General features: G+C 61.5%; 35 protein-coding genes (1 of these 35 cut by a window edge). 20 read left to right on the top strand and 15 right to left on the bottom strand.

The window, feature by feature from the left end; genetic code table 11:
- Nucleotides 1-543 precede the first annotated feature (543 nt).
- Nucleotides 544-4800, top strand: coding sequence for a hypothetical protein (locus EI290_RS12570; RefSeq protein WP_125430694.1), 4257 nt, complete (start codon nucleotides 544-546; stop codon nucleotides 4798-4800).
- Between the two features lie 111 nt (nucleotides 4801-4911).
- Nucleotides 4912-5952: an alkane 1-monooxygenase gene (locus tag EI290_RS12565; RefSeq protein WP_125430691.1), complete on the top strand. Its 1041-nt coding sequence runs from the start codon at nucleotides 4912-4914 to the stop codon at nucleotides 5950-5952.
- A gap of 45 nt (nucleotides 5953-5997) precedes the next feature.
- Here the strand turns inward: EI290_RS12565 and EI290_RS12560 are convergent, their stop codons facing one another.
- Nucleotides 5998-6426, bottom strand: a complete 429-nt coding sequence (locus tag EI290_RS12560; RefSeq protein WP_125430689.1) for a hypothetical protein — start codon at nucleotides 6424-6426, stop codon at nucleotides 5998-6000.
- Nucleotides 6427-6510: 84 nt separating this feature from the next.
- Between EI290_RS12560 and EI290_RS12555 the strand changes: the two genes are divergently transcribed.
- Complete coding sequence (locus EI290_RS12555) at nucleotides 6511-7131, top strand: Uma2 family endonuclease (protein WP_246008941.1); 621 nt, start codon at nucleotides 6511-6513, stop codon at nucleotides 7129-7131.
- A gap of 146 nt (nucleotides 7132-7277) precedes the next feature.
- Here the strand turns inward: EI290_RS12555 and EI290_RS12550 are convergent, their stop codons facing one another.
- Nucleotides 7278-7709: a hypothetical protein gene (locus EI290_RS12550; protein WP_125430686.1), complete on the bottom strand. Its 432-nt coding sequence runs from the start codon at nucleotides 7707-7709 to the stop codon at nucleotides 7278-7280.
- 98 nt (nucleotides 7710-7807) lie between these two features.
- On the opposite strand from EI290_RS12550, the gene EI290_RS12545 reads away from it, so the two are divergent.
- The gene (locus EI290_RS12545) at nucleotides 7808-13390 is read left to right on the top strand and encodes an alpha-2-macroglobulin family protein (protein ID WP_125430683.1); all 5583 of its coding nucleotides are present in this window, start codon (nucleotides 7808-7810) and stop codon (nucleotides 13388-13390) included.
- Between the two features lie 109 nt (nucleotides 13391-13499).
- On the opposite strand, the gene EI290_RS12540 is transcribed toward EI290_RS12545, so the two are convergent.
- Together EI290_RS12540 and EI290_RS12535 are read right to left on the bottom strand one after the other, a co-directional pair.
- Complete coding sequence (locus EI290_RS12540; RefSeq protein WP_125430680.1) at nucleotides 13500-14099, bottom strand: Uma2 family endonuclease; 600 nt, start codon at nucleotides 14097-14099, stop codon at nucleotides 13500-13502.
- A gap of 151 nt (nucleotides 14100-14250) precedes the next feature.
- Nucleotides 14251-16983 (bottom strand): S8 family serine peptidase, encoded by a 2733-nt coding sequence (locus tag EI290_RS12535; RefSeq protein WP_125430677.1) that lies wholly within the window; start codon nucleotides 16981-16983, stop codon nucleotides 14251-14253.
- 306 nt (nucleotides 16984-17289) lie between these two features.
- On the opposite strand from EI290_RS12535, the gene pbpC reads away from it, so the two are divergent.
- From pbpC to EI290_RS12515, 4 genes are all read left to right on the top strand, one after another.
- Nucleotides 17290-19671 (top strand): penicillin-binding protein 1C, encoded by a 2382-nt coding sequence (pbpC, locus tag EI290_RS12530; protein WP_125430674.1) that lies wholly within the window; start codon nucleotides 17290-17292, stop codon nucleotides 19669-19671.
- A 285-nt stretch (nucleotides 19672-19956) separates the two neighbouring features.
- Entirely contained in the window at nucleotides 19957-21315 is a 1359-nt protein-coding gene (locus tag EI290_RS12525) for a TolC family protein (protein WP_125430671.1), read from the top strand.
- A gap of 224 nt (nucleotides 21316-21539) precedes the next feature.
- Nucleotides 21540-22688: an efflux RND transporter periplasmic adaptor subunit gene (locus EI290_RS12520; protein ID WP_125430668.1), complete on the top strand. Its 1149-nt coding sequence runs from the start codon at nucleotides 21540-21542 to the stop codon at nucleotides 22686-22688.
- Between the two features lie 212 nt (nucleotides 22689-22900).
- Nucleotides 22901-26128, top strand: a complete 3228-nt coding sequence (locus EI290_RS12515) for an efflux RND transporter permease subunit (RefSeq protein WP_125430665.1) — start codon at nucleotides 22901-22903, stop codon at nucleotides 26126-26128.
- Between the two features lie 305 nt (nucleotides 26129-26433).
- Here the strand turns inward: EI290_RS12515 and EI290_RS12510 are convergent, their stop codons facing one another.
- Complete coding sequence (locus EI290_RS12510; RefSeq protein WP_125430662.1) at nucleotides 26434-27360, bottom strand: WD40/YVTN/BNR-like repeat-containing protein; 927 nt, start codon at nucleotides 27358-27360, stop codon at nucleotides 26434-26436.
- A gap of 318 nt (nucleotides 27361-27678) precedes the next feature.
- On the opposite strand from EI290_RS12510, the gene EI290_RS12505 reads away from it, so the two are divergent.
- From EI290_RS12505 to EI290_RS12495, 3 genes are all read left to right on the top strand, one after another.
- A complete protein-coding gene (locus EI290_RS12505) occupies nucleotides 27679-29037 on the top strand; it encodes an SWIM zinc finger family protein (protein ID WP_125430659.1) in 1359 nt (452 codons plus the stop codon).
- A 273-nt stretch (nucleotides 29038-29310) separates the two neighbouring features.
- Nucleotides 29311-32376 carry a DUF6493 family protein gene (locus EI290_RS12500; protein WP_125430656.1) on the top strand — a complete coding sequence of 1022 codons (3066 nt, stop codon included), beginning with the start codon at nucleotides 29311-29313 and terminating at the stop codon, nucleotides 32374-32376.
- A 258-nt stretch (nucleotides 32377-32634) separates the two neighbouring features.
- Nucleotides 32635-33531: an alpha/beta hydrolase gene (locus EI290_RS12495; protein ID WP_221766258.1), complete on the top strand. Its 897-nt coding sequence runs from the start codon at nucleotides 32635-32637 to the stop codon at nucleotides 33529-33531.
- Here the strand turns inward: EI290_RS12495 and EI290_RS12490 are convergent.
- Complete coding sequence (locus EI290_RS12490) at nucleotides 33528-33833, bottom strand: hypothetical protein (protein WP_125430650.1); 306 nt, start codon at nucleotides 33831-33833, stop codon at nucleotides 33528-33530. The genes EI290_RS12495 and EI290_RS12490 overlap by 4 nt on opposite strands.
- A 199-nt stretch (nucleotides 33834-34032) precedes the next feature.
- Between EI290_RS12490 and EI290_RS12485 the strand changes: the two genes are divergently transcribed.
- Entirely contained in the window at nucleotides 34033-34551 is a 519-nt protein-coding gene (locus EI290_RS12485; protein WP_125430647.1) for a YMGG-like glycine zipper-containing protein, read from the top strand.
- 100 nt (nucleotides 34552-34651) lie between these two features.
- Nucleotides 34652-35119 (top strand): nuclear transport factor 2 family protein, encoded by a 468-nt coding sequence (locus EI290_RS12480; protein WP_125430644.1) that lies wholly within the window; start codon nucleotides 34652-34654, stop codon nucleotides 35117-35119.
- Nucleotides 35120-35251: 132 nt separating this feature from the next.
- Here the strand turns inward: EI290_RS12480 and EI290_RS12475 are convergent, their stop codons facing one another.
- Together EI290_RS12475 and EI290_RS12470 are read right to left on the bottom strand one after the other, a co-directional pair.
- Nucleotides 35252-35659: a DUF779 domain-containing protein gene (locus EI290_RS12475; RefSeq protein WP_125430642.1), complete on the bottom strand. Its 408-nt coding sequence runs from the start codon at nucleotides 35657-35659 to the stop codon at nucleotides 35252-35254.
- Between the two features lie 148 nt (nucleotides 35660-35807).
- A complete protein-coding gene (locus tag EI290_RS12470) occupies nucleotides 35808-37334 on the bottom strand; it encodes an aldehyde dehydrogenase family protein (RefSeq protein WP_125430639.1) in 1527 nt (508 codons plus the stop codon).
- Nucleotides 37335-37595: 261 nt separating this feature from the next.
- Here EI290_RS12470 and EI290_RS12465 point away from each other — a divergent pair, with 261 nt between their 5' ends.
- Complete coding sequence (locus tag EI290_RS12465) at nucleotides 37596-38516, top strand: AraC family transcriptional regulator (RefSeq protein WP_125430636.1); 921 nt, start codon at nucleotides 37596-37598, stop codon at nucleotides 38514-38516.
- Between the two features lie 396 nt (nucleotides 38517-38912).
- Nucleotides 38913-40136: an MFS transporter gene (locus EI290_RS12460; RefSeq protein WP_246008940.1), complete on the top strand. Its 1224-nt coding sequence runs from the start codon at nucleotides 38913-38915 to the stop codon at nucleotides 40134-40136.
- Here the strand turns inward: EI290_RS12460 and EI290_RS12455 are convergent.
- The 5 genes from EI290_RS12455 to EI290_RS12435 form a co-directional block, all read right to left on the bottom strand.
- Nucleotides 40133-40564, bottom strand: a complete 432-nt coding sequence (locus EI290_RS12455) for a hypothetical protein (protein WP_125430633.1) — start codon at nucleotides 40562-40564, stop codon at nucleotides 40133-40135. The two genes, EI290_RS12460 and EI290_RS12455, sit on opposite strands and share 4 nt — an antisense overlap.
- Nucleotides 40565-40765: 201 nt before the next feature.
- Nucleotides 40766-41632: a dTDP-4-dehydrorhamnose reductase gene (gene rfbD / locus EI290_RS12450; protein ID WP_125430630.1), complete on the bottom strand. Its 867-nt coding sequence runs from the start codon at nucleotides 41630-41632 to the stop codon at nucleotides 40766-40768.
- 204 nt (nucleotides 41633-41836) lie between these two features.
- Complete coding sequence (locus EI290_RS12445; protein WP_125430627.1) at nucleotides 41837-42781, bottom strand: TIGR03915 family putative DNA repair protein; 945 nt, start codon at nucleotides 42779-42781, stop codon at nucleotides 41837-41839.
- Between the two features lie 119 nt (nucleotides 42782-42900).
- The gene (locus EI290_RS12440; protein ID WP_125430624.1) at nucleotides 42901-43089 is read right to left on the bottom strand and encodes a hypothetical protein; all 189 of its coding nucleotides are present in this window, start codon (nucleotides 43087-43089) and stop codon (nucleotides 42901-42903) included.
- A 102-nt stretch (nucleotides 43090-43191) separates the two neighbouring features.
- Nucleotides 43192-44460, bottom strand: a complete 1269-nt coding sequence (locus EI290_RS12435; protein ID WP_125430621.1) for a putative DNA modification/repair radical SAM protein — start codon at nucleotides 44458-44460, stop codon at nucleotides 43192-43194.
- A 212-nt stretch (nucleotides 44461-44672) separates the two neighbouring features.
- Here EI290_RS12435 and EI290_RS12430 point away from each other — a divergent pair, with 212 nt between their 5' ends.
- The 5 genes from EI290_RS12430 to EI290_RS12410 all read left to right on the top strand — a co-directional run bounded on the left by EI290_RS12430 (nucleotide 44673) and on the right by EI290_RS12410 (nucleotide 50591).
- A complete protein-coding gene (locus tag EI290_RS12430; protein WP_125430618.1) occupies nucleotides 44673-46580 on the top strand; it encodes a BamA/TamA family outer membrane protein in 1908 nt (635 codons plus the stop codon).
- 198 nt (nucleotides 46581-46778) lie between these two features.
- On the top strand, nucleotides 46779-47618 hold the full coding sequence (locus EI290_RS12425; RefSeq protein ID WP_125430615.1) for a CvfB family protein: 840 nt from the start codon (nucleotides 46779-46781) through the stop codon (nucleotides 47616-47618).
- Nucleotides 47619-47837: 219 nt separating this feature from the next.
- Nucleotides 47838-48506 carry an NAD-dependent epimerase/dehydratase family protein gene (locus tag EI290_RS12420; protein ID WP_125430612.1) on the top strand — a complete coding sequence of 223 codons (669 nt, stop codon included), beginning with the start codon at nucleotides 47838-47840 and terminating at the stop codon, nucleotides 48504-48506.
- Between the two features lie 58 nt (nucleotides 48507-48564).
- Complete coding sequence (locus EI290_RS12415; protein WP_125430609.1) at nucleotides 48565-49131, top strand: hypothetical protein; 567 nt, start codon at nucleotides 48565-48567, stop codon at nucleotides 49129-49131.
- 143 nt (nucleotides 49132-49274) lie between these two features.
- Nucleotides 49275-50591, top strand: coding sequence for a T9SS type A sorting domain-containing protein (locus EI290_RS12410; RefSeq protein WP_125430606.1), 1317 nt, complete (start codon nucleotides 49275-49277; stop codon nucleotides 50589-50591).
- Nucleotides 50592-50651: 60 nt separating this feature from the next.
- Here EI290_RS12410 and EI290_RS12405 read toward each other — a convergent pair whose 3' ends face one another.
- Together EI290_RS12405 and EI290_RS12400 are read right to left on the bottom strand one after the other, a co-directional pair.
- Nucleotides 50652-50906, bottom strand: a complete 255-nt coding sequence (locus EI290_RS12405) for a hypothetical protein (protein ID WP_125430603.1) — start codon at nucleotides 50904-50906, stop codon at nucleotides 50652-50654.
- A gap of 139 nt (nucleotides 50907-51045) precedes the next feature.
- A protein-coding gene (locus EI290_RS12400; RefSeq protein ID WP_125430600.1) for an OmpH family outer membrane protein crosses the window boundary here: on the bottom strand, nucleotides 51046-51396 show its 3' portion. It continues 312 nt past the right edge of the window; 351 of the gene's 663 nt are visible here — the last part of the coding sequence; the start codon falls outside the window, past its right edge; it ends in the stop codon at nucleotides 51046-51048.

The raw sequence follows: 51396 nt of genomic DNA, 5'->3' as shown, positions 1-51396 counted from the left end.
CCAGAAATGTGCCGTGCTGGTGCGCAAGACCTGCTCGTTCAGTCGCTGCTTAGCCATGCACCACGTGCGTATTCAACTCGTCATTGACGAGCATAATCGACGATGCACCATAACTTAGACCACCACCGAGTTTTTTATGCAGCCTTGCAGGCAGACCTACCTGTATGCTAGCACTGCCGAAGCGGATCCGCTACATACATGCAGGCTTCAGGCAGGTGCCGGTATTGAATTAGGAAGGCATGAAGGAACGTCGGGATAGTTGGCTACCTGGCCTGTGGAGGTGGTAGCAGAATAAGATCAACTGGTAGGAGTTACAGCCGCCAAACTTTCTGATGTCGGTTGGACGACGGGGCGAAGCCTTGGGTATTTGTATAAAATTTTGTCATTTTTATTGTGATTATATCCCGGGTAACTGGTATGTTTCCGGTCCTGAGCTATTGCGCCTTGCTGATGGATGCGGTTTGCGCTGCGCCCCGGGCTGCCCTGTTATAAGCTGTTTGCCAACAGCTGTTTTGTGCTTTTATCCTCTTTTCAACCCACCCTATGAGTACCACCTTGCTGCTGCTAGCAGCTGTTGTAGTTGCGCTACTCTACCAGGACCTTGTGAAACAACTGCGCCGCTTATCGGAGCAGTTACAGTTGCGCGAGAAAGCCCATGCCGATTTACTGAGCACTGTAGAGCAGCTGCGTCGGGAATTGCATGCCCGGCCAACGGCTCCAATAGTCCCCGCTACGGAAAGCCGGGTAGCAGCTCCCGAACGTTTCGTGCCGGTTGTGCCGACAGCAACGGTTGACAGCGCCCCGGCGGTAGCTCCACCTGCTCCGACTCCGGCTGCTACCGCGTCACCCATGGCTCCGGCCCCACCCGCGGCCCCGGCCGCCGTGTCGTTAGCCGTACCGGAGCCCGCCCCGGCGGCCGGGCCAGTACAGGCCCCGGTGCCGCTTGCACCACCCAGGCCGGTTGTGCCGCCTGCTACTCCCAGGCAGGCACCCAGCCCGCCCCCGGTTGCGCTACCCCCGTCAGCCCCGACCGAGCCCACCTGGTGGGACCGGGCCGAGCAGGTACTGCTGGATAACTGGACCGGTATTCTGGGGGCAGTGGTGCTGGTAACGGGTATTGGGTTTCTGGGAATCTATACGGCCCTGCGGGTAAGTGCCCCCGCCCGCTTCAGCATGATTGTGGGCTTTGCGGCAGTCTTGCTGGGCCTGCACGTGTATCTGCGGCCCAGGCCCTTTGCGGCTAAGCTGCACGTATGGCTGCAGAGTAGCGCAGCGGCCGTGTTCCTGTTTGCCTGCGTGGGAGCAGTGCGGGTACCGGGTCTGCAGTGGGTGGAGGCCCCGGTCAGCTACCTGCTGCTGCTGGCCGGCGTGGCAGCCAACCTGTGGCTGGCGTGGGCCGCCAGCCGGGAGTCGGTGGCCACACTGCACGGCGTACTGAGCCTGGTAGCCCTGGCGGTATTGCCCCACGAGCTATTGAGCCTAGGGGCCGCGGCGGGGGTTACTATTTTCAGTATTGGCATCACCTACCGGCAGCGCTGGAAATATCAGCTGCTGCTGAGCATTGGGAGCTTCTTTGCCTTTCATCAGTATTGGCACTACGCCCTGACGAACCTGCACGGGGAGTTGCCCACTGGCGTGCGACTGGTGGCCATGGGCCTTGTGCTAGCCGTGGGCGTGGCGGCGGCCGTGGTGCAGTACCGCAAGGTGTACGCCAGTGTACGCTTTGATGCGTTGCTGTTTTCGGCTCACCTTCTCAACTGGACCTGCCTGGGCATCAACCTGTACCTCTACAGCACCGGCTCGCCCTGGAAAACAATTCCTCTGACGCTGGGGGCGCTGTTTACCTTCTGGGTAGCCCGGCAGGCCCGGTTGCTGGGTATCCGGTGGCTGTTTCGCACGGATAGCATTATCTCGTTGATGCTGGCCTTGTTTGCCGCGTTTTCCTTGCAGGGCTGGCACGCCTCAGGCACGCTTATCCTGCTGTTCATGCTGTTGGAAACCCTGCTGGTAGCCTTTGTAATGGCTCGGGAGCGGGAAGTGCTGGTGTTTCAGGTAGCTCTGGTGGGGGCTATTGTGGCGGGCCTGGGCCTGGTGGTGCTCAACCTGGTGTACCTCTCTGCCTACCCGGCCCTGGAGCTGCCCCGCAATGCCCTCATGCTGATGCTGGCGGGCTTGCTGGGAGCCGGCTACTTTCTGCTGCTCCAGCAGCAACCTTCCTGGCCATGGGAGCCTGGCTCCCGCGGCCAGGAGATAGTACGTACGTTTGGCGGCGTGGTGGGCCTGCTGTACCTGGGAGCAGCGGCGGTATTAGCTCGGGCCGTTTTCGGCTTTGCATCCCCGCCCCTAGCTGGTTTGCTATCCGGTATCCTGGCTGCGGCCGGGGCGGTATTTGGCCTGGCCTGGTACCAACGACACCTAGGCGGCTGGTTTCGTACGCTGCACCTGCTGGCCGGGCAGGTACTACTGCTGCTGGCTATCCTGAGTCTGCACGAGGCCGGTCTGAGCTGGCCGGGCACCTTCACTCTCCTGTATCTGGAAACCCTGCTGCTGGCCGGAGCCTGCGGCCTGGCCGCCGAGAAAGTAGCCTACCGGAGCCTGCTGGCGCTTGCGCTGGGTAGTGGCGTGGCCGTACTGCTGGTAAGCGTGGGCTCAGTGCGGACGCTGGCCGCCCCGGTCCTGTATCAGCGGCTGGCACTGTTATTTGCGGCGGGTGGCAGCACCTCGGGGCTGTTGCTGGCCGCAACGCGGGAGCCCCTGCGGCAGCGGCTGGAGTTCCTGGCCGCTGGCTGGCTGCAACAGGGCCTGCAAGTACTTACCGTTGTGCTTCTGCTAAGCGGGTGTGGCCTGCTGGCTCAAGCCATTTTCGGCCTAGCCCACCCGCCGATTGGCGCTCTGTTGGGCGCTACAATGGCCCTGGCCGGATTGGTATTCGGCCTGGCGTATTGGTGGCGGTGGGTGGCGGGCTGGTTCCGACCGGCCCACCTGGCAGCGGGCCAGCTGCTGCTGGGGCTAGGTATTCTGGGACTGCACGAAGCCGGGCTGGCCTGGCCGGCGGCGGCCACTCTGCTGTATGCCCAAGTGCTGCTTCTGATGCTGGCGCTGGCCTGGAAAGAGGAAACCGGGCTATATCGGGCCTGGCTGGCAGGTAGTGTAGCACTGGCCGCGGTGCTACCGTTTGTAGTGTGCCGGGTAGGGGCGCTGCCCGACCTGCCACGCGCAGCACTCCTTGTTGGCGCAGCACTGGTTACCGTGAGTATTCAGCTGCTGTTGCACCGGCGGCAAGCCCTAGTGCTGGATGCCGTGCCGCTTTCCGAGGACCCGCTGTACCGGCTGCGGCTGCTGGGGCTACTGCCGGCGGTGCACCTGGTAGCGGCCGGTGGGCTGCAGTATGAGCATACCTGGGCCGGCTGGGCCATGGCCGGGCTGTTGCTGGGCCTGCTGCTACTGCGGCGCTGGGTACGGGTGCCTGGGTTGTGGCTGGGCGTGGTAGTAACCGCCGTGGTCTACCAGTTGCTGCAATGGAATCACGCCCTGCCCGCCAAAACCGACTTCCCGCCCCTGGCGGTGCTGGGGTATCTGCTGCCGCTGCTGGCAGTATCGGGGGCTGGGCTGGCTACGTCCTGGTGGGCGGCGGCCGGGCGCTATCTGCGCTGGCCCTGGCTATATCTGCTAGGCCTGCAGGCGGTGCTGCTGTGCTGGGCCACGTTTGCCCCGTACTCCGAAGCCCTACCCGTACTGCTTTGGAGCTTGTTGGCCGCCGTAGCGGCCGGCACCGCTCAAGTGGTTCGCCGGAGCATACCCAGCTCATCCGGACTGTTCCGGGCCGGCTTCCCCGACCGGTTCCTGCTACATCTGACGTATGCGCTGCTTGCAGTGGCTTTGGTTGGACACTTCCACGTTGTGCTTCATCATACCCTGAGCCTGCTGGTGGGCATTCCAGCCCGGCGGCTTACGGCCGGGGCACTGCTGTTGCTGCTGGGCACCCTGGCCTGGCAGCGCCCTCCGGCCACCGAGCCGGAGTACCGCAGCTGGCGCTACCTGCAGCCATTGTTACCGGAAGCGGCTCTGCTATTCGGCAGCTTTACCCTGTGGTACGAAGTCCGGACGCAGTGGCTGGCGCTGCTGTGGATAGCCGCTGCGTTTGGCCTCACACTGGCTGCCCCCCGGCTGCCCTGGCACCTGCGGCGCATACAGGCGTACGGATTGCTATTTTTTGGGGCAGCGGTTATCTGGAGCTGCTTTTCCGCGTTGCAGTATGTCGAGACGGGGCAATTGCTCACCCCAGGCTGGGCATGTACCGCCGCGGCCGTGGCCCTGCTTTTTGGGTATGCTGCCGTGCGGCTGCAGCAGTCGGCCAGGCACCCCGCTTTCTGGCCGCCGGTACTGGCTCCGCTGGCAGGCCTGAGCCAGCTTCCGCCCGCCGTACTGATTCCGGTACTGCTGTATCCGGCTTTTACGGCGCTTACCGTGCTGCTGGTGCAGTCGTTCGATACATCGGTGCTGACGGTGCTGCTGATGCTGGAGGTAGTAGCCGCCTTTATGAGTAGCCTGCTGCTTCGGCGCCAGGATTTGCGCTACCTGGCTCTGGCCGGTATGGCCCTGAGCCTGGCTCGCCTGCTCTTCTTTGATTTACGCCAGACCGGTACCATTACCCGGGCAGTGGTGTTCATTCTGATGGGCTTGCTGCTGCTCGGTATGAACGCACTGTATGCCCGCTTCAAAAGTCGGTTTGAGCCCCTGCCGGCTCCGGAAGAACCAGCCCCTAACCTGCCGCCCGACGTACAGCCGGCCCCGGAATAGCCTGCCTGCCCCCTGTCCTGCACATACTATCCACATAGCCTAGTCAACGGTAGCTACCGTTGATTGGCAGCTCGTTTCTGCGTACCTTCTGAGCCCCTAGCTCTGTCTGTTATGCACCCATCCGATTTCCGCTACCTGCTGGCTTACCTGGTGCCGGCCTGCGCGGCGGCCGGGCTGGTGGGGCGTGGCCTCTGGGCCTGGCTTACGCCATTGTTCGTATTCGGGCTGGTGCCGCTGCTGGAACTGCTGTTTCCGCCCCGTGCGGCTACTACCGACCGGCCTGCCACGGCCGGTACGCCCCGCCACTGGTTTTTCGACGCCCTGCTTTATCTGAACGTACCCCTGCAGTGGGCGCTGCTGCTGGGCTTTCTGGGGGTACTGAAAACTGCGGTGCTGAGCCACTGGGAAACGGCTGGGCTGGTGTTCAGCTTCGGGATTTGCTGCGGGGCGTTGGGCATCAATGTGGCCCACGAGCTGGGCCACCGGCCCCGGGCCGGGGAGCAGCGGCTGGCGCAGGCGCTGCTGCTGAGCACGCTCTACCTCCACTTTTTTATTGAGCACAACCGTGGCCACCACCGCCACGTCGCCACCCCCCATGACCCCGCCACGGCCCGGTTCCGGGAGTCGTTCTGGCGGTTTCTGCCCCGCGCCGTGGTGGGCGAGTACCGCTCGGCCTGGCACCTGGAGCACGAGCGGTTGGCGCGGCAGCCCCGGCCGGGCCGCTGGTGGCAGAATCAGATGCTCCGGTTTCAGGGGGCGCAGGCGGCGCTGGTGCTGGCGGTGCTTCTCGGGTTCGGGCTGCTGCCGCTGCTGGCCTGGCTGGGTGCGGCGGCCGTGGGTGTGGTGCTGTTTCAGCTGGTGAACTACGTGGAGCACTACGGCCTGCTACGCCGCCAGCTGCTTACTGGTGCTTACGAGCGGGTGCAGCCCCACCACTCCTGGAACTCCGAGCACGCCGTAGGCCGCATCCTGCTCTATGAGCTTACCCGCCACTCCGACCACCACTACCTCGCCTCCCGGCCCTACCACACCCTGCGCTACCAGCCGGCCTCGCCCCAGATGCCCACCGGCTACCCCGGCATGATGCTGCTGGCTGCCCTGCCGCCGCTCTGGTTTCGGGTGATGGACCAGCGGGTGCCCACGCCGGCCTGACGGTAAGTTTTGTAGAAGCCTCCGGGGCCAACGCCTGTGAAGCCGTTATTCGTCCAGCAACCAGCTTTCGGCCTCGGCTTCGTTGTTGAAGTAATGCACCGTGAAGGGCAGACTTCCCAGCTGCATCACCACGCGGGCCGTAGCCAGCCGGCCAAACACGTTGTACGACTGCACCACGGCCGCCCGGCGGTAGCCACACGCCTGCACGGCCTGGGGAGTCCAGGTATCTACCAGCCACTGCTGCAGCTCCGGCGACAACGGCGGCATGTGGCGGTGGTCGGTCAGAATGCCGCTTAGGCCGTACTGGCGCAGGGTGTTGCTGGCGGCTAGGTACAGGGCCTGCACCTGAGCATCCGGAGCTTTGGCCGGGTACCAGTCCAGCCTCACGTAGCCAGCCGGGTGGTAGATTACCTTCCCAGCGGGGTTTTCCAGAATCAGTGTGTCAGCAGTAGAAAGCAAGTATGCGGCGGCCATAGAACCTGCAAAACTACAGGCTAGGAAGCCGTTGGGCAAGCGTCACCTGCCGGATAACAGCTGCTTTTTTCCTACTCTCGTATCTTGGAATACCCCATTTACGCCGCCATGCCGCTTATCACCAGCCTTTCCCAGCTCGACCTCAGCAAAAACTACACCTACGCCGACTACCTGACGTGGCAACTTACGGACTGGGTAGAGCTGATCAAAGGCAAAATCCGCCCGATGAGCCCGGCCCCTCGGGTAGTCCACCAGCGGCTTTCCAGTCGCTTCATGGGCATAATTTACGCGCAACTGGCCCACCAATCCTGCGAGGTATTTCACGCGCCTTTCGATGTGCGCCTGAGCAAAGCCACCCCCAACGGCGACGCCCAAATTACCACCGTAGTGCAGCCCGATATCTGCGTGGTATGCGACCCCAGCAAGCTGGACGAAAAAGGCTGCCTCGGCGCGCCCGACTGGATTATCGAAATTGTGAGCCCCGGCAACGCCAGCCACGATACCAAAAGCAAGTTCGACCTCTATGAGGAAAACGGCGTGCCGGAATACTGGATTGTATTCCCGGGCGAAAAGACGGTTTCCGTATTCGTGCTGCACGAAGGCCGCTACCAGCCCCGCGGCGACTACTACACGCCCGGCCTCATTCCAGCACACACGCTGCCGGAGTTCGGCATTGAGTGGGCGGAGGTATTTGAGGGGGTGTAAGGCTATTCATCAGTATATTCCTCATCCTCTCCTGCCACAAGAGGGAACTGTTGCCAATCCCAATATGCCAACAGTTCTCGAATAGCCACATCATTTTCATTATGGAAGTGGTGACCATGAGGGTAAGGAAAATCAAATTCTTTTTGCTAATGGCTTTGACCTCGCAGTACAGTCATGTACTTGTCTATAGGCCCGTAGGCATAGATAACATTATGCTTATCATAAATAATGAGCCCATCATTATTGGCATTACCTATCCAGACATGATGTCTCCCATCTGTCTCTATGGGCTCCTTAAAATCCAGTAAGAAGTCAACTAATGCTGTACGGCTTTCTATAGGTGGAGACTGATATCGTCCTGATGCAGTAATCCCATCACGAGGCGTCACCAGCACATACAAAATAAAGTGCGGAGCAGCCAGGCACGCACTTAACTCCAGCATCACCTGAATTTGGTTATTACTTGCTCCAATCTTCAAACGAGTGTAGTTCTCCGTTTCCTCTAACTGATAAATTTTCCCATAATCGTAAACAGATTCATTATTGAGTGAGTCGAAGGCAGTGAATTTTGGCAGCATGGATATTTATTAATTATTCCCACTCAAACCTATACAAAACCTAGCAAAAACGCCGTTTCTCACTACCTTCCGGCGTCCTTCTAAGCTCCTCCCCTTCCATGCTATCGAAAACACTTTCCCGCCTGCCGCTGCTGGTGTTGCTGGCGGTGCTGTGCGCCTGCTCCAAGTCTGGCTCCGAGGCCGGCCAGGACCCCAACGGCGAGGAAATTGACCCCTACCAGAACCTCGTGTTTCAGTTTGCCGATGCCGTGGTGACGCCCGAGCTGCAGGACCGCTGGGATACGGTGCAGGTGGTGAGCTTCGAGCCGGCCGTGCGCGGCAAGTTCAAGTGGAACAGTGACCGGGAGCTGGTATTTTCGCCCAGCACGCCCTTTAAGCCCAGCACCGCCTTCAAGGCCACGCTGCGCAAAGAGGCGCTGCCCGAGGGCAAGCGCAACGCCGAGCTGCCCGAGAGCCGCCAGAAATTCCACACGCCCTACCTGGAAATGCAGGAGCCGCAGGCGTTCTGGGGCCGCTCCAGTCGGGCCGCCGGCACTGCCGAGATGCGCGTGGAGCTGCCCTTTAACTACGCCGTGAAGCCCGCCGACGTGAAGCCCCTGCTGCGCGTGACCCAGGACGGCCAGCCCGTAGCTTTTGAGGTGAGCGGGGAACCGGGCGAGGTGGTGCGCGTGCGCCTCAACCAGCAGGTGCGCCCCGGCTCCCCGCTCACGGTGGCGCTGGCCCAGGGCCTGCACGCCGTAGGCAGCGACCAGCCCAGCACCGCCGACTACGAAACCCAGGTAACCGTGCCCGACCCACAGGCCCTGCTGGTCAGCGCCATCGAAGGCTCGCTGAAAAACGCCGACCCGATGGTGCTCATCACCACCAACCAGCCCGTCACGGCCGCCGATTTGCAGAGCTACCTCACCGTGTCGCCGCAGGTGGCCTACGAGGTAGAGGAAACGGAAAACGGCGTGCGGCTGAAAGGCGGCTTCGAGGTGGGTCGCACCTACCAGATTGGCGTGAACCAGGGCCTGCGCGGGGCGCTGGGCGGCATGCTCGGGGAGGGCGTGTCGCAGTCGGTGAGCTTCTCCGACGAGCGGCCCACCATCAGCTTCGCCAGCGCCGACAAGGCCATGTACCTCGATGCTCTGGGCTCGCGCAACCTGGGCGTGCGCATCAACGAGGTGGGCCAGGTGAAGGTGACCATTGCCAAAGTGTACGCCAACAACATCCAGCAGCTACTGCGCGGCGGCACCCAGTACGGCTACCCCGAGTACGACGGCGAGGAAGGCAGCGAGGAAGAAGGCGACGGCGGCGAATACGTGGACCGCTCCTTCCAGTACTACGACGTGGAGAACCTGGGCAACGTCCTCACGGAGCGCACCTACACCGTGTCGGGGCTGCCGAAGGCACAGGGGCTGCGGCTGCTGAACCTGAACCTCAAGGACCTGGAGTTTGCGGGCGGCCTCAAGGGGCTCTACATCATCAAAGTGCAGGACACTGAGCGGCAGTGGCTGCAGGTGAGCAAGCTGGTGGCCGTGTCGGATATCGGGCTCATTGTGAAGCAGGGCAAGGCCGGCAGCACGCTGGTGTTTGCCAACTCCATCCGCTCGGCCAAGCCGCTGAGCGGGGTGGAGCTGCGCTACATCAGCACCAACAACCAAGTAATGGGCACCGGCATTTCCAACGGCGACGGAGTGGCCCGCTTCGATAGCACGGCCGCCAACGGCCGCTTCCGGCTGGGCATGGTGATGGCCCAGCAGGGCAACGACTTCACCTTCCTCGACCTGAGCCGCAGCCGCGTGGAAACCTCCCGCTTCGAGGTGGGCGGCCTGCAAACCAACGCCGCCCGCTACCAGGCCTTCCTCTACGGCGACCGGGACCTGTACCGCCCCGGCGACACCATCCAGACCAACACCGTACTGCGCACCGACGCCTGGCAGGCCCCGCCGAAGGGCCTGCCGGTGAAAATCAGGCTGCTGCTGCCTACCGGCAAGGAATACGCCAGCCTGCAGAAAACCCTGAACGCGGCCGGCTCCTTCGAGGCCCGCTTTCTGCTGCCCCCGGCCGTGATGACCGGCCTCTACACCCTGGAAGTCCTCACCGGCAACGACGTGCTGCTGACCTCACGCCAGCTCTCGGTGGAGGAGTTTATTCCGGACCGCATGAAGGTGACGGTGAAGGCCGACCGCGCCGTGGTGAAGCCCAGCCAGTCGGTTTCGGCCCTGATTACGGCCCAGAACCTGTTTGGCCCCCCGGCCGCCGACCGCAAGTTTGAAGTGGAGTTTTCGCTGAAGGAAAAAGCCTTCAACCCCAAAGGCTTCGAGCAGTTCACCTTCGCCATCAACAGCGGCGACCGGCGGCGCGGCACCTACGGCGACCTGGAATCGACGCCCATTGCCGACCGGTTCGAGAAAACCACCCGCGAAGGCACCACCGACGCCGCCGGGCGCGGCACCGCCACCTACCAGGTACCCGACTACACCGACCTGGGCACGCTGGAAGGCGCGGCCTTCACCACCGTATTCGACGAAACTGGTCGCCCGGTGAACCGCCTGGCCACCTTCGAGGTGCAGACCCAGCCGGTGCTGTTCGGCATCCGGAGCGCCGATGACTTGGTGAGCACCGGTAAGCCGCTGGCCGTGCAGCTGGTAGCCCTCACGCCGGCTGGCAAGCCCACCCAGGCCCAGGCGCAGGTGCAAATCGTGCGTCTGCTCTGGGAAACGGTGATTGAGCGCCAGGGCGGCCGCTACGTGTACAACTCGCAGAAACGGGAGGAAGTGGTGCTCAACCGCACTATTCCAGTGTACGGCAGCAGCACTTCCGATGCCAACCTGGGCTTCTCGCCTACCTACTCCGGCGAGTACGAAATCCGGGTGGCGCGGCCCGGCGCGGTGACCTACGTGGCCCGGCGAGTGTACGCCTACGGCTACGGCGACACCCAGAGCAACTCCTTCGAGGTGAACAACGAGGGCGAGGTAACCATTGAGGCCGACAAGCCCAAATACCAGCCCGGCGACGTGGCCCACCTGCTGCTGAAAACGCCCTTCCCCGGCCGCGTGCTCGTGACCGTGGAACGCGACCGGGTGCTCGACCACTTCTACGTGACCACCGACGAGAAATCGGCCAAAGTGGACGTGCCCATCCGGGGCAACCACGTGCCCAACATCTACGTGACGGCCACCGCCATCCGCGAAATCAAAGACAACCGCCTGCCGCTCACCGTAGCCCGGGGCTTCGTGCCCCTCACGGTGGAGAAGCCCGGCGCCCGCCTGCAAGTTGCCATTAAAGCGCCCGCCCAAAGCCGCTCCCAGACCGCCCAGACCATTGAAGTCACCACCGCCCCCGGCGCGCAGGTGACGCTGGCCATGGTGGACGAGGGCATTCTGCAGATGAAGGCAACCCGCACGCCCGACCCCTACGGCTACTTCTACCAGAAGCGCGCCCTGGAAGTGCAGGCCTACGACGTGTACCCCTTCCTGCTGCCCGAGCTGGGCACCAGCAGCACCGGCGGCGACGGCTACGACCTCTCGCGCCGCACCACGCCCGTGCCCAACCGCCGGGTGCGCCTGCTGGCCAAATGGAGCGGCGTGCTCACCGCCGACGCCAGCGGCAAGGCGCGCTACAAGCTGCAAATCCCGCAGTTCAGCGGGGCCATCCGCATCATGGCCGTGGCCTACAAAGGCGACGCTTTCGGCTCGGCCGAACACACCATGCGCGTGGCTGACCCGGTGGTTATCAGCACGGCCCTCCCCCGCTTCCTCAGCCCCGGCGACACAATTGACGTGCCCATAACGCTGACGAATACGACAAATAAGGCAATAAAAGGACTAGCGCTTCTACAGCTTCCACAGCCTCTTCAAACTGCAACAACTACAATCATCCGCTCCAGCGAGGATTACCGGCTGGCGGAGCAGCATATAGGAAATAATGCTAGTGTCGACTTCTTCCCTAATAGTGTTTACCGTCCTATAGTACTCCCGCCTAATACTGAGAAGCGTGTTGTGTTTCGTATGATGGCCAGTCGCATAGGGAATAGCGAAATTCAAGTAGTGTTTCATGCAGCCGGGAAACCATACTCCAACGAGCTAAGTGAAACCATCGAGTTACCCATCCGGCCAGCTTCGCCGCTGCAGAAGCGCACGGGAGCGGGCGTGGTGGCGGGCGGCGCGGCCCAGCAGCTGAACCTGCGCACCGACTTCCTGCCTTCCTCCCTGAGAAGCCAGCTGGTAGTGAGCCGCTCGCCCATGACGGAGTTTGCCAAGGACCTACGCTACCTGCTGCAATACCCCTACGGCTGCCTGGAGCAAACCGTGTCGGCCGCCTTCCCGCAGCTGTACTACGGCGACCTGGCCGCCACGCTGGGCCAGAAAACCGGCAAAACGGGTAAAAACGGCCTGTTCAATCCCAACTACCATGTACAGGAAGCCATCCGCAAGGTGGAAGCCCAGCAGATGTACAACGGCAGCCTCAGCTACTGGCCCGGCGGCGACTACGACAACTGGTGGGCCACCGCCTACGCCGCCCACTTCCTACTGGAAGCCCAGCAAGCCGGCTTCGATGTAAACAAGAACGTCCTCGACCGGGTACTGCGCTACCTGCAGGCCCGGGTGCGCAAGCGCGAAACCGAGACCTACAACATCATCCAGACCGGCGGCGTGATTCAGCCCGTCACGTTGGCCAAAAAGGAAATTGCCTACTCGCTCTACGTGCTGGCCCTGGCCGGCCGCCCCGATGCCGTGGGTTTGAACTACTACAAAGCCAACCGCAAGCTGCTGCCCGAGGATTCGCGCTGGGTGCTGGCCTGCGCCTTCGCTCTGAGCGGCAACCAGCGCAGCTACCGCGAAACCCTGCCCACCCGTTTCGGCACCGCGCCCATGGCCGGCCGCCAGCTCGACGGCGCCTTCTCCTCCCCCATCCGCGACGAGGCCCTGGTGCTCAACGCCCTGCTCGCCGCCGACCCCGCTAACGCCCAGGTAAACGTGCTGGCCCGCCAGCTCAGCCGCCAGGTAAAGCAGGCCGGCTGGCTCAGCACCCAGGAACGGGCCTTCTCCCTGCTGGCCTTGGGCAAATTGGCCAAGAAGAACGCCGGCAGCACCGTTACGGCCAGTCTGCTGGCCGACGGCAAGGCCATCGGCAACTTCTCGGGCAAGGACCTCACGGTAAGCAACGTGGCCAACCGCCAGCTGGCCCTGCGCACCAGCGGCAAAGGCAGCCTCTACTACTTCTGGGAAACCGAGGGCATCTCGCCCACCGGCCAAATCCGCGAGGAAGACGCCTACCTGCAGGTGCGCCGCCAGTTCCTGAACCGTACCGGCCAGCCCGTGGGCAGCACCAGCTTCCGCCAGAACGATCTGGTGGTCGTGAAAATCACCATCCAATCAGCCGAGTCAGCCGGCGAAGTCAAGAACGTGGCCATTACCGACCTGCTCCCCGCCGGCCTGGAAATCGAAAACCCACGCATCGGGGCCGTGCGGGAGCTGACCTGGGCCACCGACGCCGCCCAACCCGACTACCTCGACGTGCGCGACGACCGAATAAACCTCTTCACCACCGTCACCACGCAACCCAAGTCGTTCTATTACCTCTGCCGCGCAGTTTCCAAAGGCACCTTCAAGCTCGGCCCCGTCAGCGCCGACGCCATGTACAACGCCGAGTACCACTCGTATGCCGGTTCTGGCGTGGTGCGGGTGCGGTAGTTGCTATACAATTGTCATCCTGAGCGAAGCGAAGGACCTTATCACTCAGGAGTCATGTCCACATGCATAAGGTCCTTCGCTTCGCTCAGGATGACAGGCGGTGTTTGTACTATATTCCCTCAAATACCTCCGCCCACTCCAACTCCACGCCGGGTAGGGTGGCTACCGGGATAAGGCCGGGCTGATAAAACTCACCCTGCAGTTCATATTCTCCTGTTTCGCCCAGCGTGTACACGACTATATTTTTCAGGCCGTGGTCCACCATCCAATATTCCAGCACGCCGTTTTCCTCGTAGAGGTCGAACTTGGTTTTGCTGTCGTGGGCGGTGTTGCCGGGGCTCAGGATTTCGATAATCCAGTCGGGCGCACCCACGCAGCCGAACTCATCGAGCTTGGCCGGGTCGCACACCACGCAGAGGTCGGGCTGTACCACAGTACTCGTTTGCGCGTCGCCGTTGGGTGTGGTTTTCAGCAGGCGAACATCAAACGGCGCGGCGAAACCCTGGCAGGTTTTACCGCGTAGGGCGGCTCCGATAAGCGTGTTTAGCCGAAAGGACACTTGCTGATGGCGCACGCGCGGCGCGGGGCTCATCCGGCGCACTTTGCCTCTGATCAGCTCCACTGCTCCTTCCAACCGCCACGTCAGGTAGTCGGCGTAGGTGTACGTTTTGGTGAGGTCGAGCTGGGAAATATCAGTGATGACAGCCATAGTGACAGAGCGAAAGAACAGAACGAATGTACGGTTCAAAGCCATGTAAAGGCCCAGCATACCCCGCTTCTGTTATCTAAACCCTGCTCCCATCAACGCAACAGGCCGGCCCCAATGGAGCCGGCCTGTTGGTTGAAATGCTACCCGGTGCTTATTGCAGCACGAGGCGTTGGGTGGTAACGGCAGCGCCGCTTTTCACTTTGAACAAGTAGGTGCCCCGAGCCATGTTACCGGCGTCGAAACGTACCTGATGTAGACCCGCTTCTTCGGTACCGGCTACCAGAGTGCGTACTTTCACGCCCAGCGTGTTGTACACCTCCACGCTTACCGGCCCAGCCTGGTCCAGGCTGTAGCTGATGGTGGTAGAGCCGCTGAAGGGGTTGGGGTACGCCACGGTGCTGCGGTCCAGCAGCGTGGTAGCCGTGGTGGGCGTAGCCGTACCGCGGGCGGCGGTGGGCTGAGTTACGGCGTCGTATTGCGGGAAGGTGCGGGTTGCAATAACGGCAAAGTCGGCGCGGGTTACATTCTGGCTGGGCTTGAAGGTAGCGTGCAGCGTGGGCTGCAGGTCGTAGGGGCCCTGCTTGAGCGTGTAGTAGGCGTTGATGAGGTTCAGCTCCAGGGCCACGCTCACGTAGCCTTTGAGAGCAGCCGGAATGTTGGCCGCATCATCCACCGGAATGGCCTGACCGTTTACCTGCACCGTGAGAGGCTGGTTGTTGCGGGCCAGGGCCTGCTGCTCGAAGCCCAGGCTCTGCACCAGTGAGTACGCCAGCGACGCGCGGTTTACCTGCGCATTGGGCGAGAACGTGCCGGTGGCCGTGGGCAACATAACACCACCCGCCTGATGAAACCGGTCGCGCTGGGCCGCGCCCTTCGCAACCACCGACTCCGTCAGGAGCACATCGGCGGCGGAGGACACGTCGGAGAAGGAACGGGCCCCACTGAAGGGCAGCAGCTGGCGGATGCCCTGGCCCATCAGCAGGTAGTCGGCCAGTTGAATGCGGGTAAGCGGGGCATCGGGACGGAAGCCGTTGCTCAGGCCATCCACCAGGCGGTTGGTAACGGCCAGCTTGATAGCGGCCTCAGCCGGGTGGCCAGCTACATCGTTCAGGTTCGTGGTGCCAGCGGCCGTCAGCAGGGAGATAGTACCGCTCACGGTTTCGGGGGCAGCCACGCCGCGTACGCCTTCTACCTGCACCTTCCAGGTGCCGGCTATGGGCGAGGCCACGGCTACACTCCGGTCGGTGGAAAGCGTGAAGGTAACGGGCGTACCGGAGCTGTAGCGCACCCCGTTGGGGTCGAGCAGCACCAGGTTGGTGAGGTTGCCGGTTTCGCCCAGGATACCCCGCGACGAAATCTTCACCTCCAGGCTATTGGTACCGGCACTAACCGGGAACGACATGCTGTTGCCGGTCGTGACGGCGGGGTTGAAGTTGATGGAGAAAGGCACCGTGGTAGTTTGCGCATTCACGCTGCTATTAAAGCGGCGGCTGGCATTCACGGAGGAGCCATAGGTGGCAGAGCGGAAAGCCTGGTCCACGGCGGCGTAGGCATTCACATAGCCTGCGCCTACTTCCCAGGACTGGCGGCCGGGCATGTTGGTAGCAGTTTTCTGCAGAATTTCCTTTACCTGGTCGGGCGTCAGGTTCGGGCGGGCTTCCAGCAGCAACGCCACAATACCAGCCACGTGCGGCGTAGCCATGGAAGTACCGCTGCTGTGGGTGTAAAACGGCACTTCTCCGGGCTGCAGCACCTCAATATCCTGCTGGGCACCCAGCGACGATACCGGCGCAATGGCGCGGGTAGACACCACATCTACCCCGGGAGCCACAATAGCGGGCTCGTTCTTGAACGTCCAGGTTTCCCCGTCCATCACAAACGTGCCCTGCTCGCCGCGCACCCCGCGGGAGGAGAAGTCGGCCAGCAGCCCGTTCCGGTCACCGGCACCCACCGAAATAGTCCAGGGCGCAATGGCGTAGGGGTTGTGGGTGTCGGCGCCGGGGCCTTCGTTGCCGGCCGCAAACACCACCACCATGCCCCGGTCGTAGCACTTTTTAGTGGCCACGTTCAGCGGGTTGTTGGGCTCGAAGTCGCCGCTGCTACCGAAGGAGTTGCTGATGACGCGGATGTTGTACTGAAACTGATGGGTGAGGGCGTAATCAAAGCCCCCCATTGCATCGAGCACCAGCAGCGCCCCACCCGAGCCGTAGCCCAGCAGCGAGGCCCCGGGAGCCACGCCCTCGTACTTTCCGTTGGAGCGGGCCCCGGTACCGCCTACCGTACCGGCACAGTGCGTACCGTGGCCGGAGTTGGTATCGGTGTTCGGCACGCCTTCAATATACGTTACCGGCAGCAGGGTGCTCAGGGAGTTCAGGTTCGTGGAGCCCAGCGTATTCTGTACCAGGTGGGAGCCAAACTTGATATCCTCGTGGGTGCCATCCACGCCACTATCGTTGATGAGCACCCCCACGCCCTTGCCCGATACCGGCAGGCCACCGTTGCGGGCCGTCATCTGCTTGTCGGCGCGCAGGCGCTTCACGCCCGTCAGGTGGGTATCGTCGAAGTTATAATAGTCGAGCTTTTTGTTGATGTAAAGGGAGCGGACTGCCGGGTTCTGCGCCAGCGCATCTACCTGGGCCGCCGTGGCAATAACGCCGGCTACCGGCAGGGCCTGCAGCGTAATGCCGCGCGAAATACCCAGACGCTGCAGCAAGGACAGCTGGGCAAGCCCTGGCGCACCGTTGCCGTTGAAGGTGACAATCACCTGTGCCGTCGGGTTGGCGGCCAGGGCGGTCCGCAGCTCAGGGTCGACAACAGCTTGTGCGAAGGACGCACTAACGCCGGCGCCCAGCAGCACCAGGGTGAGTAAGAACTTGTTTTTCATGTAGGGCTGTGGAAATAGAAAGGGGGTAGAAAGGTGGAGCTACCGCTTCTGACTGTGCCCGCTGGGTGCCTTTCCCCGACTGGCCAGGTCTGAGAGGGGGCAGCTTAGCTGGTAGAACATAGCGGCAGTTTTACTTACGGGAGCTACAGCTTGGCTGGTTTTTACTTGGTTGAATATTTTTCAACAAACCGGTTGAATATTTGCCGTATTGACAATAAATACCTGATTTATTTACACATATAGTTTAGAATAATTTTCATTCTCTCCACTTCTCGCCTGCCTGAGTCCGCCCCTATATTTGCCCATATGAAGCGGCGCTCTGCCATTCGGCTTTTCACGGGTATCGGGGTAGTAGCACTGTTGCTGTGGAGCCTTGACCGGCTATTCCCGCTGCCGCCCGCGCCGCTGTATTCGCCCATTGTACTGGCCCAGGACGGCACCGTGCTGCACGCTTACCTCAACCCCACCCAGAAGTGGCGGATGAAGACGGAGCTGCGCGAGATTACGCCGGTGCTGCGCAAGGCCATACTGGAAAAGGAAGACCGGTGGTTTCGGTGGCACTACGGGGTAAACCCGCTGGCACTGGTGCAGGCAGCCGGCCGCAACCTGTCTGGCCGGGGCCGCACCACCGGGGCCAGCACCATCACCATGCAGGTGGCCCGGCTGCTAGAGCCCAAGGAGCGCACCCTCCTCAACAAGCTGCTGGAAATGCTGCGCGCCACGCAATTGGAGGCCCATTACAGCAAGGACGAGATTCTGCAGCTCTACCTGAACCTGGTGCCCTACGGCGGCAACGTGGAAGGCGTAAAATCGGCCGCGCTGCTCTATTTCCAGCAAACGCCCGACTACCTCTCCCTGGCCCAGACGGTGACGCTGGCCATCATTCCGAACCGTCCGCGGGGACTGGTGCTGGGCCGCAACAACGCGGCCGTGCTGCGGGAGCGGAACCGGTGGCTGCGGCGCTTCGGGGCGGCGGGGCTGTTCCCGGCCCAGGACGTGGCCGATGCCCTGCTGGAGCCCCTGGACGTGCAGCGCCACCCCGCGCCTACGCTGGCCCCGCACCTGGCGCGGCGGCTGGTACGGCAGTTTCCGCACCAAGCCATCATCCGCAGCAGTCTGCAGCGCAGCAAGCAAAGCAAGGCCGAAGACCTCACCCGGGGCTATGTGCGCCGCCTGCGCGAGCTGGGCATTTCGCAGGCGGCCGTGCTGGTGGTGAACAACCGCACCCGGCAGGTGGAAGCTTACGTGGGCTCGGCTGATTTCCGCGACTTCGCGGGCCAGGGCCAGAACGACGGCGTGGTGGCTGTCCGCTCGCCGGGCAGCACACTCAAGCCGTTTCTCTATGCCCTGGCCCTGGACCGGGGCCTCGTGACGCCCAAGCTGCTGCTGCCCGACGTGCCTACCAACTTCCAGGGCTACCGCCCCGAGAACTTCGACAAGCGCTGCAACGGCGAGGTGACGCTGGAGCGCGCCTTGGCCTACTCGCTCAACATTCCGGCCGTGCGCGTGCTCAACCAGTTGGGCGTACCCGCCTTCACCGAAAAACTCCAGCAGGCCGGTTTTCAGAACGTGAAGCGCAACCGGGCGCAGCTGGGCCTAAGCAGCATCCTGGGCGGCTGCGGGGCGAGTCTGGAAGAGCTGACGGGCGTATATGTGACGCTGGCGAATGGGGGACGGTACGCACCGCTGCGGTTGGCCTCGCCCCCCGGCCCCCTCTCGTTCAGGGAGGGAGAGCCACGGCGGCGCGGTTCGGAATCGTCAGGCTCCCCTTCTTTGCAGGAGAGGGCGTCGGGGGGTGAGGCGCTCCTCTCTGAATCCGCTGCCTTTCTCGTAACCGACATCCTCAGCCAGCTTACCCGGCCCGATCTGCCGCTGGGAGCCGCCAGCAGTATGCGCCTGCCGAAGGTGGCCTGGAAAACCGGCACCAGCTACGGCCGCCGCGACGCCTGGAGCATCGGCTACAACCGCCAATACACCATCGGCGTGTGGGTGGGCAATTTCAGCGGGCAGGGCAGCCCCGCCCTCACCGGGGCCGACGTGGCCACGCCTTTGCTGTTCGACCTGTTCAATGCCCTGGCTTACAATGCCCCCAACGACTGGTTTGTACCGCCCGCGGCGCTGGATTTCCGGCTGGTGTGCGCCGAAAGCGGGCGGGTGCCGGGCGAGAACTGCCCGAACCAGGTAATCGACTACTTCCTGCCCAACGTAAGCACCGGGCAACGGTGCCAGCACGTGCGGGAGGTGCTCGTGTCGGGAGATGGCAGCTACACCTACTGCCGGGCCTGCGCGCCGGCGGCTGGATTCCGGCGGGAGCTGTACCCCAACCTGCTGCCGGAAGTGGCGGCCTACAAAGAGGCCCAAGGCCTGCCGTACCGCCGCCTGCCGCCCCACAATCCGCAGTGCCAGCGGGTGCGCGGCGGCCGGGAGCTGGCCCCCACCATCACCTCCCCCACTGCCAACACTGAGTACGTGCTCAACGCCCGCGAGCAGCAGCAGCTCCTGCTCAGCTGCACCACCGACAACGAGGTGCGCCAAGTGCACTGGTACGTGAACGACCAGTTTCTGCGCACCGCCAGGGCTACCGAGCGGGTATTTTTCCGGCCGAAGCCGGGTCCACTCAAAATCTCCTGCGCCGACGACCACGGCCGCAACACCGACGTGCTGGTAACCGTGACGGAGCTGGAGTAGTGGGCCGTAGCCCGTGCGCCGGATGTACGCTCCAACCGCAAACTTGACCGTTTGGGCTACTGCGTGAAACAGAGCAGACGAAACCTTTCAGTGCCTGGGCAGTTTATCCAGCTTCCATCCTTCTGCCGAAGCAGACCGGACGCTTATCCGGCTTGGTTTCGGGCTCTGAGACGCGGGCAGCCTTTCCCAGTTTCCAGCGTCTATCGGGGCAGCCGCTCTTTCCGCCTCCAATGGGTTCCCCGCCCGCCGCCCCCATACGCCGGGGGTTAGCCGCTTTCCTTTCCAATGAAACACGTACACCAGACGCTTCGGCTGCTGCTGGGCTTGCTGTGGCTGGCCCCTGCCTGGGCCACGGCCCAGCCTACTGCGCCCGTACTGCCCGCCGATACGGCCCTCTCCCTTCAACAGTGCCTGAATGTGGCTCTGGTAAACCAACCATTGGTTCGGCAGGCTCGCATCGACCAGGAAATTACCCGTTCTACCAACCAGATTGCGCTGGCTGGCTGGCTACCGCAGGTAGGGTTGCAGGGAACGGCCCAGCACTATTTTCAGCTGCCCTTCACCATCTTCCCCGACCCCGCCACCGGTACGCTCACGCCCCGGCAGATTGGGGTGCGCAATGTTACTACGGTGGGCCTGAGCGGAACCCAGGCCATTTACAACAACGACGTGCTGCTGGCCGCCCGTAGCAAGCGATTCAACAACCAGGCCGCCGAGCAGAACACGGTGAACGTGCGGATTGCTACCGTATCGGACGTAAGCAAGAGCTTCTACGACGTGCTGCTGGCCCAGCGCCAGCTGGAGGTGTTCAGCCAGGATATTGCCCGCCTCCAGCGCAACTACCGCGACGCCCGGGCCCGCTACGACACCGGCCTGGCCGACAAAACCGAATACCTGCAGGCCGAGGTGTCGCTGAACAACTCGCTGGCCGGTCGTAAGCAGGCACAGGAAGCCATTAAGTCGCGGCTGGCCTACCTGAAGCAGCTGATGGGGTTGCCGCCCGAGCGCCGGCTGACCGTGCAGTACGATACGCTGCAGCTGGAGCTGGAAGCCTCCGCCGATACGGCTGCCGCCCTGAACATTGGCAACCGCATTGAGCTACAGCAGCTGCAAACCGAGAAATCCTTGCAGAGCCTGACGGTGGACTACTACCGCTTCGGGTTTCTGCCGTCGTTGTCGGCCTTTGCCAACTACAACTCGGTGTTTCAGAACAACTCGGCCAGCGAGCTGTACCGCACGCGCTTTCCCAATTCGTACGCGGGGCTGCAGCTGGGTCTGCCCATTTTCACCGGCTTCCGGCGCCTGCAGAACGTGCGCCGGGCCCGCCTGCAAACTACCCGCCTCGACGAGGACATCACCAACACCCGCAACCAGATCAACACGGAATATGCGACAGCACTGGCTAACTATAAGGGCCTCTATACCCAGTACCTACTGGGAAAGCGCAATCTGGAAGCGTCCAAGGAGGTGTATAACGTCATCAACCTGCAGTACCGGGAAGGCATTCGAGCTTACATCGACCTCATTGTAGCCCAGACGACCCTCCGCACTTCCCAGCTCAATTACTACACCGCCCTGTTTCAGCTGCTAAGCAGTAAAGTAGACCTGCTGCGGGCCCGCGGTGAACTTCCCACGGAGTATTAAGTATCTGTCATGCTGAGCGAAGCCAGAGGCGTAGTCGAAGCATCTCAACCGCTGACTAACCCCAATCGTCCGGCTCCCCCTCTCCTTTTTCGGAGAGGGGGCTGGCCCCGGAGGGGTCCCGTGGGCGCCCCGCCAGAACGAAGCGGTAGAGATGCTTCGGCTTCGCTCAGCATGACGTTCTGAAACACACATCACCCTCCTCTCTGCCCCTCCTGCTTTCCGATATGCACGATACCCTCCTCCGCCCCCTCGCCTTGGCCGCCGGCCTGCTGGCCCTGGCCAGCTGCGGCAAGAAAGAAGACGAAAAAGCCGCCGGGCCGCCCCCGGCCACGCCCGTAACGCTGGTTGCCGCCCGCACCACCGACGCCGTGTACTACGATGAGTACCCCGCCACTGTGGTGGCAATCAACCAGGTGGAGCTGCGCAGCCAGGTAGCCGGCTTCATCACCCGCATTTACTTCAAGGATGGCGACGTAGTACGGAAGGGGCAGCCCTTGTATGAGGTGGACCGCCGCAAGTTTGAAGCCGCTTACCAGCAGGCGCTGGCCGGCCTGCGCAGCACCCAGGCCACCGTGCAAAATGCCAAAGTAAACCTGGACCGCTACCAGCGCCTGGCTCAGCAGGATGCCATTGCCCGGCAGATTGTGGACAACGCCGCCACCAGCTACGCCACCGCCCAGGCCCAGGTGGCTGAGGCCCGGGCCCAGGTGGCCCTGGCCCGCACCGACCTCGACTACTCCCTCATCAACGCGCCGTTTACGGGCCGCATCGGCATTTCGCAGGTGCGGCTGGGGGCACAGGTCAGCCCCGGCACCACCCTGCTCAACACGCTCAGCGCCGAGGACCCCATGGGCGTAGACTTCGTAATTCCGGATGCCGACCTGAGTCGCTTTGCCGACTTGCAGCGCCAGAGCGGCGGCCGCCCCGACTCCACCTTCCGTCTTGTGCTGCCCGACGGCACGCGCTACCCCCAGCCCGGCCGTATGCTGGCCATCGACCGGGGCGTAGACCAGCAGACGGCTACCGTGACCATCCGGGTGCAGTTTGCCAACCCGCAGCGGGAGCTGAAGGATGGCATGAGCACCGTGCTCAACGTGCTCAACCGGCAGTCGGGCCGCCGGCTGGTGGTGCCGTTTAAGGCCGTGGTGGAGCAGATGGGCGAAAACTTCGTGTTTGTGGCCGGCGACAGTAGCAAGGCCACCCAGCGCAAGGTGCAGCTCGGCCCCCGCCTCCGCGACCAGATTGTCATCATGAACGGCATCAAGGAGGGCGATAAAGTGGTAACCGAGGGCCTGAACCGCCTCCGCGACGGGGGCAAAATCACCACCGAAGCCCCCGCTACGGCCGGGGCCCCTGCCGCCGGTGCCAGGTAACCTCCCCCGGGCCCCTCTCTTCAGAAGAGGGGGGCGTTCAACGAGTACTCGCTGGCCGTTGCTTCTCGGCTTTGTAGCACGCAGCCGCAAGGCTGGCAATGGCCATTCCTGCCCATCAAGTTCAAACTATCCATCTGACGCAACCAGCCCCCGCCAATCGTCAGGCTCCCCCTCTCCCCGAGGAGAGGGGGCCGGGGGTGAGGTCCACCGCTATGATTGCAGAAACCTTTATCCGGCGTCCCGTCACGGCCATTGTCACCTCCCTGGTGATTGTGCTGGTGGGCGTGCTGGCCATCCTGAATTTGCCCGTGGGGCAGTACCCGGAAATTACCCCGCCCACGGTATCGGTGAGCGGCACCTACACCGGGGCCGACGCCCAGACGGTGGAGCAGACCGTGGCCACGCCCGTGGAGGTGCAGGTGAACGGTACGCCCGGCATGACTTACCTGCAAAGCAACAGCACCAGCAACGGGCAGATGAGCATGACGGTGAACTTCGAGGTAGGCACCGACATCAACATTGCCGCCCTCGACGTGCAGAACCGCGTGAGCATTGCCCAGCCCACCCTGCCCCAGGAGGTGCAGCGCCTGGGTCTGATTGTGCGCAAGCGCAACCCCAGCATTCTTATGCTGGTGGCGCTGTACGCCCCCAAAGGCACCCACAACACTACCTTCCTCGACAACTACGCCAACGTATTCGTGAAGGACGCGCTGCTGCGCACCAAAGGCGTAGGCGACATCGTGAGCCGCGCCGACGACTTCTCGATGCGCGTGTGGCTCAAGCCCGATAAGCTCAGCCAACTCGGCGTAACGGCCCAGGAAGTAACGGCCGCCATTCAGGAGCAGAACGCCCAGATTGCGGCCGGCTCCATTGGCGCGCCCCCGGCCCAAACGGGCCAGACCTTCGAGTACATCGTGTTCGTGAAGGGCCGCCTGACCAACACCGAGGAGTTTGGCAACGTCATCGTCAAAACCCGGCCCCAGGACGGCTCGGTGGTGTATCTCAAGGACGTGGCCCGGCTGGAGCTGGGCAAGTTCAACTACGCCAACAACTCGTTCGTGGACGGCAAGCGGGCCGCCTACCTGCTGGTGTACCAGGCCCCCGGCGCCAACGCCCTCGAAACCTTCGAAAACGTGAACACCACCATGGAGCAGCTGAAAAAGCAGTTCCCCGCCGACCTGGAATACGTGGTGCCGTTTGAAGCCGCCTCGGTGGTGAAGGTGTCCATTGAGGAAGTGCTGCACACGCTGGTAGAAGCCCTGGTGCTGGTAATACTCGTGGTGTTTCTGTTTCTGCAGAGCTGGCGCTCCACGCTGATTCCGGTGCTGGCCATTCCGGTGTCCATCATCGGCACGTTCATTATGTTCATTCCGCTGGGCTTCACCATCAACACGCTCACCATGTTCGGCTTCGTGCTGGCCATCGGGATTGTGGTGGATGACGCCATTGTGGTGGTGGAAGCCGTGGAGCACAACATGAACGAGCGTGGCCTCTCCCCCCTGGAGGCCACGCTGGCCGCCATGCGCGAAATTTCGGCCCCAGTTATTGCCATTGCCCTCATTCTGGCGGCGGTCTTCGTGCCGGTGGGCTTCATCCCCGGCATCACGGGGCGGCTGTACCAGCAGTTTGCCATCACCATTGCCATTTCGGTGATTATCTCGGCTTTTGTGGCCCTCTCGCTTACGCCGGCGTTGTGCGTGCTGCTGCTCAGGCCCCACAAGCGTGATGATAATTCGAAGGGGCTTGACCGGTTCTTCTATAAGTTCAATACGTGGTTTGAGAAGGTAACCAGCAAGTACGGGGCCGGCGTGCAGCGCGGCATCAAGCACAGCCGCTTCGTGGTGGTGATTCTGGTGTGCATTATTGCCGGCACCGGGCTGCTGTTTGCCAAGAAGCCCGGTGGCTTTATCCCCACCGAAGACGAAGGCCGCATTATCGTGACCTTTAACCTGCCCGAGGCTTCATCTACGGAGCGCACCGTGAGTACGCTCAAGGAAATCATGAAGGAGCTGGGTCAGATTAAAGGCATCCGGCACTACGCCGGTCTGGGCGGCCTCAACGCGGTAAACTTCTCCTCCAAATCCAACAGCGGCACGGTGTTTTGCCAGCTGCAGCCCTGGGAGGAGCGCAAGGACAAGGAAGTGCAGCTGCAGGGGCTAATTGCCACCATTCAGCAGCGCCTGAGCCGCCTGAAGGAAGCCAACGTGGTGGTGATTTCGCCCCCGGCCATTCCGGGCCTGGGCAACACCGGCGGCTTCTCGTTTGTGCTCCAGGAACGCGAGGCCGGCGGCGACATCAAGAACTTCGACGCTCAGCTCCAAAACTTCCTCGGGGCCCTGCGCAAGCGGCCCGAAATTGCCGCCCCGTTCTCCTTCTTCACCGCCAACACCCCCGGCTACCAGCTCACCATCGACCGGGAGAAAGCCAAGAAGCTGGGCGTGTCCATCTCCGATATCGGCACCGCGCTGCGCACCTACTTGGGCTCGGCCTACGTGAACGACTTCACGGTGTATGGCCGCAACTTCCGCGTCGTGACCCAAGCCGACAGCATGTACCGCGGCGACATTCGCAACTTGGGCCAGTACTACGTGCGCAACTCCCAGGGCGGCATGGTGCCTCTAAGCGCCCTCACCACCTATCAGCGCACCGAATCGGCCCCGCTGATTTCGCACTACAACCTGTTCCGCTCGGCCGAAATCAACGGCAATGCCGCCCCCGGCTACAGCTCCGGCGACGCCATCAACGCCCTGAAGGAAACGGCCGCCCAGGCGCTGCCGGCCGGCTTCGGCTACGAGTTTTCGGGCCTGAGCCGCGAGGAGCAGCTGGCCGGCGGGCAAACGGTGTACATCTTCGCGTTGTCGCTCACGTTTGTGTTCCTGTTCCTGGCTGCCCTCTACGAAAGCTGGTCGGTGCCGTTCTCGGTGCTGCTGGCCGTGCCGCTGGGCGCGTTCGGGGCTATTCTGGCCCTGATTTTCCTGCCCAAGCTCACCAACAACGTGTACGCCCAGATTGGTCTGATTACCCTGATTGGCCTGTCGGCCAAGAACGCCATTCTGATCATCGAGTTTGCCAAGGAGCGCGTGGATAAAGGCATGCCGCTGGTTGATGCTACTCTGGAAGCCGTGCGCCTCCGCCTGCGCCCCATCGTCATGACCTCGCTAGCCTTCATCCTGGGCGTGCTGCCGCTGGTATTTGCCTCCGGGGCGGGCGCCCAAAGCCGCCAGACCATCGGCTGGACGGTACTGGGCGGGATGCTGTCGGCCACGCTGCTGGCCATCTTCATCGTGCCGGTGCTCTACGTGCTCATCACCCGCTTCGCCTACGGCAAGGAGAAGCTGGCCGAGTTGGAAGCCAACTACAAGCCCGACGAAGAGCACGGCGGCCCTCAAGAAGAAGGTCCTGGTGAAGGTGACCATTCCGCCGCCCCGCAACCGGCATAATATCTAGGCTAGTTCCCCTCCTTGGAAAATGTCGCGCATCAAGCGAGTGTGGGCTAGGGGTGGTTGACCTTGCGTTGGAACGATGCTAGAGTTAGTTCTAAAAACTGTTCAACGGATATCAACCACCCCTAGCCCACACTCGCTTGATGCGCGACATTTTCCAAGGAGGGAAACTAGTCTTTAGCTCTAATTCTCAGCTTAGTATTTTTAGCAAGTAAAAAGCCCCGGCAGCCCCTCGCTGCCGGGGCTTTTTTGGCCAACTCTATGGCGACAGTTATACTCTTTCCAGCTTTGCTTTCTTACCTTCAATACCGCTGTTGAAATGTGGACCCGACCTTCTGCCAGATTCCCCGGTAATTGAACAGCCATAGCCGCCCGCGCCCGTCGCACCGCAACCGGACCTGGTCCAGTTTGCGTTGGAGCCGGAGGGTATCAGCGGGCTGGTACGGGCCATTGGCAGTTAATAGGTAATCCGGCGAGTCACCGTAGGCGCTGCCTCGGCTAGTGAAATAGATGCGGCCATTGCAGGCGCACACATCCTCTACCTCATTAATGAAGGTAGTTATCCCCACTAGTTCCCAGCTAGTGTGCGTGCGCCTGAACAGTTGCCCCGCCTTCAGAAATTTGAATTGGTGTTGCGCAAAGTAAGAGTCATCCGAAGTGGTATCATTCACCGTATTGTCAAGCTCCGACAGATACTGCTTCGGCCGCCAGGAGCTACCAATTTGGTCCTGCAATTGGTACACTGTTCCGCCATTGGTAACTATCTGTAGCGGCTGGCCTGGCTGCGAGTAGAATGAATAGGGGAAGAACGTTTCAGGATTGAAATCATGCCAGAGCCACGTTTTCCCTAAATCAGGGGATAGCGCCAGCCGGGCATAATCTGCCTCGTGCATACCGGCCCATCTGTCCAAACCCCACAATACGCCCTGCTGGTCGATTGTCAGGCTGTTGAAATCCACGAAATCAACTGTGTGTTCTTCGTCGTGCAGGTGCTGCCAATGCCCGCCGGCATCAATGGTTAGAGCTAAGCCACCGCCATGTTTCACGGCTATCAGCGTGTCTTTCCCGATAGATAACAAGTCATTTACTGCCGCATCATTTTCCCTACCGGATAGCTTCTTAAAAATCAACGGTGTCTTGGCTGGTTCTGGCAGTTGCGGCAGCTCGTTTTCCTGACGCGCAGTACAGGCAGCCAGTAGTCCCCAAGTTATCCCCAACAGCTTATTCATAACTTAAGTACAATGCGTTATGCCGGACGTAGAATGTGCTGAATAGGTAATAGAACGTACCGGTCAATACTAAAATGTGTTTCACTGTTAAGTAATTGCAAATAACAAGGAACGAAAGCATCTCATGTCAATTATAGCAACCGGGACACCATTTCACCGGCTACTTCGCCAAGCCGTTTTACACTCCCTCGTTCATACTGTATGTGGAACTAATTTTTTTAGCCAATTACATCAGCCAAGCACACCAACTTCTACTAACTATATTAGTATTTGCCAAAATCATTCGTTTACTTGGCATCGTAATCAACTGCCATTGCTATGACTGATTTTGCATATGCCTACGCCCGGCCTTCGGCCCTGGAGGCGGGGCCCGAGGGCCAGGCCCTGCTGTTATCGGCCTTTGCGGAAAACGCTGCTGATGCGGCCGGTACGGCCTGCTTTTTCCGCGGCCGTTTGCGCGACTCCTGGCTGGCGGCCCGGGGCCTGAGCACGCTGGCTAAAGTGGTAGCCGCCCGCTTCGTGCCCCAGAGCGCCGTGCTGCGCGACCCCATTGTGACGGCCGGGGCCGGGCAGCTGCGGTTCGAGGCGTTTTCGTCGTGCAATGGCGTGTACGCCCGCCTCGACCTGGGCCCCGAGGCCCTGGACGGCGAGTTTCTGTGCAGCGGCACCACCAACGTCGATTTTAATGAGCCGATGGTGAATGCGCTGGCCCGCATTTCGCGCACCGAGTCGGTGCTGCTGTCGGTGGGCGAGCAGGAGGTGGTACTGGAGCGGGCCGCAGGGCGCGTGACGGAACGCAAAGTGGCCCTGCCGGAGCGCTGGATTAAAGGCCTGACCACCGTGCAGGCCTACCTGGCCCAGATGGAGGAAACATTGCGCCTCACCCGCCTGCAGGCCGTGCAGCTGGTGCAGAGCCTGCCCGCCGGGGCCGTCCGGCAGGATATGTTTCTGGTGCTGCGGGGGCCGCGGCCCGGTTTTGCGGCCGTAGCCAGCCCCGGCGCGGTGCGGGTGGGGGGCGTGCACCGGCTGCGGCTGCTGGAAGGCCTGCTGCCACTGTGCAAAACCCTGCGCGTGTACGCCGCCCCCAGCGGGCAGGCCGCGGCCTTCGTGCTGGAGTTGGGCGGCGGGCAGCAGTTTGTGCTGGCGTTGTCGGCGGATGCGTGGCGTGGGTTTTCGGGCGAGGGCAACCAGCTGGAAACCCTGGCCGAGGAGCTGCCCGCCGAGTGGGTGGCCGGGGCCAACGCCCTGTTCCGGGGCAACGAAACCTTCAACCCCACCCTGTTTGCCCTGGAGCACGGCCTCGCCCCCGACACCGTGGACCGCCTCTGCGCCAGCCTCTCGGCCATGGGCCTACTGGGCTTCGACCTGCTCGAAAACCAGTATTTCTACCGCCGCCTGCCCTTTAAAACCCAGCGCATTCTGAGTTTGAACCCGCGCCTGAAAAACGCCCGCGCCCTTCTGGCCGCGGCCGAGGACGTGCAGTTGGTCAGCATCGGCCCCGAGGGCCGCACCGAGGCCCGGGTGCGCGGCACCGGCGTATGGTACACCGTGCTGGTGGGCGGCCCCGAGCCGGCCCGCTGCACCTGCCCCTGGTACAGCGGCCACCAGGGCCAGCGCGGCCCCTGCAAGCACGTACTGGCCGCCCAGTTGCGCTTCGTGAAGCAGCCCAGCGCCTAGCCGGTCCCGCTGCCGGTCCGCCGGGCGCAGCCCGTCCGACCGGTTATCGTCCGCAGCCGTTGCCGCGTTTTGTTCCGGCATCAGCCCGCCGCCAACCGGCCCGCACGACTGCGCCGCCGGAGCGGGGTAGCACTTTCCCTCTCCTTTTTTGGATAGTTGAGTTTCGACCCACCGGGGGCCTGTCAAGGCGCCTGCCGTGGGCCGCCCGACCCGCCTGTGCCCTGCCATTCGCCTTTCCTGTCGTTTTCTCCGCCTTTTTTCAGCCCTTCCCCCATGTCTGCTTCCGCTGTTGAGTCGTTCGAGTCCATTATCCGCCACCAAACCACGCCCGCACTGGTGGAATTTCTGCTGCAGCTGCCCAAAACCGACGTGGTGGCCGTGCGCCAGCGTACCCGGCAGTTGCGCCGGGAACTGGAGGATTTCCGGCAGCAGCCCAACGGCAATTGGGGCCGGACCGGCACCGATGAACAGCTGTTTATGCTGCGCCTGGCCGGTCTGCGCACGTACTCACGCAAGGAAGCGCTGAGTCCCGGCTTCCAGTTCTGGAGCCTGCTCCCCGAGCAGCTGCCCCACTTTTGGGCCGTGGTGGAGCACACCCGCCCCGACTGGCTGGGCGACTTTTTCCGGCAGTGGGCCGACCGCAACGCCTGGAGTCGCCCGGCCTACCAGCTGCTGCGCGAGCTTGAGCACCGGCAGCTGCTGGCCTACGAGCCCCGGCTGTTTGCCGGAGCCGTGCCGGCCCTCCTGAGCGAGTGGGCAACTGAGCTCAGCCAGCAGGACCCTATTCCGGCCGACGCCCTAGCCGTGGTAACCGCCCGCCTCGCCGCCGACCCCACGCTGCTGACCCGCGACCTGCCGCTGGTATTCGACTTCGATACGGCCGTGGATGGCTTCCAGGCCCAGGTGCAGCCGCCCATGCCCGCGGGCTGGCGGCGGCTGGTGCAGGCCCACAGTTGGCACGACTGGCAGGAGCTGCACCCGCCCCAGCAGCTGCGTTGGCTGGACGTGTTCCGCAACCTCACCGAGCAGGGCCACTTGGCCCGGCCCGAGTTGCTCAACCGCTGCCTGCAGGCCCTACGCCGCGACTTCCGCCGCCCGCTGCTCACCTGGTTCCGCATGCTGTTTCTGGCCCTGCGCCCCACACCGGAGGAACGCCTGGCCCGGCAAACCGAGCTGGTGGATTTGCTGGCGCACCCGCTGCCGCTGGTGGTGAACTTCGCCCTGGAGCAGCTCAAGGACCTGTGGCAGCACCCCAATTTCGCCGCTGACCCGCTGCTGCTCTACGCTGAGGGCCTGCTCACCCGCCAGGATGTGCGCGCCGGATTGCGCACTTTGTTCGGGGGCCTGGAAAAGCTGCTGCGCCGTACTCCAGCCCTGGCCCCGGCCCTGGCTACGCTCAGCACTACCGCCCTGGCCAACGCCGACGCGGCCGTGCAGGAACGCGCCGCCCGCCTGCTGCATACCGTGCTGGGGGCCCGCCGCCCTTTGCTGTCGGCCGCCGAAGCCGCCGACCTCACCGCCAACCTCTGCCTCTACGCCGAGCTGCTGACGCCCCCGGCCCGCCAGCTTCTCGCCCCCTACCTGCCCGCTCCCGAAGCCCCTTCGGCCGCCGACCACTACGCGCCCCACTCCGGCTTCGTCCCCGATATTTCGCCGGCTACGGCTCTGGAGCCGGTGCGCGACTGGCACGAGCTGCTGTTTCTGACGGGCCAGGTGCTGCAGCAGCACGAGCCGGCCGCAGTGGAGCGCTGGGTGGAGGGGCTGCTGCGCATGCACGGCCAGTACCCGGCCGACTACGCCCGGCAGCTGCACCCCTACCTGGTGCAGGCCCTGCGGTGGCAGCTGAAAGGAAAATCGGAAGAGGAAACCCGGGCGGCGTTGCTTAATTACTCGTTCAACGACAGCCACAACGGCCGGCCCGAGCTGGTGCTGGCGCTGCTGGTTAGCTGGTACCTGGGCTTTCCGCGCCTGCTGGTGGCGCAGGTGCCGCTGCGGCCCCACACCTACAGCCGCCCCGACCCGCTGCTGCACCTAGAACAGCAACGCCTGGCCGCCGCCGAAGCCGCGTTGCAGCAGGGCCGGCCGCTGCCGTTGCTGAGCACGCCCAGCCACGCCCCGCACTGGGTGGCCCCCTCGGTGCTACTGCGCCGTTTGCTCGATTACGAGGAAGCCGGCCAGGAACCCAATGCCGCCGACCTCACCCTGGCCCTGGCCCGCACGGCCGTAGCCGCCCCCACCGATGTGGCCGAGGCCCGCCGGCTGCTCCCGCTGTTCCGCCACCCCGAGCTGCGCCCGTTGCTCACCGCCTTTCTGGGCCCCGAGCCCACCAACTGGGCCTTGCCCGCCTTCACCCGTCCGCCCCAGGAAAAACGCCTGACCGAGCGGCTGAGCCAGCTAATTCCGTTTCTGCGGCGGCCGGCGTCGGGGTCCGCCCCGGCCCTGACGGATGCTTTGCCCTGGCTGTGGGCCATAGCCGCCCGCACCCGCCAGCCCCAGGCCGAGCTACCCGCCTTGCAGGCCCTGGGCACCTACCCCGGTTTGGCCCAGCCCTGGCAGCCTACCTGGAAGCTCACGCCGAAGTCGCACACCTACTCCCAGACCTGGAACAAAGCGCAGCCCACCATCACCAACACCTGGACTGAACTCAGCGTGCAGGCCACCACGCCGGCCCGCTCCCTGCCTTCTGGGTTTCTACTCTACTCTCTGCATGCGGCCCCTGAGCGTCAGCACGAGTGCGCCCTGTGGCCCCTCACAAGCGCGCTGCCGTTCCTGCTCACCCTGCTGCCCAACCACCCCGACACCCTGCTCTGGCACGTGGTACAAACGGCGGCCCGCACCGTTGATAAGGAGGTCACCGGTCAGCAGGCATTGCAGGCCGTCCTCACCAGTTTGCTGGGTCCCGGGCCGGTATTTACGGAAGTGGCTACCCTGCTGCTGGCCCTGAGCCTCACGCACGCCGCCCCCACCACCCGTGCCCTGGCATTGGAAGTGGTGCTGGCCGCCATCGGGCACCAACGGCTGGTGCCCGAGGCCCTGGGCCGCACCCTGGGCCGCCTGCTGGCCGCCGAGTTTGTGCCGGTGCTGCGGCTGGCCGAGGCCCTAAGCGCCGCCCGCGCCATAAGCGGCCCCACCGATGATGCCCTACGCCAGTTGCTGGAAGCCCTGCTGCCCCTGCTGCCCGCAGTCCCCCTGCGCAACACGCGCAAGCTCATCGAAGCCTATGTGGATTTGCTGACCCGCGCCCGCCGCATTGCTCCCGAGACGGTGCAGCAGCAGTTCCACACCTGGAGCACCTCCGCCACCCTCAAAAAAGCCGCCACTTGCCTGGCCGCCGCTTAATCAAAAGCGGGGGAAAGATACGGGCTCGTCATCCTGAGCGGAGCGAAGGACCTTACCACGTGTGAACGATAATTGTGTCAACGACTCGTTCTGGCGTGATAAGGTCCTTCGCTCCGCTCAGGATGACAAACAAGTGTTGTTACTTGGTTTAAAAAGCAACAGGGTAAAGCCCACTGCCTATCTTCACCGCTGTCGGCCCGTATGCATTGTGGGGCGGCGTGGCATGTCATGAAAAAGCTGCTTTTCCTGCTCTTGTGTATGGGACTTTCTTCCGCGGGGCTTCAGGCCCAAACATCCCCGGAATGGCCGCTGTACCCCGGCCCGGTGCCTAACTCCCGACCCAGCCAGGTGCAGGAGGTGGTGGAGAAGCAGCCGAATGGCAGCATCCGTATTTCTCAGGTCGTCCAGCCCACGCTCACCGTTTTCCGGCCCACGCAGCCCAACGGCACGGCCATCATCATCTGCCCCGGTGGCGGCTACACCCGTCTGGCTATGGACCACGAGGGCTACGATGTGGCCCGCCACCTGGCGGAATGGGGTATTACGGCCTTTGTGCTGAAATACCGCCTGCCCGATGCCGCCAGCCAGCTGGACAAATCCACCGCCCCGCTGCTCGATGCCCAACAGGCCGTGCGGGTGGTGCGGCAGCGCAGCCAGAAGTACGGCCTAAACCCCGCCCGTATCGGGCTGATGGGCTTTTCGGCGGGCGGGCACCTGGCCGCAACGGCCGGCACTATCCACCGCGTGGTGCCGGGCAACCCGGCCAGTACGTCCAGCGCCACTTCCGCCGCCCCCGATTTTCTGATGCTGCTCTACCCGGTTATCAGCTTCTCTGATAGCCTAGCGCACCTGGGCTCCCGCACCAACCTGCTGGGCGAGCATCCTACGCCCGCGCAAATCCGCCTCTACTCCGCCGATGAGCAGGTAACGGCCCGGACGCCGCCCGTTTTCTTGGTGCACGCTCAGGACGACGAGGTAGTGAAAGTGCAGAACAGTCTGCGCTTCTACGAGGCCTGCCTGCACCACCGCGTGCCCGTGGAAATGCACCTGTACCCTAATGGCGGCCACGGCTTCGGTATGCCTAACCCTACTACCCCCGATGCGTGGATGGATCGGCTGCGCAACTGGCTGCGGGCCGGGGGCTGGCTCCGTTAAAGTAAATCCTCCCAACCGGCTTCCTGTCCAGTCCACCACACCGCAGTGCCCAGCGGAATGGGTTCAGGTCCTTGCTGAGCGAGTAACAGTACCCGGGTTTCCGGCTCGTGTGGGCGGGATATTTCTTCCACGCTGGCTACAACGGAAATCTGATGGCCGCCGGGGAAACGTAACTGTACTTTCAGCGCGGTGTGCAGGGCGAAGCGTTGCAGTTCCGGAACCGGATTAGCGGGTAGCAACAAGACTCCCAGCCCCGTCAGCGAAAAACTTTTCAGCACCTTAAAGAGTATTTTCTCCTGCATGCTGGCCAGTACGCAAAACCGGCTCTAATAGTCATTTAAAGCCGGTTTTGAATAAAGCAGTTTGCTTCTGCAACGCCACCTGGCCCTAGCTTTTTTGCGGTAAACCCGCAGCCGATTCTGGCCGTATTGGCATGGTGCTTGCAAAACCACATTCAGGGTCACAACACAACCGGCCCGTTGAACCTAAATTTCTCTCGACATGAAAAAGGTAAGTTTGCTTCTCGCCCTGGTTATGTTCTTTACCACCATTGCCAGCAGCTTTGCGCAGGACCGCAAGGTTAGCTCCAGTGCCAAAGGCGCCATCATTGGCGGTCTGGGTGGCGCTGCCGCTGGTGCCCTTATCAACAAGAAAAACCGCGTAGTAGGTGGGGCCGTGGGTGGTGTAGCCGGTGGTGCCATTGGGTACAGCATTGGCCGCAACGCCGATAACAAGCGCCGCGCCGAAGCTGCCCGCGTAGCCGCCGCCCGTCGCGCTGAGGCCCGCCGCGCCGCTGCTTACCGCCAGGGTATTGCCCAGGGCCGTAGCCAGGCCGCTGCCCGTGCCGCTGCCGTGGCCGCCGCCCCTGCTGCTACCACCCCGGCCATGATGAGCAGCTTCTCGGCTCCCGGTGCTGCTCCTACCGCGTTGGCTATGAGCTCGGCATACCTGCCCAACACGGCTTACGGGGCCCGCGACGCCGCTTACCCGACTTCGGAAGTTCGTCGTAAGAGCTGGTAATCCGGTTTCCTTCGTTAGCTTCAAAGCCCAGGCCCCCGGGCCTGGGCTTTCTGTTCCCCTTGCTTCTCTCCCGTTCAGCCCTCACCTAACCTCTGTTCCCATGAAACCCATTTTTGGTTTTCTGCTGGCCGGCACGCTGCTGGCCTCCTGCTCCGCGCCCAAGGCCGAAGATGCCGCCGCTGTAAACGTGCAAAGCCTCAACCAACAGTTTATTGGGGCCTGGAACGCAAAAAATACCGCGCAGCTAGACACCTTGCTGGCCGACGATGTGCAATATGCCCAAGGCGCCACGCGCTTCAACGGTAAGTCCGAAGTATCGGATAAGTGGGTACGAGCCACACTCGGCACCATTTCTAATCTGAAAACCTACACGACTTCCACCGGCACCGATGCCAACACCGCTTACGAAGCGGGCACCTTCTCTACCGACGTAGAGCCCGAAGGCCCCGGCCAACCCCGCGGCGAAGGGGAAGGCAACTTCATTCTGCTCTGGAAGAAAAACAAGAAAAACGCCTGGAAGCTTAGCTACGTGCAGCTCGAAGGCCTGCCCGTGAAAGTGGCTAATTAGGACCACTGATTACATAAATGCTCAGCGGATTACACGGATTTTGCAGACGATTCGCTTGACATTACGTTAGAGCAAAAAGCCCCCGCAGCGTAGACTGTGGGGGCTTTTTGTTGTCATACTTTCTGCATCAGCTTAGCCAGGCTGCCTGGTCAGATATTGCTCGCCATCATACACCGGGGCCATATTCTGCTCTTCCTCCTCGGTGAACAGCCGGGAGCGAATCAGAAACCGGACGCCCAGCGGGATTTCCAGCGAGAAGCTGGCTCCGCGGCCCTTCACTACATCCACAGTAAGCTGCGTGTGTTTCCAATACGCAAACTGCGAGGCGCTCATGAAAAAGTCGCAGCCATGAATCTGGCCCAGCCACACATCGTTGGTGCCCACCCGGAACTCGCCCTTGGCGAAACACATGGGCGAGGAACCGTCGCAGCAGCCGCCGCTCTGGTGGAACATCAGCGGCCCGTGCTCCTCGCGCAGCAGGTCGATGGTAGCTTCGGCGGCGGGCGTTACCAGTACGCGCGGAGTGGGTTCGGTAGGCATGAGTGGAGTGATGAAACTAAAAAAACTGTCATCCTGAGCACAGCGAAGGACCTTATTGCATTTGAACGACTGCCGTAACGGCGAAATGTTCTCGTGTGGCAAGGTCCTTCGCTGTGCTCAGGATGACAGATAATTACCAGTCTAAGATTTAAAAGAAGCCCAGTTTCTGCTGGCTGTAGCTGATGAGCATATTTTTGTTCTGGCGGTAGTGGGCCAGCATCATCTTGTGATTTTCGCGGCCGAAACCGGAGGCTTTATAGCCCCCGAAGGGCGCGCCGGCGGGGTAGTCGTGGTAGCAGTTTACCCACACGCGGCCGGCCTGAATGGCGCGGGGCACTTCGTACAGCTCGTGGGCGTCGCGGGTCCATACGCCGGCCCCCAGGCCGTAAAGCGTGTCGTTGGCAATGGCTATGGCTTCCTCCACCGTTTTGAAGGTGGTTACCGATACTACCGGCCCGAAGATTTCCTCCTGGAAGATGCGCATCTTGTTGTGGCCCCGGAACATGGTGGGCTGGATGTAGTAGCCCTCGGCCAGGGCCCCGTCCTCCTGCTGGTAGGCGTCGCCGCCGCAGAGCACCTCCGCTCCTTCGGCCTTGCCAATTTCCAGGTAGCTCAGGATTTTCTCGAACTGGTCGTTGCTGGCCTGGGCCCCCATCATGGTTTCCATATCCAGCGGGTTGCCCAGCTTAATGGCCTTCACGCGCTGAATCACCCGCTCGATAAACTCGTCGTAGATATCCTCCTGAATGAGCATACGCGAGGGACAGGTGCAGATTTCGCCCTGGTTCAAGGCAAACATCACGGCGCCTTCCACAGCTTTATCGAGGAAGTCGTCGTCGGCGTCCATCACGCTTTTGAAGAAGATATTCGGCGACTTACCGCCCAGCTCCATCGTCACTGGAATCAGGTTTTCGGCGGCGTACTGCATAATCAGGCGGCCCGTGGTGGTTTCGCCGGTGAAGGAGGCCTTCTGAATGCGCGGCGACGAGGCCAGCGGCTTGCCGGCTTCCAGCCCGAAGCCGTTTACCACGTTCACCACCCCGGCCGGTAGGACGTCTTGCAGCAGCTCCATCAGCACCATAATGGAGGCGGGCGTTTGCTCGGCGGGCTTCATCACCACGCAGCAGCCGGCGGCCAGGGCCGGGGCCAGCTTCCAGGTAGCCATCAGCAGCGGGAAGTTCCAGGGAATAATCTGCCCTACCACGCCCAGGGGCTCGTTGATGTTCATGGATACGGTGGTGGCGTTCAGTTCCGTCACGTTGCCTTCCTCAGCCCGGATTACGCTGGCGAAGTAGCGGAAGTGGTCTACCACCAGCGGCAGGTCGGCCAGGGTGGTTTCCCGGATGGGCTTGCCGTTTTCCACGCATTCCACGGCGGCCAGGTGGGGCAGGTTTTCCTCGATGAGGTTAGCCACCTTGTTGAGGATATTGCTGCGCTCCGTGGCCGAGGTTTTGCCCCAGGTTTTGAAGGCTTCGTGGGCGGCGTCCAGGGCCAGTTCAATGTCCTCCTTTGAGCTGCGCGCTACCTTGGTAAATGCCTGCCCATCAATGGGTGAAATATTCTCGAAGTACTGGCCTTTAACTGGTGGCACCCACTTGCCCCCAATAAAGTTGTCGTAGTGTGACTTAAACTTGGGTCGGTCGACGAGTGTGGTGGGTTTTTCCAGGGTTTCCATTTCGTAGTAGAGTTGGGGTTGGTGGATGCGGCAAGCTAGGCCCCGGCCTTACCAAATCAGGTCTACTATCGTCGCAATAAATTACATGTATTGTCGCAACTTGTAAGTACTCACTTACTACTTTCAGCAACTAATGGCTTCCGCCGTTGGTTGCACTTACTACCAGGCTATTGACTGCTACCTGAACAGTTTCTAGCTTTCCCCCGGCGCTCATCCGGGCAGTCACATCTGTTTTGCGGTCATCCTGTATTGTTCCCGCGTATGCCTTGCCTACCTTCTCCCGTTGCGTTGCGCCAGCCCGAGCAGCTCACCACCCTGGTTGAGAACCGTACGGTGTACACACTGGAAGCCTTTGAGCTGAACGTGTTTGAAACGCACCGCACGGCTCACCAGGTACCGCTCAACATGGGCCACGTGGTACTTACTACCATGTTACAGGGCAAAAAGGTGATGCACCTGCCAGGGCGGGCGGCCTTCGAGTATCTGCCCGGCGAATCGGTGGTGGTGGGTGAAAACGAAACCATGGTGATTGACTTTCCGGAAGCCAATGAGCAGCACCCCACCCAATGCTTGGCCGTGGCCATTCCCACCGATACTATCCGGCAAACGGTGGATTTACTCAACGAGGAGTACCCCAGGGCCGAAGCCTCCCTGCCCTGGCAGCTGGATATGCAGGACCACGCCCACTTCCAGAACACGCCCGAGCTAACCAGTGCCCTGGAGCGCCTCGTGCAGCTCTCCCGCGACACCGGCCGGGTGAAAGATGTGCTGGCGGGCTTCACCATTCAGGAAATGCTGGTGCGCCTGATGCAGACCCAGGCCCGGCAGCTGCTGTTCCACAACTACCAGCAGCACGCCACCTCCCACCGGTTCGCGGCGGTGGTGCAGTACATCAAGCAGCACCTTACCGAGCAGATTACCGTGGAAAAGCTAGCCGAGCTGGCCTGCATGAGCAAAGCCACCTTTTTCCGGGTATTTAAGCGGGAACTGGGCCTCACCCCGGTGGAGTTTATCATTCAGGAGCGCCTGCAGGAAGCCAAACGTATGCTCCGCAACCCGCTTTCCAAGGTAGCCGACGTATGTTTTCGGGCCGGCTTCAACAACACCGCGTATTTCCAGAAGCTGTTTAAGCAATACGAAGGCATCACCCCCGGTATGTACAAACGGCAGCTACTGGGGTAATCCGGAGTATGAGGGTTGGAGGGTGTGAGGGCATAAGGGCGCGAGGGTATAAAAGAACGTTCTGCTGAGCATGTGGCGCCTCAAGCCAGGGTGCGCAGCCGTAGTCGAAGCATCTTTACCGCTTTGTTGCAATGCTAAATACATACTCCCGGTAAAAACGCTTCGACAAGCTCAGCATGACAGTCATTACGCCGGCAGAATGATTCGGCTTCGACTCCACCTCTGGCTACGCTCAGCATTACGCTCCTTACTGCATTAGCACACTACATTATCACGCTACCCAACACGTCCGGCCAGGGCAATCTGTGGGCCAGCCGCAACCTTCCGGTGCATTTAGTGGTTTTGGCTGCTCACCCACGCACCGCCGCACGCTCCGTACGGCGGTTTTTGCTTTTCATGAGAGAATCTGCTGTTGAGCTCGAAACACGCCCCCTAGCCCCGGCCCCAGCTACCCGAATGGCTCCCGGCCTGGTGTGGCTGATGGCCCTGACCTGCGGGCTGGTAGTAGCCAATATCTATTACAACCAGCCACTGCTGGCCGAAATCGGGCGCACGTTTGGGCTGTCGGAAAGCCGGGCCAGTCTGGTAGCTACTATTACGCAGGTGGGCTACACGCTGGGCCTGCTGCTGGTAGTACCTCTGGGCGACAAACGGGAACGAAAAAGCCTGACGCTAGGGCTGCTGCTGTGTTCGGCCGTGTGCATGGCAGGGGCAGCCATTGCGCCCTCTTTCGCCTTGCTGGCCGCAGCTAGCCTGCTGATTGGGCTGTTTTCGGCGGTGCCGCAGCTGCTTATTCCCATGGCGGCGTCTCTGGCCTCGGATGAGCAGCGGGGACAAGTGGTGGGCAAAGTGATGAGCGGCTTGCTGATTGGCGTGCTCCTTTCCCGCACGGTGAGCGGATACGTGGGGGCCCATTTTGGGTGGCGCACTATGTATTGGGTGGGTGCAGGCCTCATGGTGCTGCTCACCGCCGTGCTGGCCCGCAGGCTACCGCACAACCAGACCCAGTTTGTAGGTAGCTACGGCAGCCTGCTCCGCTCCCTGGGCACGCTGGTGCGGGAGCTGCCGGTGCTGCGCCGCTCGGCCCTGGTGGGGGCCTGCATGTTTGGGGGCTTCAGCGCCTTCTGGACCACGCTGGTGTTCTTCCTGGAAAGCCCCGCTTACCGCTATGGGGCCGAGGTGGCGGGCCTGTTCGGCCTTATTGGGGCCAGCGGAGCCTTTGCCGCTTCCTTCGCCGGCAAATCGGCCGACCGCAAAGGGGCCGACTACGCCCTGAACCTGGGGATTCTGCTGTTTCTGGGGGCTTACGTGCTGCTGGGCTTCGGCGGCACCTACCTAATTGGGCTCATTGCCGGGGTGGTGGTGCTGGATGTGGGCCAGCAGATGACGCATATTTCCAACCAGACGCGCATTTTCAGCCTCCGTCCCGAAGCCCGCAGCCGCCTCAACACTGTGTATATGACGGCCTGCTTCATCGGGGCCTCCGCCGGCTCCTTCCTCGGCGGCCTTGCCTGGGACCATTTCCAGTGGCCCGGCGTGTGTGCCGTGGGCCTGGGCTTGGTGATACTGGCGTATCTGGCGAATCGGTTTTATGGGCGGCCGGGCTCGGCAGTAGCCTAACCCTTGCTAGCGTAGTATAGCAGCTCGGCTTCCGGAAGACTCAGGCCATCTTTTTCGAATAAGAGGGTCAGCTTCGTTTCGAAAGCCGGAACGGAAATATCCGCGTACCAGCTGGGAGGCACTGTCGGCACTTGCTTCTGCAGCTCCGTCAGCACAGCAAGCCACTGCGGCGTCGACTCGGAAAGCGTCAGGCGCGGCGCATCTGCCCAAAACAGGTCAAGACAGATTTCGTCGGTGGTATAAACGTCTACTTTGTAGCCAAAAGCCGCCGTCAGGTTTCGCCACGCAAAACGACGCGCTGGCAGGTCTGGATTTTCCCGTACCAGCAAACCGTCTTCATACACGCTTATCCGCTCCAGCAACGCATTGTCCAGCTCTTTCCGGATAGTGTGCCCCCGCTTACTATTTGGGTCTACGAACAGATTCATGGGAGTAAGTAACTGGTAGACACTGAAAGCTCCTCCACTGCCAAACAAGACAACGCACAACCAGAATTCCAGGGAAGTGTGTTGCTCTAGCATCCAGACTGCCACTCCCACAAGTAGGAAGCACCCACCTATACGCCAGAATTGGCGGGCCTTACTCTCCCAGATAATCCGACGGCCTTGGTACAGTTCCGGCATTGGGACTTAGCATTGCTCCCCCAGCCGCGCCATGCACACTTTCAGGCTTTCGCGCCAGTGCGGAATGGTAAGGCCCAGCGTGGTTTTCGCTTTGGTTTTGTCCATCACCGAGAAGGCGGGGCGGTTGGCTTTGGTGGGGTACTCGGCGGTGCGGATGGGCACGGTGCGGGTAGGCAGGCCGCCCAGCTCGAAAACAGCCACCGCGAAATCGTACCAGGAGGTAACGCCCTCGTTGCTGTAGTGGTAGATGCCGTATTCGGTGCTGCCCGTCTGGATGATGTGGAGCAGAGCCCCAGCCAGGTCGATGGCGTAGGTGGGCGTGCCCAGCTGGTCCCAAATCACGCGCATTTCTTCCCGCTCCTTGCCGAAACGCAGCATCGTTTTCACGAAGTTGTTGGCGTACTCCGAGTACAGCCAGCTGGTGCGCAGGATGAAATACTGGCTGGTATGCGGCAGAATTACCTGCTCACCCTCCAGTTTGGTAAGGCCGTACACGCTGATGGGCTCGGCCGGGTCGGTTTCGGTGAGGGGCTGGTTGCCGGTGCCGGCAAACACGAAATCGGTGGAAACGTGCAGTAGCGTGGTGTGGAACTCCCCGCACAGGCGGGCCAGATTCTCTACCCCGTCCCGGTTTACGCGGCGGGCAATGTCCACCTCATCCTCGGCCTTATCCACGGCCGTGTAGGCGGCGCAGTTAATGATGTAGGCCGGCCGGTGCTGAGCAAAAACCGCCCGCAGTGTCTCCGTGTTGAGAATGTTAGCCTGCTCTTCGGGCAGAAACACGATGTTGGAGATTCCGCGTTGCGTTGCCACGTACTGCAGACACTGGCCCAGCTGACCGGCGCCACCAAAAACGAGAATGCTCGAGCTCATACAGAGAGAAATTAAGACGCTTGTCATTCTGAGCATGTGGCGAATTAAGCCAGTGCCGAAGGACCTTATCACGTTTGAACGATGCTTAGGTTAGCAATTCGTGCTGACGTAACAAGGTCTTTCGACACTGGCTTAATTCGCCACATGCTCAGGATGACAGGTTAGGATGATATGAGCGCAAATTACGCCTTTCCTCCTGCTCTCCTACTCCGTTACTGCCGCACCGGCTCCCAGGGCCGGGCCACCGGGCTGCACGGGGCGCTTGTTGCGGATGGGCTCAAAGCGTTGCTCCCGGGGTTGCTTTTCGCTCAGATACTTCCAGTAGCGTAGCGGCATGTGGCGGCGGTGCAGCTTCATATTCTTGCGCTCCGGAATGTTCACATGGTCGAAATACGCCTGCCAGAGCAGCTTGTACAGCGGCTCCCGCTCATCCAACACCGTAGCCGATACGGCCGTGCTGCGCTGGGGCATGGCACCGCCGTCGAACTGCACAATGTCGGTGCGGTGCAAATCGTAATACAGGCCGTAATGCCGGCGCCGGTCATATATCAGCCAGCGCTGGTCGGCGTAGCGTTTGGTGAAGTGAGCGGCAATAAGCGGCAGCACATCGAAATCCGGCTCAATGGTGGCGTGAAACAGCCCATCCTGGGTTTTCTCGAAGCGCACAAAAGCCTCCATGCGGTGCTTTTCGCGGTACATCTGCTGGGCCAGGCGCTGCACCCGGCGCACGTTGTCGTCGGCGTAATGCTCCGAGATGTCGCGGCCGGCGCGCATGGCCAGGTCGGCGTAGCGGAAAATAACCAGCTCCCGGTCGGGCTGCTCGCTTAAAAAGGTATGGAACAGCCGGGTTCGGGCCTCCGCATCCATATACTGTAACAGGCCCTTCCACACCCGGGCGGCGGCGGCTTCGTTGGTTTCCACCTCTACAGGCTGCACAAACAGCCCGCCCTGCACTGCCCCGGTTGGCTGGATGCTGTTCGGAGCCGCCTTCCGGTCGTACACCGTAAAGAGTACCGTCAGCAAGCCCTCAAATGTGCCGTCATAGGCATAATCGAGGGGGACATTGCTAAGCGCGGGTACCACCCGCCGGGCCGCCGGGGCAGCAGCCACCACTGGCACCGAGGAAGCCGAAAAACGAGAAATAGCCATGCGTAAATTGATTTTGCATAAGAGCTCTTACACCGCCAGGCAGCGGGGCAGCCGAAGCATCTCGCATACTGACGCCCTCCTACCGGTACACCGGCCCGGAGCGACGAAACCGTGGTGACTCAGGCAGCTTCCGATGACTGCGCCCTTTTAGCAGAGGTGCGGGCCGTTTCGCGGTGCATTTGCTGCACCAGGGGCAGCAAATCCGAGAGCTTGCAGCAGCAGGCCACCCGGGCCACTTTTATAGACTGAGGAAGGCTAGTGCCAGCAGCAGTGGCCGGCGCGTCGGCGGCGCGGTGAGAAACAGTCATGGTAGTTGAGTTTCTAGTTACTGGTTGCTGGTTATCAGTTACAGGTTTTTAGCAGTGAAAAGATTCTTACTAACAACTAACAACCAGCAACTAACAACTCGTTTATGAGGCTTGGGCGAAAAGATCTAACTGTTGAGTAACCAGAGCAGAACGGACAGAGCCCGAACCAAACAGAATCTGGCGGCGGATGGTCTGCTCGTCGTAGTCGCGCTTCTCCAGGGCCTGCCCCCGGCAGGTCAGGAAAAACTTGGCCCGCTTGAGCACTACCCCAAACTTGTGCAGGTGGTCGAGGCTGAGCGGCCCGAAGCGGCGAGCGGCTACAATACGCTTGGCCGAGCGCGCCCCCACTCCCGGAATCCGCAGAATCATCTCGTAGTCGGCGGTGTTAATATCCACCGGAAACACCTGGCGGTTGCGCAGGGCCCAGGCCAGCTTGGGGTCAATTTCCAGGTCCAGGAACGGATGCGCCGGGTCCAGAATTTCGTCGGCCTGAAAGCCGTAGAAGCGCATCAGCCAGTCAGTCTGGTAGAGGCGGTGCTCCCGGATCAGGGGCGGATGCGTCACCTGGGGCAGGCGGGCATCGTCGGTAATCGGGATGTAGCCGGAGTAGTACACCCGCTTCAGGCCGTAGCCTTTGTATAGCGAGTCGCTGAGGTTGATGATCTGCAGGTCGTTTTCCTGGGACGCGCCCACGATAAGCTGGGTGCTCTGGCCGGCGGTGGCAAACGGCGGCACTTTCTTGAACAGGGCTTTTTCTTCCTTATTCTGAATGATACCGTCCCGAATCTGCGCCATCGGGGTCAGAATTTCCTCGTAGTTCTTCTCGGGAGCCAGCGTAGTCAGGGCCATTTCTGAAGGCAGTTCGATGTTCACGCTCAACCGGTCGGCATAGAGGCCGGCCTCCTGGATCAGCTCCTCCGACGCGCCCGGAATGGCCTTCACGTGGATGTAGCCATTGAATCGGTGCTCGGTACGCAGCTTTCGGATGATGCGCACCAGCCGCTCCATGGTGTAGTCGGGCGAAGAGAAAATGCCGCTGCTCAAAAACAGGCCCTCGATATAGTTGCGGCGGTAAAAGTTCATGGTCAGCTCCACCACTTCATCCACGGTAAAAGCGGCCCGCTTCACGTCGTTGGAGCGGCGCGACACACAGTAGGCGCAGTCGAAGATGCAGTGATTGGTGAGCAGTATTTTGAGCAAGCTCACGCAACGACCATCCTCAGTATAGCTGTGGCAAATACCCATACCCTCGGCATTGCCCAGTCCTTTATCCTCGTTTTTGCGCTTGCCGCCGCTGCTGGAGCACGATACATCGTACTTGGCGGCATCGGCCAAAATACTTAGCTTCTCCTGAATGCGCTGGTCGTTCATAGGGTGCTTTCTCGGCTTAAAAATAGAAGTTTACGCCTCATGACGCAACATCTTACAAGGCTAATTTTATTAGAATTGTTCCCGAATTCAGAAGGTTTACTTACCCGGCCGCTCTGCCCACCGTAGCCGCCACCACCGGGCGGCAAGTGGTGGCTGGTTGCTTGCAGCTTGCGGCCCGGTGGTTGTATCTTGCCAGACCTGGTGTTGCCTGCATGATGAAGTACCTGTTGTGGCTTAGTGGAGTTCTGTGGTGGTGGACCTGCGCGGCAACGGCAGCGGCCCAGACCCCGGCTATACCTCCCCCTGATACCACCCACCTGGCCCGCACCCGCCCCGACTCCCTGCGCCGCCGCTTTGATCAGGAACGGGTGCTGAATGGGCTGAAAGCGTATACCAAGCGCAAAACCATTGCCGGCAAAGCGGCCTCAGCCCTGTTCAATTTTACGGAGCGCCGCGAAGACCGGGCCGGGCTGGATGTTACCCTGCTGGACCGGCAGTTCGATAAGCACAACTATAAGGTGGTACGCCGCATCAGCATTCGTACACTTGATGCGTTTGGCTTCAGCATTACCGATACCACCCGGGTGCCGCGCAACATCCTGGAAAAAGCCGGCAACACCCTACACATCAAAACCACCAAGGCACGGGTGCGGCAGGTGCTGTTGTTCCGGGAGGGCCAGGAACTGGAGCCTCAGGCCTTGGCCGAATCGGAGCGTCTGCTGCGCCAGACCGCCGAGCTGCTCGATGCCCGCGTGTACGTGAATGAGCGCACTACCACCGCCGACAGCGTGGACATTCAGGTGGTAACCAAGGATATTTTCAGCATCAGCGGCTCCATTCAGCTGCGCGACGTGCAGGCCGGGGTAATTGGCCTGCGCGACGTGAACTTCCTGGGCCAGGGCCACCAGTTTCGTAACCGCCTGGAGTACGGCCGCCGCGACGAAGGTCCGCAGGCGCAGTCGTGGCGCTACCTGGGCAGCTACCTGGTGCCGTTCCGCAACTTTGTGTACGGGCAGGCCCGCTACCTCAACGAAACCCGCAACCGGGAGGCCGGCGTACGGTTTACCCGCGACTTTTACTCGGTGAACACCCGCTACGCCGGCGCCATCAGTTACGACTATTTCGACCGGCTGGTGGCCATTGACGGAGACGGATCGGAGGAGTACCCCTACATTTTCCGGCAGCTGCGCTACAATGTGCAGGATGCCTGGGTGGGCCGGGCGCTACGGCTGAAAAGCTATGATTTGGGTTACGAAAACCCCGGCCGCATGATTGTGTCGGGGCGCGTTATCCGGAGCAGTTTCAGCAAGAAGCCTACCGACGACTATCAGAGTGCCGATTTGTTTCTGGGTACAATTGGCTACAGCGTACGGCGCTACTATAAGGATAAGTACCTGTTTGGCTTTGGCCGCACCGAGGATATTCCGACGGGCACCCTGGCCAGCCTTACCACCGGCTACGAGTTCAATGAGGCCGATAACCGCCGCTACTACGGCTTCCGCCTGGCCTACGCCGGCTACCACCCGCAGCGGGGCTACCTGTACCTGAACGGGGAGTTTGGCTCGTTTCTGCGGGGGCGCGACAACGACTGGCAGCAGGGCATTATCAATGGGGAGCTGCTGTACTTTACGCGCCTCTACCACACCGGCAACTACCAATGGCGGCATTTTCTGTGGCAGCGCAACAGCATCGGCCTCAACCGCCGCCCCGGCGAGCAACCCCTGGCTATTGATGGGGAGCGGGGCCTGCGCGGTTTTCAGCCCGACGGGCTGCTCACCGGCACCAGCCGCGTTACGCTCAACTACGAGGTAACCATGTTCACGCCGGTTTCCTTTCTGGGCTTCCGGATGGCAGCCCTGGCCTTTGCTGATGTGGCCTGGCTAAACGCGCGCACTCTCAACCGCACCCTACCCTTTTCTGAGGCACCCTACACAGGCTTTGGGCTGGGCCTACGCTTCCGCAACGAGTACGCCGCCCTGCGCACCTTCCAGATTACGTTTGGTTTCTACCCCCGGGGTATGACCTCGCCCAACGGTATCCGCATCTTCGAAAATGCCCGCGCCTACTATGACTTCTCCGACTTCAGCTTCGGCCAGCCCGGCATCGTGCGGTATCAGTAAATCACAGATGTACGCAGATTTTTCGCAGATTACCCAGATTCGGGTAGTCGTCTGCTTGTAGGCGGTTAGTTCCGTTATGGGAGCCTTGTTCTCCCCAACGCCCGCATAACCCGCTGGGGCCTGCGTACCTTTGCCGGGTAGGCGCTTACACTAGCATCAGCGTAATCAGCGAAAAAATCTGCGCCCATCTGTGATTCTATGAACCTTGGTGATTTCAACGACCTGGAAGTAGCCCGTGAGGTGGATTTCGGGATGTACCTGACTTCCGACGACGGCGACCTGCTGATTCCGCGCAAGTATATTCCGGCCGGTACGCTGGTGGGCGACGTGTTGCGCGTATTTGTGTACCGCGACTCGGAAGACCGCCTGATTGCCACTACCCTGGAGCCCTACGTGCGCGTGGGCCAGTTTGCCGCCCTTACTGTGCGCGACGTGTCCAGCACTGGAGCTTTTCTGGACTGGGGACTGGAAAAGGATCTGTTTCTGCCCTACCGCAACCAGCGCCGCAACCTCCGTCCCGGCGAGCGGGCCACGGTGTTTGTGTACCTCGATGACACCACCGACCGGCTGGTGGCCTCGGCCAAATGGGAATGGTTCCTGCTTAATGAGCCCTTTCCCGGCAAAGTCGGGGATGCCGCCGACCTGTTCGTGGCTGAGGAAACCGACCTGGGGTATAAAATGATTGTAGACGGCACCCACCAGGGACTGGTATATCATAATGAGGTGTTCCGGCCCTTGCGCCTGGGCGATGTGCTGACCGGCTACGTGAAACAGGTGCGCCCCGACGGCAAGCTCGACCTGAGCCTGCAGAAACCCGGCTACGATGAGGCCCTGGCGGCTTCCGAAACCCTGCTCTCCTACCTGCGCAGCGCCCCCAACGGCCTGTTGCCCCTCGGCGACAAAAGTGAGCCGGACGATATCTACCGCCGGGTGGGCATGAGCAAAAAGGTGTTCAAAAAGGCCCTGGGCGCCTTGTATAAGCAAGGGCTGGTGCAATTGGCCCCGGAGCATACCCAGCTGCTTAACCAGGGCGAATAAGAGCAGTGCAGGGACCCGCTGGCAGCAGCGCGGGCCGGGTTCTTCTGCGGAGGAGCCCGGCCCGCGCTGCTGCCAGCGGGTCCCTCTTTCGGCCCAGGCAACGGCAGGAGGCGTTGCCTCATCTGTTACGGTAGGCAGCGTTTGCCGGGGCTGGCACGTACACGCATTCCTACCGCCCCCACTTGCTGCGCCCTCCCGATTGACCTTACCCTCTACTCCATGTCCAAAACTGCTCTTATTGCCGGTGCCAGTGGCCTCGTTGGCTCTCATCTGTTGCCGTTGCTGCTGGCCTCCGAGCGGTACGAGCGGGTAATTGCCGTGGGCCGCCGGCCCCTCCCCCTGGTGCATCCGAAACTGGAGCAGCGCCTGCTCAGCTTCGACACCCTCGAAAATCACCGCCTGCAGCTCATTGCCGACGACGTGTTTTGCTGCCTGGGCACTACCATGCGGCAGGCAGGCTCCCGTGCGGCGTTCTACCAGGTCGATTACCTATACGTAGTAAAGCTGGCGGCTCTCACGGCGGCCAACTTTGCGGCGCAACTGCTGGTTGTATCGGCCATGGGGGCCGATGCGGCCTCCCGGATCTATTACAACCGGGTGAAAGGCGAGATGGAAGACGCTGTGCGGCAGGCTCCATTCCGGGTCATCCATTTTTTCCGGCCGTCGTTGCTGCTGGGCTACCGGCCCGAGCAACGGGCGGGAGAACGGCTGGGAGCCTTGGTGCTGCGCGTGCTGCACCCGGTACTGCGGGGCCCCTTGCAAAAGTACCGCGCCATTCCGGCCGATACGGTGGCCCGCGCCATGCTCCGCGCAGCGGAGGCCGAAAACAGCGGAATTCAGGTTCATCTTTCCGATGCCATTGCCCAGGAAGGTCGCCGGTTGCGGTGATTTACCGGGACAGGTTGTACTTTTGCAGGAAGACTACTATTCACCTTTTCCTTTCTGCATGAAGTATTTGTTTGTTGGCGCGGTAGCCCTGGGGCTGCTGACGGTACATGAGGGGGCGCTGGCTCAAAGCAAAAAGAAGGGTAGCTCGGGTGCCGGCTACCAAACCGGTATTGGCTTGCGTGGGGGCGGCTGGTCGTCGGGCCTGACGGTGAAGCATTTTCTCAGCGGCAAGAACAATGTGGCGTTTGAAGGGCTACTCACGCGGGAATACGCGGCCCGGGGCGGCCGTCTTACGCTGTTGCTGGAAAAGCACCTCCCCGTATCGGATTTCAAGGGTCTGCAGTTTTACTACGGCGCAGGGGCCCACATTGGCTCGTACCGGGGCCGCTACTACTTCGAAGACGTACGTTTTCGTCGGAATAAAGACAAATATTACTACCGGCAGTACTGGTATGATGATACCAACTACATTGTTGGTGGAGCCGACCTGATTCTGGGTATTGAGTACAAGATGGAAGACCTGCCCTTCACTCTGGGCGTTGACTACAAACCTTTCTTTGAGGTATTCGATGGGTATACCGGCTTCTACAACGATGCCGCCGTAAACCTGCGCTTCGTGTTCTAGCCGGTAATAGGTTAACCTTCGGCTTTGTCTGGCTCTGCTCACGCGGAGCCAGACTTTTTTTATATAAATTTTCCGCTATTACATATAATCTATTTTCTCTATCTTCCGCAACCGAACAACCGGTTCCTTTAGGCTGTACTGCCATGCTGCTCCTGCGTTATCTGCTGATAGTGAGTGTTCTGCTGGGAGGGCTCGATGGGGCAGCTCAGCACCTGCCCAGGATGTTGGGCAAGCCCACGGCGCGGCCGATGGAAGCCACCCAGCGCCTGGGCCAAACCGCCACCACCCGGCCTGGCAAAGCGGTGTACTACAGCTGGAACGCAGCCCAGGCTGCCTGGACGCAGCCGCTGCTGGACCGACTCACATACACCCCGCAGGGCCAGCTGGCGGAGCGCATCACCTCCGACTCTGCTTCGGCCACGGCGTTTCAGCGGGTCAGCTTTACTTATGACAGCCAGGGAAACCTGCTGGAACAGCTGATTCAGACCGGCAATGGCTTGCCCTGGATAAACCAGTTCCGCTACCTGAGCAGCTACGACACCCAAAATCAGCTAATTGAGGAGCTTAGCCAGACCTGGACCAATAATGCCTGGCAAACCACCGATGGGTACCGGTATCAGAATACCTACGCCGGCTCGGTGCTTACCCAGCAAATTGTGCAGCTGTTCGACGCCGGGGCTTTTGTAAATGATACCCGGTTTGAATACCTGCTCACGAACGGCCAGTGGGCGGAAGCTACTGCCCAGCGCTGGACGGGTACCGCTTGGGCAAACGAGGAGCGCATTCTGGACCTGACCTGGTATAACTGGGCCAACCGGCAGCCAGCCGGGTTTCGGGTGCAGGCCTGGCAAAACGCCGGGCAATGGACCGACTTCCAGCGTCATACCATCAGCTACGGACACACCGGTACCACGGTTCAGCTCCTGGAAGAAGCGTTGCCCACCGGCAGCTGGCAGAACTTTGCCCGCTACACCGAGCCAAAAGACACCTGGGGTAATGACCTGGGCTACCGGCAGGAAGACTGGCTGAACGGAGGCTGGGTGCTTACCAACGAGCTACGCGCCCAGCTGTTCTATAACGCGCAGAACCAGCTTATCCGCCGTATTGAGCAACTGTACTCCCCCATCACGGCGCAGTTTGCCAACCGGCTGCTTGTTACGTACGGCAATTTCCAGACGATAACAGCAGTTGCTGCCTCAAAGTCCACCGTGCAGCTGCGGCTTTATCCTGTACCGGTTACCAATGCACTCCATGTGGAAATTAGCCGGCTACCCACGCAGCAGGTGGTACCGCTGGAAATCCGGACGGCAACGGGACAGGTTGTGCAGCGCCTGACCGGGCAGCCGCAACAAGGTGTGCTAAGGCTTACCCTACCCGTGCAAAGGTTGGCTCCCGGCCTTTATAGCCTGCACGTGCTTACCCGGCAGGGCGCGGTTATACAACGGTTTGTGCGGGAATAAAAAGCCTAAAAAGCTCCGCTGCTGCTGCAACAAAGCTTTCACGGAGTGATATAGCCGCCCCTATCGCACCCGGTAGTAGCGGTGAGGCCGGTAGTTGTAATACGGGCGCGGGGCCGGCGCTACGATAATGGGCCGGGGTGCCACCACCACTGGCGCCGGCCGGTAGTACGGGCGGTAATAAGGTCGATAAGCAGGACGGGGGCGCACTACCACAGTGGTTGCGGCAGGCACAGTAGCTACGCAGCTGCTCAGAAAACTGGTAGCCGATACCAGTAACAAGGCAATGAAGGCCGGAATTTTCAGCAGATTTTTCATGGCAAATCGGATAAAGGGCCGCTCCAGTACGGAGTGGTCAGACTATCCATTAGATGCAGCTTTCCTGATAAGGTTTAACGCCAGACGGCCCGATTCCAGAAGGAAACGGGCCGCCTAGCGTTGCTGAAATGCCAGCTGCTTATTTCTTCGCGCCGCGGTATTCGTCGTTGAGGTGCTTGAGCACCGGATTGGTAATATCCAGGTCTTTGCGTCCGTAGGCTATGGTTCCGCTGGGAGCAGCAATGAGGATGAGGCGGTAGCCATTGGCTTTGCCATACTTCTCAATCTGCTTATTGATGCGCTCCAACACCTGCTGGGTCATCTTGCCTTCTTCCTCCTGAGCCTGACGCTGAATTTTTTCCTGCTCCTGGGCCACCTGCATCTGGCGCTGCTGCAGCTGCTGCTCGGTGGCAGCGCGCTGCTCCTGCGTCATGCCCTCAGCTTTCTGCTGGTACTGCTGCACCGCCGTCTGGAAGCCGCGCACCAGCGT

It is taken from the genome of Hymenobacter metallilatus, from assembly GCF_003944705.1.
Taxonomy (GTDB): Bacteria; Bacteroidota; Bacteroidia; order Cytophagales; family Hymenobacteraceae; genus Hymenobacter; species Hymenobacter metallilatus.
The sequence above is the reverse complement of the archived record's forward strand: the minus strand, read 5'-3'. Positions and strand labels throughout refer to the sequence as shown.

Bases quoted from the DNA above. Each gene is read 5' to 3' on its own strand.
- EI290_RS12470 (WP_125430639.1), bottom strand. From the start codon at position 37,334: ATGGAAACCCTGGAAAAACCCACCACACTCGTCGACCGACCCAAGTTT.
- pbpC (WP_125430674.1), top strand. From the start codon at position 17,290: ATGAAGCGGCGCTCTGCCATTCGGCTTTTCACGGGTATCGGGGTAGTA.
- EI290_RS12465 (WP_125430636.1), top strand. From the start codon at position 37,596: ATGCCTTGCCTACCTTCTCCCGTTGCGTTGCGCCAGCCCGAGCAGCTC.
- EI290_RS12430 (WP_125430618.1), top strand. From the start codon at position 44,673: ATGATGAAGTACCTGTTGTGGCTTAGTGGAGTTCTGTGGTGGTGGACC.
- EI290_RS12420 (WP_125430612.1), top strand. From the start codon at position 47,838: ATGTCCAAAACTGCTCTTATTGCCGGTGCCAGTGGCCTCGTTGGCTCT.
- EI290_RS12560 (WP_125430689.1), bottom strand. From the start codon at position 6,426: ATGGCCGCCGCATACTTGCTTTCTACTGCTGACACACTGATTCTGGAA.
- EI290_RS12545 (WP_125430683.1), top strand. From the start codon at position 7,808: ATGCTATCGAAAACACTTTCCCGCCTGCCGCTGCTGGTGTTGCTGGCG.
- EI290_RS12510 (WP_125430662.1), bottom strand. From the start codon at position 27,360: ATGAATAAGCTGTTGGGGATAACTTGGGGACTACTGGCTGCCTGTACT.
- EI290_RS12485 (WP_125430647.1), top strand. From the start codon at position 34,033: ATGAAAAAGGTAAGTTTGCTTCTCGCCCTGGTTATGTTCTTTACCACC.
- EI290_RS12540 (WP_125430680.1), bottom strand. From the start codon at position 14,099: ATGGCTGTCATCACTGATATTTCCCAGCTCGACCTCACCAAAACGTAC.
- EI290_RS12475 (WP_125430642.1), bottom strand. From the start codon at position 35,659: ATGCCTACCGAACCCACTCCGCGCGTACTGGTAACGCCCGCCGCCGAA.
- EI290_RS12525 (WP_125430671.1), top strand. From the start codon at position 19,957: ATGAAACACGTACACCAGACGCTTCGGCTGCTGCTGGGCTTGCTGTGG.
- EI290_RS12435 (WP_125430621.1), bottom strand. From the start codon at position 44,460: ATGAACGACCAGCGCATTCAGGAGAAGCTAAGTATTTTGGCCGATGCC.
- EI290_RS12495 (WP_221766258.1), top strand. From the start codon at position 32,635: ATGGGACTTTCTTCCGCGGGGCTTCAGGCCCAAACATCCCCGGAATGG.
- EI290_RS12440 (WP_125430624.1), bottom strand. From the start codon at position 43,089: ATGACTGTTTCTCACCGCGCCGCCGACGCGCCGGCCACTGCTGCTGGC.
- EI290_RS12455 (WP_125430633.1), bottom strand. From the start codon at position 40,564: ATGAATCTGTTCGTAGACCCAAATAGTAAGCGGGGGCACACTATCCGG.
- EI290_RS12460 (WP_246008940.1), top strand. From the start codon at position 38,913: ATGAGAGAATCTGCTGTTGAGCTCGAAACACGCCCCCTAGCCCCGGCC.
- rfbD (WP_125430630.1), bottom strand. From the start codon at position 41,632: ATGAGCTCGAGCATTCTCGTTTTTGGTGGCGCCGGTCAGCTGGGCCAG.
- EI290_RS12410 (WP_125430606.1), top strand. From the start codon at position 49,275: ATGCTGCTCCTGCGTTATCTGCTGATAGTGAGTGTTCTGCTGGGAGGG.
- EI290_RS12570 (WP_125430694.1), top strand. From the start codon at position 544: ATGAGTACCACCTTGCTGCTGCTAGCAGCTGTTGTAGTTGCGCTACTC.
- EI290_RS12550 (WP_125430686.1), bottom strand. From the start codon at position 7,709: ATGCTGCCAAAATTCACTGCCTTCGACTCACTCAATAATGAATCTGTT.
- EI290_RS12535 (WP_125430677.1), bottom strand. From the start codon at position 16,983: ATGAAAAACAAGTTCTTACTCACCCTGGTGCTGCTGGGCGCCGGCGTT.
- EI290_RS12505 (WP_125430659.1), top strand. From the start codon at position 27,679: ATGACTGATTTTGCATATGCCTACGCCCGGCCTTCGGCCCTGGAGGCG.
- EI290_RS12405 (WP_125430603.1), bottom strand. From the start codon at position 50,906: ATGAAAAATCTGCTGAAAATTCCGGCCTTCATTGCCTTGTTACTGGTA.
- EI290_RS12425 (WP_125430615.1), top strand. From the start codon at position 46,779: ATGAACCTTGGTGATTTCAACGACCTGGAAGTAGCCCGTGAGGTGGAT.
- EI290_RS12445 (WP_125430627.1), bottom strand. From the start codon at position 42,781: ATGGCTATTTCTCGTTTTTCGGCTTCCTCGGTGCCAGTGGTGGCTGCT.
- EI290_RS12415 (WP_125430609.1), top strand. From the start codon at position 48,565: ATGAAGTATTTGTTTGTTGGCGCGGTAGCCCTGGGGCTGCTGACGGTA.
- EI290_RS12500 (WP_125430656.1), top strand. From the start codon at position 29,311: ATGTCTGCTTCCGCTGTTGAGTCGTTCGAGTCCATTATCCGCCACCAA.
- EI290_RS12565 (WP_125430691.1), top strand. From the start codon at position 4,912: ATGCACCCATCCGATTTCCGCTACCTGCTGGCTTACCTGGTGCCGGCC.
- EI290_RS12480 (WP_125430644.1), top strand. From the start codon at position 34,652: ATGAAACCCATTTTTGGTTTTCTGCTGGCCGGCACGCTGCTGGCCTCC.
- EI290_RS12515 (WP_125430665.1), top strand. From the start codon at position 22,901: ATGATTGCAGAAACCTTTATCCGGCGTCCCGTCACGGCCATTGTCACC.
- EI290_RS12490 (WP_125430650.1), bottom strand. From the start codon at position 33,833: ATGCAGGAGAAAATACTCTTTAAGGTGCTGAAAAGTTTTTCGCTGACG.
- EI290_RS12520 (WP_125430668.1), top strand. From the start codon at position 21,540: ATGCACGATACCCTCCTCCGCCCCCTCGCCTTGGCCGCCGGCCTGCTG.